This window comes from Pseudoxanthomonas indica, from assembly GCF_900167565.1.
Lineage (GTDB): Bacteria > Pseudomonadota > Gammaproteobacteria > Xanthomonadales > Xanthomonadaceae > Pseudoxanthomonas_A > Pseudoxanthomonas_A indica.
Genome location: NZ_FUZV01000001.1, coordinates 1,889,398 through 1,944,307, shown reverse-complemented (window position 1 = coordinate 1,944,307; position 54,910 = coordinate 1,889,398). Strand labels below are relative to the sequence as shown.

Genomic DNA, 54,910 nt, shown 5'->3' with positions numbered 1-54,910 from the left:
GAATTCGCTGCACTTCACTTCGGTGGCGCCGTCCATCAGGCGGGCGAAATCATAGGTCACGCGCTTGCTGGCGATCGCCTTGTTGACGCCTTCGATGATCGCATTGGCCGCTTCGGTCCAGCCCATGTAGCGCAGCATCATTTCGCCGGACAGGATCACCGAACCCGGGTTGACCTTGTCCAGGTCGGCGTACTTGGGCGCGGTGCCGTGGGTGGCTTCGAACACGGCATGGCCGGTCACGTAGTTGATGTTGGCGCCCGGCGCGATGCCGATGCCGCCGACCTGCGCAGCCAGCGCGTCGGACAGGTAGTCACCGTTGAGGTTGAGCGTGGCGGACACGTCGTACTCGCGCGGACGCAGCAGGATCTGCTGCAGGAACGCATCGGCGATGGCGTCCTTGATCACGATGCCCGCACCCGGCTTGCCTTCCGGAATGACATGCCAGGGACCGCCGTCCAGTTCGACCGCGCCGAAGTAATCGCGCGCGACCTGGTAGCCCCAGTCACGGAAGCCACCTTCGGTGAACTTCATGATGTTGCCCTTGTGCACCAGCGTGACCGACTTGCGGCCATTGTCGATGGCGTACTGGATGGCGCTGCGGACCAGGCGCTCGGTGCCCAGGCGGCTGACCGGCTTGATGCCCAGGCCCACTTCCACGTCCAGGCCACGCTTGGCTTCGCCCACGCCTTCCAGCGCGGCTTCCCATTCGTTGACCTTTTCCTGGGTGCCGAAGCGGATCTTGTTGAACGCCTGCGGGAATTCCTTGGCCAGGAAGTCCAGCACCTTCTGCGACTCGGCGGTGCCGCCGGCCCATTCGATGCCGGCGTAGATGTCCTCGGTGTTCTCGCGGAAGATCACCATGTCCACATCGCCCGGCTTCTTCACCGGCGAAGGCACGCCTTCGAACCAGCGCACCGGACGCAGACAGACGTACAGATCCAGCATTTGCCGCAGGGCCACGTTGAGCGAGCGGATGCCACCGCCGACCGGCGTAGTCAGCGGACCCTTGATCGAGACCAGATAGTCGCGGCAAGCCTGCACGGTGGAATCGGGCAGCCAGGTGCCGAACTGGTTGTTGGATTTCTCGCCGGCAAACACTTCCAGCCAGTGGATCTTGCGCTCACCGCCGTAGGCCTTTTCGACCGCGGCATCGAGCACGCGCACGCTGGCGCGCCAGATATCCGGACCAGTGCCATCGCCTTCGATGAAGGGGATGATCGGATGGTTCGGCACAGTGAGCTTGCCGCCGGAGATGGTGATCTTCTCACCGCCGGCAGGCGGGGTGAGGACAGGTTCTGCCATGGAACTGCTCCCGGTTGAAGACGCACATCGGGGGATACGCGCCGGTATTGAACAGCAAAGGATGAAGCGGACCCCCATTGTCGCGATTTCCTGGGCTCACGGCAAAGCCGACCAATGCCCAAACCAGCCCCCCTGAGTCAGGGGGCGATTCGCGCGCAGCGCGAATGGGGGTGTGGAAGCACATAGCGGGGCCCGAAGTTTGCAAAGCAAACTTTGGGTTTTTGAGGCGTAGCCGAAAAAAAAAGGGCGTGATGCTTTCGCACCACGCCCGAGCTTGCCCACCTGGGTGGGAGAGAGGGGGGAGTTACTTGATTTCGATTTCCTGCGACATGCCGGCGGCCTGGCCGTTGACGGTCACATCGACCTTGTACTTGCCGGCCGGCCACGGCGTGGCCTTGGTGAATTCGATGTTGGTCGTGCCGGCATCGGAGGCCACCACGGTGGCGGTCTTCTGCCCGGCCACCTGGCCATCCTGATAGGTCAGCTTGGCATCGATGGTGGCATTGGCAGGCACCGCCGCATCGGTCTTCACCGACACCACGATCTTGTCCTTGGGCGTGAACGCGGAAGCAGCCATCACCGAGCGATCCGCGGCGGCGGAGGTACCCACGGTGACGCTGGTCGTGCTCACGGCGGGTGCCGGTGCGGGTTCAGGCGGCGGCGGAGTCGGCGCCGGCGCCGGTTCGGTCACCACGGGAGCGGCCACGGGCTCTTCTTTCTTCTTGCACGCGGCCAGCGCCACGGTGCCGGCCAGCGCAATCATCAGGGCGTACGAAATGCGGTTCGTCTTCATGGGTTCAATCCTTGGGAGGAAGCGAGCGGGAATCGGACGGCGCAACCGCGGCAGCGGCTAGGCCAGGCTGTCCTTGGGCGGCAAGCGGATCACCTGGCCCGGAAACACGCGATCGGGATCGTCGATGACATCGCGATTGGCCTCGAAAATCTGCTTCCACGCATTGGCGTTGCCGTAGTGATCCTTGGCAATCTTGGACAGGGTGTCGCCCTTGCCGATGGTGTAGCTCTGCTCGCCGACAATCTGCTCGGTACTGTCGACCTTGGCCGAGACGTCGGAGAAGTCCGCCTTCGGGACTATCTGCTCGGTCGAATCGACTTTCGCACTGACGTCTGAAAAATCCGCCTTCTTCTCGTTGCTCATGGACAGCCAACCTTCCGTGCCGGATCGGGGAGGACGGGCTAGCCTTGCATGGCGTCTGTTAAGAAACCATGCCGCCGGCGTGAAAACGCGGGAAGCGCTTCACCTGGGTGACTACTGGCGGTTCTCACGCAGCGCCACCGGTGCGGCGACGCCCGGCGAGGCACGCCAGGGATTGATGTCCAGGCCACCGCGGCGGGTGTAACGCGCCTCCACCGACACCCACTCGGGCTGGCAGTGCGCCATCAGATCACTGTAGATGCGCTCGACGCAGTGCTCGTGGAACTCGGCGTGGTTGCGGAAGCTGATCAGGTAACGCAGCAGTTCGTTGCGGTCGATGCGTGGACCGGCATAACGGATGATCACCGTGGCCCAATCCGGTTGCCCGGTGACCGGGCAGTTGGATTTCAGCAGCGCCGAACGCAGCACTTCCTGCACCCGCTCGCTGGGATCGACCAGCAGGCCGTCGGCGCGCGGCGGACCGTAGTGATCAATCTCCACGTCCAGATCGTCCAGCGAATCGCCTTCCGGGTATTCGGCCATCGGCGGCAGCCCGAACGTCACCTCGATGTCGGCGCCGGCGCGCGCGGACAAATCCGTGCGCAGGCAATCCAGCACCGCTGCATCGCTGTTGAAGCGCGCGTTGTTGAGCGAATTGAGGAAGAGCTTGAACGACTTGGATTCAATCAGGTTGGACGAGGTGCAAGGCACGGTGAACGTGGCGGTGGCCACGCGCGGCTTGCCACGCGCATCCAGCCAGCTCAACTCGTAGCCATGCCAGCGGTCGTGACCGATGAACGGCAGCGCGTCCCCGCTCAAACCCAGCGAATCGCGCGCGGCCTGGCGTGGAATCGGGAACAACAGGCTGGGGTCGTAATGGTCGGGGTAGGTGACGTCGCGACCCAGCAGGGATTCTTCAGGAGTACTCATCTTGGTAGTTTAATCCGCTCACCACCGCGCTCCTGACCAATGTCATGACAAGCATGAATACCCGCTTCCTCGTCCTGGCCACCTGCCTGGTGACCGCGCTGGTGGCCTGTGCCGCACAGCCAGCGGCACAGGTCCGTCCTGCGGAGACGCCGGTGCCGACGGCGGCCAGCGCAAGCCAGCGCGACGCACCCTCGTCGATGCGCCTGCTTGCGGTAGGCGAGGCGATCGACCTGGCGTTGCCCGGCAACCCGAGTACCGGCTACAGCTGGGAAATCGAGGCCGATGGCGCGCCCATCCTGGCTCGGCAGACGCCGCCGGAAGCCGCGGCGGTCGCCAGCAGCGACCCGCCGATGGTCGGGGCTTCGCAGACGGCGCGCTTCCGTTTTGTCGGCGCAAAGCCCGGCCGGACCACGCTGCACCTGGTGTATCGCCGACCCTGGGAACGCGAGGTGGCGCCTGCCGACGAAGTCCGCCTGGACGTGGAAGTGCGCTGACCCGGACGGCGCTGCCCGCGTCCACGCAGGCGCGGTGCAGCGACCCGCCCGGCCGATGACTTAGTGGCCGGCGTTCAAGTAGTCCAGCGAGACCTGCATCAACGCGCGGAAGCCCACATCCAGCGCCTGCTCATCGAGCAGGAATTTGGGCGAATGGTTGCTGGGCGCGGTGACCGGATCGATGCCCGCCGACGTCGAACCCACGAAGAAGAACATCGCCGGCACCTGCTGCCCGTACAGCGAAAAGTCCTCCGAGCCCATCTGCAACGAGGGCTCGATGACATTGTCCGCGCCCACCGTAGCCTGCAGGCTGGGCAGCATCCGTGCGGTCAGCGCGGGATCGTTGATGGTCGGCGGATTGCCATCGTGGCTTTCGATGTTCACCTCCGCACGCGCGCCATGCGCCGCGGCGACGTGGGTGGAGACATTCTCCAGGTCGGCGAAGATCTTCTGCCGCACACCTTCATCAAACGTGCGGATGGTGCCCAGCACTTCGACGTCGTCAGGAATGATGTTGTAGCGGATGCCGCCCTTGATGGCGCCAAAGGTCACCACGGCCGGTAGTTTCGAGATATCGGTGCGACGGCTGACGATGGTCTGCGCGCTGCCGATCAAATCGGCCATGGCCACGATCGGATCGATGCCACTCCAGGGCCGCGAGCCGTGCGTCTGCCGGCCCAGCATGCGGATGCTGAAGCGATCCGAGGCGGCCATCAGCGGACCCTGGCGCACGCCGATCTGGCCCACCGGTATCGTCGAGAAGACATGCAGGCCGAACACCGCGTCGGGCTTGAAGTCGGCAAACAGGCCCTGCTTGAGCATCATGCCGGCGCCACCTTCCTCACCGGCGGGCGGACCTTCCTCGGCCGGCTGGAAAATCAACAGCACCTCGCCGGGCAGATTCTCGCGCATCGCCACCAACGCTTCGGCCACCGCCATCAGGATGCCGGTATGCGCATCGTGGCCGCAGGCATGCATCACGCCGACCGCCTCGCCGCGATAGGTGGACGTCGCCTTGGAAGCAAACGGCAGCCCGGTTTGTTCGGTGACGGGCAAGGCATCCATGTCGGCGCGAAGGGCAATGCGCGGGCCGGGCTTGCCGCCTTTGATCACCGCGGTCACGCCGTGATGGGCCACGCCGGTTTTCGGCTTCAAGCCCAGCGCGCGCAGGTGTTCGGCAACCTTGGCGGCGGTGCGCTCCTCGCGGTTGGACAGTTCCGGATGGGCGTGGAAGTCGCGACGCCAGCCCACCAGCTTGTCGTGCAGGCGTTGCGCCGCGACATCGACCTCCGGACGCTGCGCGTCGGATTGCGCCGCCATGGCGGGCGTGGCCAGCCACGACGCCAACGACAGGGACACTGCCAAAGCCAGTGATGCGCGCATTGCCTACCCCGGTAAGAAGACAGCCGGATGCTATCAGCTGGAACGGGCGAGACGGCCGCGCGCGGAATCATCGCGGCGATATCTTAGAATTCTCTCTGTTCCAGCGAAGCCGCGGCATCCAGGGACAGCTCTCCTTCCTGGTGTCCCGATGCTGGTGCCCCGATGTTCGAAGCAACCCTGCAGATCCTGTGTTGGCTGTTCCTGGCGGGCCTGCTTGCCGGTTTCATCGACGCCATTGCCGGCGGCGGCGGCATGGTCACCATCCCGGCCATGCTGTTGGCCGGCATCCCGCCATTGCAGGCGCTGGGCACCAACAAACTGCAATCGCTGTTCGGCTCGGGCTCGGCCAGCTGGAGCTACGCGCGCCACGGCCATGTCGATCTGAAACAGCAAGGACCCATGGCCTTGTGCGCGGCGGCGGGAGCGGTGTTGGGCGCGCTGCTGGCCACGCTGATCCCGGCCGACTGGTTGAAGCTGGTGCTGCCGTTCCTGCTGATTGCCATCGCCATCTACTTTGGCCTGAAGCCGAACCTGGGTTCGGTCGATCGGCACCGGCGCATGAGCGAGCACGCGTTCGCGTTCGGCTTCGTGCCGGTGATTGGCTTCTACGATGGCATGTTCGGGCCGGGCACCGGCTCGTTCCTGATGCTGGGTTTCGTGGCGTTGGCCGGTTACGGACTGCTCAAGGCCACGGCGCACACCAAGTTCCTCAACTTCGGTTCCAACGTCGGCGCGTTCGCGGTGTTTCTGCTCACCGGATCGGTGTTGTGGAAGGTCGGCCTGGTGATGGGCGCCGGTCAGTTCATCGGCGCCCACCTGGGCTCGCGCTTTGCGATGAAGCAGGGCGCGCGGATCATCAAACCGCTGCTGGTGACCGTGTCGATTGCATTGGCGATCCGCCTGCTCGCCGACCCCGCGCATCCACTGCGGATCTGGCTGGGGCTGTAGGCAACGCGACTGCCGTCAGCGGAACACCACCGTGCGATGGCCGTTCAACAGGATGCGATGCTCGACGTGGCGGCGCACTGCGCGCGCCAGCACCAGCGATTCGATGTCGCTGCCGACCCGCACCAGATCGCGCGGCGTCATGGCGTGATCCACCCGCGCGATGTCCTGTTCGATGATCGGGCCTTCGTCCAGATCCGGCGTGACGTAGTGGGCCGTGGCGCCGATGATCTTGACCCCGCGCTGGTGCGCCTGGTGATAAGGCTGGGCGCCCTTGAAGCTGGGCAGGAAGCTGTGGTGGATGTTGATGGCGCGCCCGGCCAGGGCAGAACACAGATCGCTGGAAAGAATCTGCATGTAGCGCGCCAGCACCACCAGATCGATGCGCTCGCGCTCAATCAGATCCAGCAGCGCGGCCTCCTGTGCAGGCCGGTTGTCGTGGTCGACCGGCAGGTGATGGAACGGCACACCATAGGAAGCAGCAAGCGCGGCGAAGTCGGTGTGGTTGGACGCCACCGCGGCGATGTCCACGGGCAGCTGGCGGCTGTGCGCGCGAAACAGCAGATCGTTGAGGCAATGGCCCTGTTTGCTGACCAGCACCAGCAGACGCGCGCGCTGACGCGCATCGTGGATCTGCCAGTCCATGGCATAAGCCTGGCCCAGTTCGGCAAAGCGCTGCTGCAAGGCCGAGAGCGCGGCGCGGTCCGGCATATCGAAATGCACGCGCAAGAAGAAGCGCCCGGTCTCCTCATCGCCAAACTGCTGCGCATCGACGATGTTGCAGTCCGATTCGAACAGCAGCCCGGTCACGCGATAGACGATGCCGGTGCGATCCGGGCAGGACAGGGTGAGGATATGTTCGTGGCGCATGGCCGCAGCGGTAGGGGAGGGCACGCCCAGTCTAGAGGTTGGCGGGCGTGAGCGGGCCGAAGCGGGCCGCGTAGATCTCCACCACCCAGTCGACGAACACCCGTACCCGTGGCGACAACTGCCGATGCTGCGGATACAGCACCGACACCGGCAGGCCCGGCGCCGACCAGCCGCCCAACACCTCCACCAGCACGCCGCTGCGCAGCTGTTCCTCCACCCGGAAGCGCGGCAACTGCACCAGGCCGCAGCCCTGCAACGCGCAGGCCACATAGCACTCGGCATCGTTGACCCGCATCCAGCCGCCGGGCTGGTAGCTGCGAAGCTGGCCATCGATGATCAGTTCGAACGGATAGGCGCGATCGTCCTGGCTGGCGAAAAAGCCCACCGCGTGATGCTGTGTCAGCTCATCCGGATGCACGGGTACGCCGTGTTCGCGCAGGTAGTCGGGGCTGGCGCAGATCACTTCCGGCAGCACGGTCAGGCGCCGCGCGACCAGGCTGGAGTCGCGCAACTGGCCGGCACGCACCACGCAATCGATGCCTTCGCGGACCAGATCCACCAGCCGGTCGCCGCTGCTGATCACCAGCTCGATGTCCGGATAGCGGCGATGGAAGTCGCCGATATGCGGCAGGATCACCCGGGTGGCATGGCTGCCATGCAGATCCAGGCGCAGGCTGCCGCGCGGGCGTGTGCCGGGATCGAGCGCAGCCTCGGCATCGTCCAGTTCGGCCAGCACCGCCATGCAGCGCTGGTAGTAGGCCTGGCCATCGACGGTGGGGCGCACGTGGCGGGTGGTGCGCTCGAGCAGGCGCGTGCCCAGCCGGGCTTCGAGTTGCTGGATGGCATGGGTGGCCGTGGCGCGCGGCAGATCCCGCTCGGCTGCCGCGCGGGTAAAGCTGCCCAACTCGACAACGCGGCCAAACAAACGCAGGGTTTCGAGGCGGTCCATGCCCCTATTGTTGTCCCTGCTTGAACAGTCTTGGCAAGTGCGGCGGCTTTTTCTCGATGCCGCTGCGGCCGACACTGGGTTCCAGTCCACTACCGGAGCCCCCCATGTCGACCGTCACCGCCTTTCCCGACCGCTCAGCCCAGCAGGACACGCCGCGCGTGGCCCTGATTACCGGCGCCTCGCGCGGCATCGGCGCCGCCATCGCCCGCCGCCTGTCCGCCGACGGCTTTGCCGTGGTCATCAACTACGCCGGCAACCAGGAACGCGCCGAAGCGCTGGTGGCTGAGCTGCACGCAGCAGGACGTGCCGCGATAGCGGTGCAGGCGGATGTGGCCGAGCCCGACGACGTGCGGCGCCTGTTCGCGCAGGCCCGCGAACACTTTGGCCGCATCGATGTGGTCATCAACAGCGCGGGCGTGATGCCTTACGCGCCGATCGCGGTGGATCAAATCGACGCCTTCGATCAGGTCATCCGCACCAACCTGCGCGGCAGCTTCCTCGTGCTCGGCGAGGCAGCCGCACAGCTGGGCGAAGGCGGGCGCATCATCGCGTTCTCCACCAGCGTGATTGCCGCTGCGTTTCCCAGCTACGGCCCCTACATCGCCTCCAAGGCCGGTGTGGAAGGACTGGTGCGTGTGCTGGCCAACGAGTTGCGCGGACGTGGCATCACCGTCAACGCGATCGCGCCGGGTCCGGTGGGCACGGATCTGTTCTTCCACGGCAAGACCGAGGAACAGATCCAGCGCATTGCCAAGATGCCGCCGCTGGAGCGCCTGGGCACGCCGGAAGAGATTGCCGCCGTGGCCAGCTTTCTCGCCGGTCCGGATGGCGGCTGGATCAACGCGCAGATCCTGCGCGCCAATGGCGGCTTTGCCTGAGTCAGTGGCCGCTTACTGTGGCCAGGCGACGACCTGCGCATGACCGCCGTCGGCCTTGGCCATGTCCAGCACGCGCTTGTCGATTTGCTCGCGCGAGGCGTTGCAGAACATGCCGGCCGATTGCATGCCGCCAAAGTGCTTGTACTCGGCGGTGAAGCAGAACGTCTCGCCGGCAAACACCGCGTTGTTGGGATAGCAGGTGGCGGGCTTGAGCTCGAACCATTTGCCGGGATTGGCCTGCTGCACGGATTGCAGGTAGCGCGCGAGCGTCGCCGCCAATCGGGTCGGCTCGGTGCTGGCATCGGATTGCGCCTGCGCCGGCGCGCGCCAGCTGGTGGCGGTGGGCTTGGTGCGTGAGACGAAGGCCGCGCAATACAGCGCGGCGTCGTGGCCGGTGGCGGCCGGCTGGACAGACGCTGCGACAGGCGCGGTCGCAGATGCTGACGCTGATGGCGACGGCGGTTCCGGTGGCGATTCCGATGGCGACGGCGATTCGGAATGCGGCTTCGAAGTCGCCGTTGCTGCGGCCTTGGATGTCATCGGAACATTTGATGCCAATGGCGCAGTCGAAGCCATGCCGCTGCTGACCGACGCACCGTCACCGGAAGCCGCCGGCGTTGTGAGCGAAGGCGTCCAGGCAATTTCCTGATAGTCCTGATTGAAGCCATCCAGCAGCCGGCGTTGATCGCGCAGCGACTTGTCGGCCTCGGCACGCGTATCGAAGGGAATGCAGTTGGGGTTTACGTCCGCCACTCCATGCGCCAGCGCTACCGCCTTGAACTCCACCGCGTAGGCCAGCGCCCGTGTATACATGCTGGCCGGTTCGTTGCCGGGAACATCGACGCTGAACACCTGACTGCCAAGAGCGCGACTGCGGGCGACGCGTCCCGGCACATCGGTCTGCACCGCGCTGCAGGTGAAGTAGCGGGTCAGTTGCGCGGGTACTGCTGCCTCCCGCGCAGGATCCCAGGGCGCCGGCGTCCATGGCACTTCGCGCCAATCGCCGATTTTGACGAAGTAGACACGCTTGTCCCAGATCGCGCGATGCTGTGCGCGTGCGGCGTCGGCATCGGCGCGTGATGCCGCGTACTCGCAGGTCTTGGTGCCTGCGCCGCCGAGCGCGTTGACCTGCGCCAGGAAGTCGCCCGCGATGGCGTTCAAGCGCTGGAAGCCGCCGGGATCATCGCTGCGGTAGCGGAATGCAAAGGAGGGCGAGGCCCAGATCCTGGCCTGTGCCGAGCCGGTGTCGGTGACACTGCAGTAGGCATAGCCTTCCTGCGTGGCCACGGGCGTCTGCGCGCGCACCGCCGGCGCCGACAGCAAACAGGCAAGACAGGCAGCGGCCAACACCGCGAGATGATGCATCGAGCGATTCCCCTGGCAGATATCGAATGTGTCGGCATTGCGGTGCCGTTCCCCGGTGTCGACACTAGCCGCTCGCGAGTGCTCACGCCAGTCGCCCCGGTGCCGAGCGACAGTGTCATCAAATCGCGCTATGGTGCGGGCCATCGTTCCAGGGAGACGCAGTCCATGCGGGAGCTTTCCGGAAAGACCCTCGTCCAGGCCTTGTGGTTCGGCAGCCTGTTGGGACTGGCCGCATGCGCCAGCCAGGACACGCGCAAGACCGCGCAATGCGATGACAGCCAACTGGGTTGGGCGATCGGCCAGCCCGGAGATGAAGCCAACCTCGCGCGCCTGTGGAAAGAGAGCGGCGCCGGCCTGATGAACCCCATCGCCCCAACCACCGTGGTCAAGCGAGACAGTCGCCCGGATCGCCTGCGCGTCTATCTGGACAAGGACAACCGGGTCACCGCCGTGCGCTGCGAGTAACGCGCCGGTCGCACCCTCGCCGTTAGTTTCCGCAGGTCACCGTGTACGCCCGGCCATTCCTCTTGCAGAAGAAAGGAGCACGCCATGAAGTCGCGCCACCTCGCTGGAATCCTGCTGGCCGGACTGATGGTCTCGTCATCGCTGGCCGACGCCTGCACCCGCGTGGTCTATCTGGGTGACAACGGCGATGTCATCACCGCCCGCTCGATGGACTGGAAGGTGGATGTGGCCACCAACCTGTGGATCTTCCCGCGCGGGATGAAACGCAGCGGTGAGGCCGGGCCGAATTCCGTGGCATGGACCTCGCGCTACGGCAGCGTCATTGCCACCGGCTATGAGGTGTCGACTACCGACGGAATGAACGAGAAAGGCCTGTCGGCCAACCTGCTCTGGCTGGTGGAATCCGAGTATCCCAAGCACGACGCCCGCAAGCCGGCCATGAGCATCGCCATCTGGGCGCAGTACATGCTCGACAACTTCGCCACGGTGGACGAAGCGGTGAAGGCTCTGGCCAGTGAGCCTTTCATCGTGGTGACCGATGCGGTGCCGGGCGAATCGAGACTGGCCACCCTGCATCTTTCCCTGTCCGATGCCACGGGCGACAGTGCCATCGTCGAATACATCGGCGGCAAGCAGGTGATCCATCACGGCCGCCAGTACCAGGTGATGACCAATTCGCCGATCTTCGATCAGCAGCTGGCGCTCAACGCCTACTGGAAGCAGATCGGCGGCACCACCATGTTGCCGGGCACCAACCGATCCGCGGATCGCTTCGCCCGCGCCTCGTTCTACATCAACGCCATCCCCAAGTCCGAAGATCCGGTGGTGGCGCTGGCCAGTGTCTTCAGCGTGATCCGCAATGCCTCGGTGCCGTTCGGCATCACCACGCCCGGCGAGCCGAACATTTCCTCGACGCGCTGGCGTACGGTGGCCGATCACAAGCGCCGGTTGTACTTCTTCGAATCGGCGCTGACGCCCAACACCTTCTGGGTCGATTTGAACGACGTGGACTTCAGTCCCGGCGCCTCGCCGAAGAAGCTGGATCTGGGCGCCGACCAGCGCAATGTGTTTGCCGGCAACACGGCGGCGAAGTTCGTCGACGCGCCGCCGTTTCCGTTCCTCGGTTTGTAGGCGCCGTGCTCAGAAGGCGTGGTCGAAGCCGACTTCGCCTTCCACGCCCACCTGATACGCCGAGACGCGCCGCTCGAAGAAGTTGGTCAGTTCCTGCACGTCCTGCAGGTCCATGAAGGGGAAGGGATTGGTCGAGCCGAACTCCTTCTCGAAGCCCAGCTGCACCAGTCGCTGGTCGGCGCAGTACTCCAGGTACTGGCGCATGTCCTTCAACGACAACCCGGCCACGCCGCCGGACAGGGTGTCTTGGGCAAAGGCGACCTCGCACTCCACCGCCTCGCGCAGCATCTGCACCACCTGCGCCTTGAAGGCGTCATCGATCAAGTCAGGCTCTTCCTCGCGTGCGGTGCGGATGACCTCGAACGCGAAGGCCATGTGGCAGCTCTCGTCGCGGAACACCCAATTGGTGCCGCTGGCCAGGCCATGCAGCAAGCCGCGCGAGCGCAGGTAGTACACGTAGGCGAACGCGCCGAAGAAGAACAGGCCTTCGATGCAGCCGGCAAAGCAGACCATGTTGAGGATGAACTGCTTGCGCTGCTCGCGCGTTTCGATGCGACGCATGTCCTGCACCGAGTCCATCCACTTGAAGCAGAACTCGGCCTTCTGCTTGATCGACGGGATGTTGTCGACCGCGGCAAAGGCCTTGGCGCGCTCGTTGGGGTCGGGCAGGTAGGTATCAAGCAGGGTCAGGTAGAACTGCACGTGCAGGGCTTCTTCGTACAACTGCCGCGACAGGTACATGCGCGCTTCCGGCGCGTTGATGTGCTGGTAGAGATTGAGCACCAGGTTGTTGGAGACGATCGAATCGCCGGTGGCGAAGAACGCGATCAGACGCTCGATCAGATGCCGCTCGGCCGGGCCGAACTTGTGCTTGAGATCGTTGACGTCCAGCGCAAAGTCCACCTCTTCGACCGTCCAGGTGTTCTTGATGGCGTTGCGGTACATCTCGTAGAACTGCGGATAGCGCATCGGTCGCAGGGTCAGTTCAAAGCCCGGGTCGAGCAGCAGCTGGCGGTTGTGGGTAGACATGGTGGTTCCGAGTTGGGCTGATCCCCGCTTGCAGGGAAGTGGCTCTTGCCCCTTCCCCCGCTTGCGGGGGAAGGTTGGGATGGGGGCGCTCTTTGCGCGGACTTGTCCGGACTTCGCTCTTGCCCTCACCCCAGCCCTCTCCCGCAAGCGGGAGAGGGGGCCGATCGCGGGGCTCGGCAAGGGCATTGGCTTACTGGCAGGCCTCGCAGGCCTCGGGATTTTCCAACGAGCAGGCGATCGCCTCGCTGGGCGTGTACTCCGGCTTCGGTGTCACGGCCGCTGCCGCACCCACCGTGGTCTTGGCAATCCGCGTGGCCGGACGTGAGCGCAGGTAGTAGGTGGTCTTGATGCCCTGCTTCCACGCATACATGTACATGGACGACATCGCGCCGATGTTGGGGCTTTCCATGAACAGGTTGAGCGAGGCCGACTGATCGATGAAGGCGCCGCGGCCGGCGGCCATGTCGATCAGCGAACGCATCGGCACTTCCCAGGCGGTGCGGTAGATCAGCTGCAACGCCTCGGGAATCTGCGCCACGCCCTGGATCGAACCTTCGGCCAGCTTGATGGTGTCGCGCATTTCCGGCGTCCACAGGCCGAGCTTCTTCAACTCTTCGACCAGGTAGCGGTTGACCTGCAGGAAATCGCCGGACAGCGTCTCGCGCTTGAACAGGTTGCTGACCTGCGGCTCGACGCATTCGTAGCAGCCGGCAATCGAGGCGATCGTCGCGGTAGGCGCAATGGCGATCAGCAGCGAGTTGCGCAGACCGTGCTGGCGGATGCGCTGGCGCAGGCCATCCCAGCGCTCGGCGTTCTCCGGCACCACGCCCCAGGCGTCGAACTGCAGTTCGCCTTCGGCCGCGCGGGTGTCCGCAAACGACGGATGCTTGCCACGTTCCTGCGCCAACTCCACCGACGTTTCCAGCGCGTGGAAGTACACGGTCTCGGCGATCTTGTTGGACAGCGCGCGTGCTTCGGCGCTGTCGAATGGCAGGCGCAGGCGGAAGAACACATCCTGCAGACCCATCACGCCCAGGCCGACCGGACGCCAGCGCAGGTTGCCGCGGCGCGCCGATTCGATCGGATAGAAGTTCAGATCGATCACGCGATCCAGCTGGCGCACGGCCAGCCGCACGGTCTCGGCCAGCTTGTCGAAATCGAACCAGCCGTCGGCATCGAAGTGACGGCCCAGGTTGATCGAACCCAGGTTGCACACTGCGGTCTCTTCGGCCGAGGTCACTTCCAGGATCTCGGTGCACAGGTTGGACAGATGGATGACGTTGCCGGCGCGCAGGGTCTGGTTGCTGGCGCGGTTGCACTTGTCCTTGAAGGTCATCCAGCCATTGCCGGTCTGGGCGAGGGTACGCATCATCCGCGCATACAGATCACGCGCCTTGACCTTGCGCACTGCCTTGCCCTGCGCCTCGGCCTGCTCGTAGGCGCGCTCGAACGCCTCGCCGAACAGATCGGTGAACTCCGGCACCACGCGCGGATCGAACATCGACCAGTCGCCATCGGACTCGACGCGACGCATGAACAGGTCCGGGATCCAGTTGGCCAGGTTGAGGTTGTGCGTGCGGCGCGCTTCGTCGCCGGTGTTGTCACGCAGTTCCAGGAACTCTTCCACGTCGGCGTGCCAGGGCTCCAGATACACGCAGGCCGCGCCCTTGCGCTTGCCGCCCTGGTTGACCGCAGCCACCGAGGAATCCAGCGTCTTCAGCCAGGGCACGATGCCATTGGAATGACCGTTGGTCGATTTGATCAGCGAGCCGCGCGAACGCACGCGGGTGTAGCTCACGCCGATGCCGCCACTGAACTTGGACAGCTGGGCGATGTCGCCGTACTTCTGGTAGATCGACTCCAGCGAATCCTGTGGCGAGTCCAGCAGGAAGCACGACGACAGCTGCTCGTGGGTGGTGCCGCTGTTGAACAGCGTGGGCGAGCTGGGCAGGTAATCCAGGTTGCCCATGCGCCGATACAGCGCCAGCGCTTCGGGCACGTCCTCGCTCAAGGCGCAGGCGATGCGCAGGAAGAACTGCTGCGGCGTCTCGATCACCTTGCGGGTGTGCGGATGGCGCAGCAGGTAGCGGTCGTACAGGGTGCGCAGGCCGAAGTAGTCGAACTGCAGATCCAGACTGGCGTCCAGTGCGTCATTGAGCTTGCGCGCGTTGGTCTGCACGAAGTGAAGCAGGCGCTCGTTGATCAGGCCGACCTCGTGGCCGCGGCTGATCGACTGCGAGAACGCGTGGATTTCCTGGTTGGTCACTTCCTTGGTGATGTAGGCCGCGAGCAGGCGTGCGGCCAGGCGGCTGTACTCGGGCTCTTCGGCGGTCAGCAGGGCGGAGGTGCGGATGGACAATTCGTCCAGCTCGCGCGTGCTGGCGCCGTCGTACAGGCCGGAGATGGTGCGGGTTGCCACGCGCATCGGGTCGATCGCGTGCAGGCCCTCGCAGCTGCGCTGGATGGCGCGCACGATCTTGTTCAAGTCCACCGGCTCGCGCGCGCCATTGCGCTTGGTCACGCTCATGGCGGTGGCGGTGGGCGGCGACGTGAGCAGGAAACCTGCGTCAGCGGCGGTGGCGGGATCTTTGGCGATGGGCTCGGCGACGGCGTCGAGCACGGGCGGGGTCTGGGTCACGGTTCTTCCTCGTTGCGTGATGCACGCGGCGGCCCGTCCCTCGAAGGCAGCACAGGCCGATGGAAGATCACGGTGGTTCAGCGGCGTCGCAGGGACCGAGAACGGTCGCGGGGCCCAGGGCCACGCGTCTGCGTCGCCAGCCATCTCCCCCCGGAGATTCCGCGGCCGGCACCGCGCGATGTGCAACGCGCGGCTGTCGGCAGGTCTTCGGACTCGTGGACGCGGAAGCTCTCGCTTCTTCCTAGCCCGTCGCTTCCCAGGGCATGTGCCCCAGTGCCAAATGACGGGTTCGTTTCCACCTACCGCTGCGGGGCAGTGCCGGTGTCTGACCGGCTTCCCTTTTCATCTTCCGGCGGCAACCGGAAGAACCGACAGCCACAAGATAGTGGGGCCGGTCTGGCAGGTCAACCACTGCCGGTAGTGTCAGCGGGTGATTCTCACCGCGGCAAGGGCCTGCTGCAGACGGGCCTTGGCCGTGGCCTGGTCGAAGGGCGGCTGGCGCGGCGGATCGTAGACCTCGGGGCGGGTGCCCATGACCAGCAAGTCGATGGCGATGCAGTGGCCATGGCGCACCGCGCGGTAGGCATCCACGTCCAGGTAATGGCTCATCGCCGCATCCGAGGCATGGAAATGATGGAAGACTTGGCCATCGATGCGGACTTCCTCCGTGCGCGAGGTCTCGGCGCTGTTGGCGACCTGGGTGCACTCGGCCAGCGCACCGGCGTTGTTGCTGCTGCCCAGCCGCAGCTCGGCGGCGGTGAGCGAGTCCGAGCCCCGCAGAACCAGAGCGGCCAAGGGGCGACCGACACTGTCCGGCCCGGCGGAACTCTTCCATTGGTCACCGGCGAAATAGCTGCGACTGAAATCGTTGCGCAGGTCGAATCCCTCTACCGGCAACAGCGCCACGCCAGCATCGGTGTCGGCAAATACCGGCTTGAACGCTCGCCGCTGCGTGTCGGCGGTCGCTGCCGGAGACGCAGTGGCGGGTGGCGCATGGGTGGCAACCGGCGGCGCTGCAGGCGCGTTGTCCTGGCAGCCGCTCAGCAAAGCGATGGCCAGGCCGAAGAGCGGGAGGGAACCGGCAGGTCGTGTCATCGCGGCAGTGTCCGCGCTAACCGATGAAGAAGGCGTCGCCGGCCCGGACGACCGCGCTCAGGCGTCCTTGGGTTCTTCGCGCTTGGGCGCCACCCAGGAAGCGGCCAGGATGCCGGCTTCGTAGAGCAGGCACATGGGCACTGCCAGCATCAGCTGCGACACCACGTCCGGTGGGGTGACGATCGCGGCGACCACGAAGATGCCGACGATGGCGTAGCCACGACCTTCGCGCAGTTGCTGCGGGGTGACCCAGCCCAGCAACGCCAGGATCACCAGCGCGACCGGCAGTTCGAAGCTGACGCCGAAGGCAATGAAGATCACCAGCACGAAGTCCAGGTACTTCGCCGGGTCCGGCGCGATGGTGATGATGTCCGGGGTGAACATCATCAGGCCATGGAACACGGCCGGCAGCACCAGGAAATAGGCAAAAGCGCAGCCCAGGTAGAACAGGCCGATGGCCGAGACCAGCAGCGGCATCGCCAGCCGCTTTTCGTGCTTGTACAGGCCAGGCGCCACGAAGCCCCAGGCCTGGAACAGCAGCCACGGTGCGGTCAGGAACAAGGCCGCGAAGAACGCCAGCTTGATCGGCGCAAAGAAGCCGGAAGTCGGCTCGCTGGCGATCAGCTGGGTGACCTGCGAGGCGGGCAGGTTCTTGATCAGCGGGATGGCCATGTGCGCGTACAGCTGCTTGGCGAATGGCAGCAGCGCCACCAGCACGATGGCCAGGCCGAACAGCGCGCGCATCAAGCGCGAGCGCAGCTCCAGCAGATGTTCCATCAGGCTGCTTTCGGCCTGGGCGTCAGACGTTTCGTGGTTCATGGGTTTCGTCTGGGCGGGTCGATGGATCGGAAGCGTCGGCGATCTGTTCGGCGTCGTCGTCGCCCGCCATGCCGGCCATCAGGTCCGGATCCGAGGCGGAGGCCAGCGATGACTCGCGGTCCTGCATGGAATCATCCGGTTCGACGGACGGGGTCGGCGTCGCGGGCGCGGCGTCGGCATCCGTGGCATCCGTGGCAGCGCCCGCCGCAACAGCACCCGCTGCAGCACCGGCGCCCGTGTTCTTCACCGACTGGCGCAGATCGTCGAACTCGCGCGCCGTCTCCGCCGCGCTCTCGCGGATGCGTCGCTCGGTGTCACGCATCGCGTCTTCGGTATCGCGCAGGCTGCGCTTCAATTCGTCGGCGGCCAGTTCGCGCTCCAGTTCATCGCGCACCGAATGCCATTGCGCGCGCGCGCGCCGCACCCACAGACCGGTGAACCGCGCCGCCTTGGGCAGGCGCTCGGGTCCGAGCACCACCAAAGCGACGATGGCAATGATCAGCAGTTCGCCGAAGCCGATATCAAACATGGCGGCAGAGGGGCCGCGTGCTTATTGCGAGTTACGGTCGCGCTCGTTCGAGGCGCTGGTCTCGTCCTTGCGCGACTGATCATCCAGACGCTCGACCGGCTTGCCGTCTTCATCACGCATGCCCTTCTTGAAGCCCTTCACGGCTTCGCCCAGGTCCGAGCCGACGTTGCGCAGGCGCTTGGTGCCAAAAATCAGCAGCACGACCACCAGCACGATGATCCAATGCCAGATGCTAAGACCGCCCATGGTGTGCTCGCAGAAAGTAAGTCAGGGACCGCTAGGATACCGCAGGCGGACGGCCAATCAGGCGCGTCCGCTCCAGTCCGGTCAGGGTGTGGTGTTGAGTGGCTCGGTGCGGACTTCGCCTTCGCCCACGGGCTGGAAGCCCTGCTGGGCGGCGGCCGCAGGTTGCGCACCCAGCGGAGCGGTCTCGGCCGACGTCGGCGTCGACGGGGTCACCGTCGTGGTCGGCAGCACCGGGCGCTGGCTCGCCTGGGCAGTGGCATTGCCACCGCCACGCGCGGCACGCGCTGCGGAGGTGGCTTCTTCCAGTTGATCGCGGAAGCCGACCACCGCCGCCGAAGGCGCGCCTGCACGGCCTTCGAAAATCGCGCGCGGCGTGCCGGCGCTGCCATAGACCGAGGTGTTGGCATCGTCATCGATCTGCATGACGGCACCGTCCAGCGCCACCCCGGCAAACAGGCCACGCGCGCGCGACCACGACCAGATCTCGGCCTTCAACTGGCCATCGGTCGCGGCGGCGGCATTGCGGCCCACCGGTCCTGCGGCCACGCCGGCATCGGCGCCGAGGGTGAACTTGCCGTTGACGATGTTGTCCAGATTGCGGTCATTGCGGAACACCAGCACGATGTCCGCCGACTGCACGCCGGCCTGGAAGCCGATGCTGCCGCCGGTGAGTTTGATGAAGACCGGTTGCGACCAGGTGCCATCGGGATTCTTCACCGACATCAGGCCATGGCCGCGACGACCGCCGAACACCAGACCGGCCTTGAGGCTGTCGGGGATGACGACGATGGCCTTGGCCTCGTCCAGCAGCTTGTCGGGAATGCTTTCTTCCGGGATACGGCGAATTTCATCCAGCACGCGCACCGCATTGGTGGCGCGTTCGTCTTCCTTCTGGCCGGCGAAGGCCGGCGTGGCGAACAAGGCGGCGGCGAGCAGCGTGGCGGCGGGCAGCATCAGCAGGCGGGAAGAACGGCGCTTCATGGGACGCTCCAAAGGCGGATTCGCAGCAAGATACTGCAACTGCCTGAAAATAGGAGTGAGGCAATGAATCGCCGCTGACAATCGGGCATCGGCGAGTGGCCTGCATCGATGGCATCAACGACGTGGATAGAAAGGATCAGCGCTGGCGGTTCGCCGGCTCTGCCACAATAGGCGCATGCCCGACGCACCCAATACCGCGCTGATCGCGGTCAATCTAGGCACGCCCGAGGCCCCCACGGCACCCGCCGTGCGGCGCTACCTCGCCGAGTTCCTGCACGATCCGCGCGTGGTCCAGTTGAGCCGCTGGATCTGGTACCCCTTGCTGCACGGACTGATCTTGCCCTTGCGCGGGCCCAAGGCGGCGCACAAGTACCAACAGATCTGGCTGCCGGAAGGATCGCCGCTGGCGGTCTACACGCGCCAGCTGGCGCAGGCGCTGCAACAGCGTTTGCCGCAGTGGCGCGTGCATGACGCCATGCGCTATGGCCAGCCCGGACTGCCCGCGCGACTGCGTGCGCTGCGCGATCAGGGCGTGCGCCGGCTGGTGGTGTTGCCGCTGTATCCGCAGTACTCCACCACCACCACCGAATCGGTGAAAGACGTGCTGGCCCGCGAAGCGCGCGACTTCGAGGTGCATGTGGTCGAGCAATACGCCACCGATGCGGGCTGGGTGGCAGCGGTGGCCGATTCGATTCAACGCTGGCGCCAACAGCATGGCACCGGCGAACACCTGCTGTTCTCCTACCATGGCCTGCCGCAGCGACTCGCGCGTGCCGGGGACCCGTATCCGCAGCAATGCGATGCCAGCACCCGCGCGATTGCGCAGGCATTGGGCCTGTCGGACGATCAGTGGACCCTTACGTACCAGTCGCGCTTTGGCAAGGAGCGCTGGCTGGAACCGGCGACCGACCTGAGCCTGGATGCGCTCGCCGCCCGCGGTATGCGCCAGGTCGACGTGGTCTGTCCCGGCTTTGCGGTGGACTGCCTGGAAACGCTGGAAGAAGTCGGCATCGGCTTCGTCGAGCGCTTCGCCGCGCAGGGCGGGCAGCTGCGCTACATCCCCTGTCTCAACGCCGAACCGGCGCATGCCGATGCGCTCGCCGCGATCGCGCGCCGCGCGCTGGGTGAGGTCGAGTGAACCTGCGCGAGTTCTCCGCACCCATTGCCATGGGTGAACTGCGCGGTCTGCGTGGCGGTACACCGGGCGCGCCGCGTGTGATCGCCCTGCACGGGTGGCTGGACAATGCCGCCAGCTTCGTCCCGCTGGCCGCCTGCCTGCCGGATCTGGAACTGGTGATACCGGATCTACCCGGGCACGGACACAGCGTGCATCTGGGGCCAGGCGCGGAATACACCAGCGGCGTGGCGGTGAACGCGGTGCTGGATCTGGCCGATGCGCTGGAGTGGGAGCAGTTCTACCTGTTGGGGCATTCGATGGGCGCCGGCATTGCCAGCCTGCTGGCCGCGTCCTCGCCGCACCGCGTGCAGGGACTGGTGGCGATTGAAGCGCTCGGTGGCCTGTCGGAAACCGTGGCCCGTACCGCCGCGCGCTGGCAGGAAGCCATCGCCGCCGCGCGCGCATTGCCCGACAAGCGCCTGCGGCTGTTCCCGGATCTGGCCATGCCGGTGCGCGCGCGCATGCAGGCCAACCAGCTCAGCGAGGCCAATGCACGGCTGCTGGTGGAACGCGGCGTGCGTGCGGTTGAGGGTGGCCATGTATGGAGCAGCGATCAGCGCCTGACCCTGCCGACACCGCAACGACTGGACGAAGCCCAGGTGTCGGCGCTGGTGGCCGGCATCGACTGCCGCACCCGGGTCATCTATGCCGAACCGGCGCAGCCTTATTTCCCGGAACCCCTGCGCAGCCAACGCGCCGGCCTGCTTCCGCACGGCGAGTTGATCGTCCTGCCCGGCACGCATCACCTGCACATGGAAGATCCAATCGCCGTGGCGGCGGCGATCGGTGATTTCTTCCAGTAGCTGTGTGGCGCTGACATGCCTCAGTTGACCGCGGTCTTCTGTTCCGGCCCGATGATCTGCAGGCCCACCGCGACGGTCTGGGTGTCCGGTTCGGCATTGAAGGAAACGGTCGCCTTGCGATCGCCCTTTTCATACGCCAGCAGGCCATCGTGGGCGCTGCCCTGCATGGCCATGGTCTGCGTCCAGCCTTCCTTTTCCATGCGCGCGCGCGCATCCGCGTAGAGCTTGGCCACATCGCCTTCGGTGCTCAGGGCGATCAGCTGCGTGCTGTTCATCTCCACCACGCTTTCGACGCTGTACTTGCCGGGCAGGAAGACGTCCTGCGGGAAGCTGGCGGGCAAGGTGGCGCTCTGGCCCCCGCTGATCTTCATGTCGCCGTCGTCGGTCTTGATCGTGACCTCTTCGCCGTCCTTGTCCACGCTCACGTCGTGACCGGTCGCGCCCTTGATGGCTGCTTCGGCCAGGGCTTCATCCGCCGACTTCTTGCAGGCCGTCAAGGCCAGCGCCAGGCAGCACAACATCACTACTCCACGCATTCTCTGTCTCCATTGTCCGTAGATCGCGGCAGATGCCGACGCTGGGTTAACGCGCCGGCGGGACTCAACCGGCCAGCAAGGCGCGCAAGCTGGCCTTCAAATGACGCCCGTGCGCATGGAAATACGCCCTTTCCTGCTGCCATTCCGGGAAGCGCTGCTCGACCTCGCGCCAGTACGCCGGCGAGTGATTGGCGTGGATCAGATGGCAAAGCTCGTGCACCAGCACGTATTTGAAAGCCGAGGGACGTCCCAGTACCAGCGACAGATCCAGCGCCATCGATCCATCCGGACTCAACGAGCCCCATTGCGAAGACATGATCTTCAGGCGGATGCGCCCCGGCGCGCGCGGCAAATCTGCCAGGTAGCGCGGCAACCAGCGGCCGATGTCGTTGCGCGCTTCGGTCTCGTAGAAGCGCCGCAGCGCGCGTCGCAACATCGCCTCGCTGGCCCGGGCGGGCCAGCGGATCTGCACGCCGGTCTCGTCCCCGGTCACCGCCAGGAAGCGGCCCTCCAGCCAATGCAGTGGCGCCTGCTGCCCACGCAGTGGCAGATGGGTGCTGATGAACGGCTGCAGCGCCGGCAGATCCAGGCTGTCGGCGTGCCGCTCGAGTTGCAGCTGCAACCATTGCCGGTGTTGCTGCAGGAAGCGTTCACCGGAGACCAGACTGGCGCGCGCCGGCAAGGTCAGGCGCGCACCCCGCTCATCCACGCTCAGCTTCAGGCGCTTGGCGCGCGGATCCCGCACGCGCTGCACGTCGATCTGCCGGCCATCGTCGAACACCAATCCGACCACGTCACGCTCGACACTGCGCGGGGCGGGGCGGATCAGACGCTGGAACAGGCGGGGCATGCCGGCATGGTAGATCCGAAACGCGCTTGAATACAGGCGTTATTCGGCCTTGCTGAGCTTGAGCGCGTTCTCCAGCACGATGAACAAGCGCTTCACCTCGCCGGCCATCAGCACGAAGCGCGTATCCAGCTCTGCGCGCCGGTCATCGCCTTCGCTGTTCTCGAGCTGATCCACCACCCCGTCCAGGAACTTCAGCTTGCGGATGATCAGGTCTTCACCCAGCACGAACGACACATGGTCATCCAGCGTCAGCGCCAGGCGGGTGACCTGCTTGCCGGCTTCCAGGTGCTTGGCGATTTCATCGCTCTGCAGGTCCTGGTTCTGGCACTTGACCACCGCGCCTCCGTCCATGGCGTCCTTCAGCTCGCACTCCTCGCCCAGGCTCAGGCCTTCAGGCAGCGGTTCGCCGGCGATCCAGCCGGTCATTACCGAACGTGGCGCCACTTCGGCATTCAGCGGCAGGGCCGGGAAGCTGCCCAGCGCGCGGCGGATCTCCGAGACCACGTTCTCCGCACTCTTGCGCGAGGAACTGTCCACCGCCACGAAGCCGTGCTCCAGATCCAGCAGCGCATCGGTGCGCGAAGGTTTGACGAAGGCGCGCGGCAACAGCTCCATCAACAGATCGTCCTTGAGTCGCTTGCGTGTGCGGCCGCTGGGCTTGCGCCCTTCCTTGGCCTCGATGTCCTCGAGCTTGCGCGCGAGCAGATCGTTGACCACCGCGCCGGGGAGGATCTTGTCCTCGCTGCCCACGCTGAGCCAGATGGCGTCGTTGACCCGGTGCGACAGGCCGTCTTCACCGCGACCGAAGGGGGAAATGAAACCGCGCGAAGACAATTCCAGAGGACCGACCGGCTTGAGCGCGGCCTCCGGGAGCAGTTCGTCCAGTTGCGAGAAATCGAGGGTGGGGGCAAAACGGAACAGCGTCAGGTTGCGAAAGAACATTGAATAGCCAGTAAGGAAAAGCGGGAATGGAGAAGTTGCCGGGACCGGCAACTAGACGGAATCGTGGTCATCGGGCAGGTCGCCCGACTGCCAGGCGCCTGCGTCGATGCGCGTTGCATCCTGGCGTGCGCCCAGTGAAAGGAAGTCGAACAGCCGCGCATCACCCAGCTTCTCGGGACGCACGTCGCTCAACGCACGCGCGATGGTCTCGACGCGGCCGGGCGACTCGCGCTCCCAGGCATCGAGCATCTTCTGCACCTGTCTGCGCTGCAGGTTTTCCTGGCTGCCGCACAGATCGCACGGAATGATCGGGAAATTCCGCGCCTGTGCATAGGCCTGGATGTCGCTTTCGCGCACATAGGCCAGCGGCCGTATCACCACATGCCTGCCATCGTCGGACAGCAGCTTGGGCGGCATGCCGGCGATTTTTGCGTGGTGGAACAGGTTGAGGAAGAAGGTGTTGACCAGATCGTCCCGGTGATGGCCCAGCGCGATCTTGGTGAAGCCCGCCTCCTGCGCATGCGCATACAGCGCGCCGCGGCGCAGGCGGGAGCACAGCGAGCACATCGTCTTGCCTTCCGGCACGACGCGGGTGACGACCGAATACGTGTCCTGCTCCAGGATCTGGTAGGGCACGCCGATCGCGCGCAGGTAGTCGGGCAGCACATGGGCCGGAAAGCCGGGCTGCTTCTGATCCAGGTTGACCGCCACCAGCTCGAAGCGCACGGGCGCCTTCTTCTGCAGCTGCATCAGCAGGTCCAGCAGGGTGTAGCTGTCCTTGCCGCCGGACAGGCAGACCATCACCTTGTCGCCTTCCTCGATCATCGCGTAGTCGGCAATCGCCTGGCCCACCTGGCGGCGCAGACGCCTGGCCAGCTTGTGCGGTTCCTGCCTGGCGGGATGCGGACCCGGCCTGTACGACAGGGGATCGGCAAGCACGCGTGGCAGGGACTGTGGGGTATTCATGCGAAGGGCCATTGTACCGACCCCGCTCGCGGTGACGGATTGTCATGGGCCGGTGTACGCTCGACCCGTGGACGCCATCAACCCTGCCGACATCGCCCTGCAACTGGTCGAACTGCGCCGCGAACATCGCGAGCTGGATGAGGCGATCGGATTGCTGGTCGCCAACATCGAGGCCGACGAAGTCGCGGTCAAGCGCATGAAGAAGCGCAAGCTGTGGCTGAAAGACTGCATATCCAGGCTGGAAAGCTCGCTGATTCCCGACGAGCCGGCCTGATGCCGCCGCGCTGGCCCGATCCCGGCCGAAGCTGACGCATCGCGTCACCCCCTGCACGGGCCGCTGCCGTTCGCCGGCCTGGCGGCGCCGCTCAGGCCCCACAGGCCTTGCCGGCCGGGCAGGACGGAGTTGGCCCGATGCTTGCGTGTTCAGGTGTAGCAGCGACCCATTCCGGGTCGTCTCGAGCCTGCCGCCGCATGAGCCCGGAGAACAAATTGCTGTCAGTCCTGTCTGGCCCGCGCGAGCCCGGACAGGCGCGCCTGCCCCTGCGGGTGCGCCGTATCGGGCCGGGTGAGGCGTTGGGCGATGTGCAGCGCCTGCGGCGCGAGGTGTATTTCCTCGAGCGCGGCAAGGCCGGTGGCCATGGCAAGCGCATTGCCGACGGACTCGATGGTTGCGGCAGCACCATGGTGGTGGAACTGGAGTCGCAGGCGCAGGCGGTGGCGACGATCCGCATGCACGACTTTGCTTCCTCGGCGGTGCAGGTGGAGTACGGCAGCCTGTTCCAGGTGGATCGATTTGCGCGGTCCTGGCCTCTGGAATGCGTGGCCGTGGGCACGCGCTTCGCCGTGCAGGCCGATCAGCGCGCCAAGCGCGTGGTGGATCAGCTGATGGCCGGCACTTATCGCTGGGCGCAGGGCAGCGGCGTGCGCTTCTGGCTGGTCGCCTGCGAGCCCTATCTGATTGACGCCTTCGAACATTACGGGTTTCGCGAGTATCTGCCGCCCGTGGTGTATCCGGGCGGTGTGGAGTTGCTGCGGATGGTGCTGGTGATCGATGACGCCGCCCAGCTGATTGAATGCGGCTCGCCGTTGCGCGACATGGTGATCGACGCCAGCGAAGGCGTCGCCGCGCGGGCGTGGTTGCAGCGTAGTTTCGAGGGAGTGTTGCAGGGGTAGTGGTGAGACGGTGGTGGTGGTAGCCCTGCACCGTGGGGACGGTGCAGGGTCTTTCAGGCTTCGCCTAAAAGACCCCCAAAGTTTTGCGCAGCAAAACATTGGGCCCCGCTGCGTCGCTGCCAATCCCCATTCGCAGCTTCGCCGCGAATCGCCCCTTACTAAGGGGCTGGTGATGCTCCATGCATTTTAGCGAAGAGCGGATCAGGCTTCCGGCGGCGGCGGGGCTTCGGGAACCGCGGCTTCGGGGCTGACTTTTTCGATGGTGTGGCGCAGTTCGCGGCCGAGGATCACCTTGGCGTCCTTGGCCCAGGCGTCCAGGCGCTCGTCGAAAACGAGCTTGCTGTTTTCGTCGGGCCAGACCAGGCGCAGTTCGCGCATCTTCTGGATGAAGCTGCGGAACAGGGTGCGGTCGAAGAACTCCGGCGCGGCCGGGGCGTAGAGCAGGCTCAGGCGTTGGGCGGCCTGTTGGCACAGGCTTTCCAGTTCGGCGGCGCCGAGTTTGCCGGGGCCGTTCTTCACCAGCACCGAGATGGCGATGTAGTAGCGCTCGAACGCCTGCTGCAACGAGTGGCCGATGGCGCGCAGGCGGAACACTTCATCGGTCTGGCCGGCATTGCGGGCCAGGATGCCGCCGTCGTCATCGTTGACGTGCTGCAGCAGGCCTTCGCGCACGAACAGATCGATGGTGCGCTCCATGCGCTCGACGAACTCTTCCTCGGTCCAGGGCAGGAACAGCTCTTCCTGCAGGAACGGATACAGGCCGCGACCCAAACGCAGTACGCCGGCCCGACTCATGCGCCGGTTGTTCTGGAAGCAGCAGGCGATCCAGGCCGAGGCGGTGAACAGGTGCAGCACGTTGTTGCGGTAGTAGCTCATCAACACCGCGGTGTCGTCGCCATCAAAGGCCACCACGTCGCCCAGCGCATGCTTGGTCCGGCGCAGCACGCCAATCTCTTCGCCGTGGGCGATGATCCGCTCCGGCGAATGCGGGGTGACAGTGACGCGATCCGAATACGGCAGTTCGGCCAGCACGGTCTTGGACAGTTCGATCTGCGCGACCAGATCCGCCTCGCCCATCGCATGCTTGGGCGTGGACAGCAGCGCCAGCGCCAGCAGGTTGATCGGGTTCACGTCGGCGGCGCGGTTGATGTTGACCTGGATGCGCTGGGCCAGGGTGTCGATGGTGTCCGACAGCCAGGCCGGCTTCTCGTCATCACCGACCGGCTTGCCGTCCCACTCAGGCGCATGCATGCCCAACACCTCGGCCAGCGGAATCGGCTCGCCGAAGTTCACCACCACCTGGCCGTAGTTGGTCTTGAGCACCTTGGGGATGCTCCACAGCAGTTGCCAGATCGACTCCTTTTCCTTCGGCCGGCCGCTCAGCTCGTCGAGGTAGCTGTTGCCTTCCATCAGCTTCTCGTAGCCGATGTAGACCGGCTGGAACAGCACCGGCTTGCGCGGCTGGCGCAGGAAGGCGCGCACGGTCATCGAGATCATGCCGCCCTTGGGCTGCAGCAACCGGCCGGTGCGCGAGCGCCCGCCTTCGATGAAGTATTCCAGCGAATAACCGCCGGAGACCAGCTGCGCCACGTATTCGGTGAACACCGCCGAGTACAGCGGGTTGCCACGGAAGCTGCGACGCATGAAGAACGCACCGCCCTTGCGCAGCAGGGTGCCCACCACCGGCAGGTTGAGGTTGATGCCGGCGGCGATATGCGGCGGCACGATGCCGCGTTCGTACAGCAGGTACGAGAGCAGCAGGTAATCCATGTGGCTGCGGTGGCAGGGCACGTAGACCACTTCGTGGCCCGGTGCGGCCTGCTTGACCTTGTCCAGGTGGTGGACCAGCACGCCGTCGTAGATCTGGTTCCAGACATGCGAGAGCAGGAAGCTGGCCGAGCGCACCACCGGGTTGGAATAGTCGGCGGCGATTTCCCAGGCGTAGGCGTGCGCCTTCTTCCAGGCGTCCTCGTTCTTGCTCTTGTCGCGACGCGCCTGTTCGGTGATCGCCTCGCGCACCGGCTCGGAAGCCAGCACCTGATCCACCAGCAGGCGGCGGGTCGACAGGTCCGGACCGATCACCGCCTCGCGGATGCGATGGAAGTGGGTGCGCAGCACGCGCGAGAGCTTGCGCACCGTGCGCTCGGGATCCAGCCCCTCGGCCACGGTATCGCGCAGCGAGACCGGCGCGGCGAAGCGCACGATGGTGCCGCGGCCATTGAGCAGGATCGCCAGCAGGCGACGGAAGCGGCCGACGATCGCCCAGTTTTCCGAGAACAGCACCGAGAACCAGCCGCTCTGCTTGTCCGGCGCGCGGCCGACGAAGATCGACACCGGCACCAGTTGCACATCCAGGTCCGGGTGCTCGCGGTGCGCGGCCAGCAGCTTGGCCAACGACCCGGAGTGGGTCTTGGCGCTGATCTGATCGGGAATGAGGGTGCTGGCATTGCGCCGCGACAAGGCCACATAAGCGCGCTTGCGGCCGAGCGGATCACCCGGCACCGGCAACGGCACCAGCGGTGAGGGCAGGCCGGCATCGCGACAGGCGCGGTCGAGGATCAAAGCGTTGGACAGACCGTAGTCTTCCAGCACGTAGCAGATGGGACGGTCGTCGACGACTTCGCGCGGCGAGGCCGGTTCCAGATTGAGCGACAGCCAGGGATCGGCCAGGCGACCGAGCAGGCGCGCCCATAGCGGACGTTTGTTGGGGTGGGCCGGCGCGCGCAGGGGCGCCGGCGGCACCATCGGTTGCCGCAGTTCTTCGGCGGGGCCCGGTGCGGCATCGCTGGCAGGCGTGGCCGGCTGGCCGTCGGCCACCGTGCCGGCCGGCTTCTTGTCCGGCGACGACGGCGGGGCGGGCGGCTCCGGGAAAGGCAGGGAATTCTGTTCAGGCATCGGGGGCATTATGGCCTAGAGGGCTGTGACGCTGAAAAGCGCGAGCGGGCGCGAGGCCACGGCAACGGTCGCGAGGCCGCAGATTGAACGCTGAAGCCTGCTCGTTGACCGCCGTTGCTCGGCTCAGTCGATTTCTTCCGGTGTGGGCGCGACCGGCGCCTGCTCGCTGGCCGGCGTCGCGGCCGCGCCGGCACGGGCGCGCGCTGCTTCGGCCAGGTAGTCGCTGAAGTACCAGCGGCCACCGCGCCGTTCCAGCTTCACCTGGCTGTCGATCTCGCGTTCGCCCAGCGGGTAGTGGATGCGCACGGTGGCATGGTCGCCTTGTTGCTGGACCAAACCCGTGCGCAATCCGGTCAGGCTCGCCTCCAGCGGCAGGCCGTAGCGGGCAAAGCCGGCCTTGGCGGCGGCAAAGAATGGCGACAGTTTGCGCAGGCTGCCCTCCATGCCGGCCTCGCGCAGCGCCTGCTCGCTGTCGATGCCGGCGGTGCGGGCGGCGGCGGCCAGGCTGCGAACGGTGTTGCGTGCCAGCGCCGGATCGCCGAGCGGTGCATCCTGTCCCCATTCGCTAAGGGCGTTGATCACCTGGGTGTAGTGCAGACGCTGTTCGGGCGTGTACTGACCTTCGTTCTTGACGTACTGCACGCCGAACAGGCCCAGCGATCGGGCCGCGTCGCGCAGATCGGCATCCTGGCGGGCGAACTGGCGCTCGAAGCTGCGCTGCAGGTTGGCCTCGGCATTGGGCGCGGACAACGCGGCCAGCATCGGCACCAGCCGATCTTCCAGCGGCAGTTCGGTCAGCGGCCAGCGGCTGCGGTCTTCGCGCCATGCTGTTTCCAGCGCGGCATAGTCCTCGGCCGGCACGGCGGCCCGGGCGAATCCCGCCAGGTCGTCGCGCTGCAGGTAGCCGATCAGATCGCGTACGGCGGCGGCCGGCTCACTGGTGGCACCGGCCAGTTCCTGCGGCTGCGGCTTGCAAGCGGCCAGCAGCGCGCACAGCAGGCACAGCAACAGGACCAGCGGCGAAGCGTGTCGTCGGAATGGCATGGTGGCAGCTGACTCCCCCAGTCGAACGGCATCTTGGCGGCAGTTCCGGTGACGGAGCAAGGGCGGCGCGAATAAAAAAAGAGCCGCGCTGGGTTCAGCGGCGGCTCCTGAAACCGGCCGAGGCCGGAGGACTAAGTGTTGTGGCACAGCTCCGGCCGAGACCGGATGCGGCAAGCCTACCGGGCGCGCATATTTAAAGCAATACCTGACAATACGCCAATCAAGCTATTGATTTATATCAGAGCCTGCGCGATTTCGGCCTGCATGGCCTCGGCCGCGGCGCGCGGATCGGCGGCCTGGCGGATGGGACGACCCACCACGATGGCCGTGGCGCCATGGGCAAAGGCCTCGGCCACGCCGACAGTACGCTTCTGGTCGTCCCCGACCGGCCCGCCCGGGCGGATGCCGGGGCAGACGATGTCAAAGCCCGCGCCCGTGGCCGCGCGAATGCCGGCCGCTTCCTGGCCCGAGGCAATCACGCCGTCGATGCCGGCTGCCTGGGCCGCAAGCGCACGTTGCACGACGATGTCGGCCGGTTCGCCGTTGATGCCCATGGAATGGAGATCCTTGCCGTCCATGGACGTCAGCACCGTCACCGCCAGCAGGCGCATGTCGCCTTCGCGCGCGGCGGCGGCCGCTTCCATCATGCCGGCGTGCCAGCCATGAATCGTGCAATAGCTCACCGGCCAGCGGGACAGGCCACGCACGACCCCGGCGATGGTGGCGGGGATGTCGAAGAACTTCAGGTCCACGAACACCCGCTTGTCGCGCCGGGCCAATTCGTCCAGCACGCGGAAGTACTCGCCGCTGGCGAGCAATTCCATGCCGATCTTGTAGAACTGCACCGCATCGCCGAGCCGATCGACCCAGGCCAGCGCTTCGTCACCGGTGGATTCGTCCAGCGCGACGATCAGGCGCTCGCGCGGCCCCAGCGCCAGCGGCGCGCGCGCGCTCATGGCGCCACGTCCAGTGCATCGCGCTTGGCCTGGTGGCGCGCGGCCTCGGATTGCTGCCAGTCGTTGTTGAACAGCGCCGGCTCCCAGGAACCATAGGTGGGGTTGGGCAGCATCCACCAGCGCTCGCCAAACCAGTCTTCGTATTCGTCATACAGCTGGTCGCGACCTTCGCGGGTGTTGACCTCCACCTGCACGAAGTCGCCGATCTGATCACCGAACTGCATCAGCACGCGGTACTTCTCGCCGGCCAGGCGGCGCCGGCAATTCTTCTCCGAGCCATTCTGCTCGCAGCCCGGCAGCACCGTACCCAGACCCAGGAACACGCTGTCGTCGGCCACCGGCATGCCCACGGCGCGCAGGTTGGCCAGGGTGGCTTCCTTCAGGTGCACGGCACGGTTGGAGATGTACAGCACGGTCACGCCTTTGGCCGCCGCGGCCTTCGCGAAATCGACCACGCCGGGAACGGCCTTGGCTTTTTTCTCGGCGACCCACTGGTCCCAGCTGATGTCGTCGTACTGCTTGCCGTCGCGGACCAGGCGCGCCTGGTAGGGCGAGTTGTCCAGCACGGTCTCATCCACGTCCATCACCACCGCCGGCTTCAGGCCGGTAGCCGCGTTGGCGCGCTCGGACGGCACCAGCGCGTCCCAGTGCTTTTCCTTCAGCGCGATATCCAGGTGATCGGCCGCGGCGCGATAACTTTGCTCGGCCAGTGCGCGGTATTCCACCGAGGTCTGCACCCAGGCCACGGCGTTGAGATTGTCGTGGCCGGTCGCTGCGGGGGCAGCAGCGGGCGTTGCGGCAGCGGCGGGCGCTGCAGGAGCAGCGGTCGCGGCTGGTTCGGTCCGCTTGCAGGCGGCCAGGGTGCAGAGGGAGGCCAACAGGCTGGCCGCAAGCAGGGAGGGGCGCATGGGGAGTCCGGTGTCGTAAGCGCGCCGATTTTAGCCGAGTCTGGTTTTTGCGGAGTCCAGCGGACGGCCATCGATCGGGCCGGCCACCGTCGGCGCGGCGCTATGCTGTACGCATGAAAGAGCACGATGAAACCAGCACCCCCGAATCCACGCCCCGATTGAGCGAAGCCGAAGCCCGCCTGCTCGGCTGCCTGATCGAGAAGGAAGCCACCACCCCCGATACGTATCCGCTGACGGTCAATGCGGCGCAGTCGGCGGCCAACCAGAAATCCGCGCGCGAGCCGGTGATGAACCTGGATCCCGGCGCCGTCAATCATGGCCTGCGCCAGCTCGAGCAGAAGGGTCTGGCCCGGCAGGTGTTCTCCTCGCGCGCCGAGCGCTACGAGCATCGCGCCGCCAGTCATTTCAACGTGCCCAGGCAGCAAGTGGTGCTGCTGGGCCTGCTGTTGCTGCGTGGCCCGCAGACCGTGCATGAGCTGCTGGCGCGCAGTGATCGCCTGCATCGCTTCGCCGATGCCGAGGACCTCCGCCACCAGCTGGAGCGCCTGGCGGCGCGCGATCTGCTGGTGCAGATTCCACGCGGCCCGGGCCAGCGCGAGGATCGCTACATGCACCTGCTCTGCGGGCCGGTGGACGTGGCCGCAATCAGCGCGCGCACGTCTGCCGCGACGGCGACGGACGGCGGCGTCGAAGCCACGGAACTGGCGGCACGGGTGCAGCAGCTGGAAAGCGACGTGGCCGAGCTGCGCGCGCAGCTGGCCGAACTGCGCGGCTCGCTGGGCGGCTGATCAGTCGGGGCGACGGCTGCTGCGCAGCAACAGCAGGCTGCCGATGGCCGTGCCCACGAACGACGCCGCCAGGCCGAGTATCAGGCCCACGGTCACCGCAATGCCAAACGCATCCGCCGCCGGTGCACCCAGCAGCCAGCGAATCGCCACGGCCAGCGGCACGCTCAAGGCAATCACCAGCCAGATCTTCAGGAAGCGGCCTGTTCCCAGCGCGCGCAGCAGCAACGCGACCACGGCCACCGCCGCCAAGCCCGGCCCGTACAGGGCCTGCGGCAGGGTGGCGACTTCAGCCGGCAACTGCCAGAACTTGAAACCCACGCCGATCACGGCGATGGCAAAACCGATGGGCAACCAAACGGGACTGGATCGGGTCATCGAGGCAGCATCCGGTGGACTGGCGCCAGCCTATCAGGACGCTGCCGCTTGAACAGCGTCAGTCGAACATCGCCTGGATCGCGGCCAGGCCGGCGCTGGCCCGCTCCTTCTTGCGCTCGGCATCGGCCACCGGATCGGCGCCGTCGCGTTGCAACTCGCTGGCCGGCAACTCATCGAGAAAACGGCTCGGCATCAGCCGCACCTTTTCGCGGAAGCGCCGCGTCTCGCGGCTGTAGCTCAACCACAGCGCCTGCTTGGCGCGGGTGATGCCGACGTACATCAGCCGGCGTTCTTCGGCCAGGTTGCCTTCCTCCACGCTGATCTCGTGCGGCAGGGTGCCGTCTTCGCAACCGACGATGAAGACATAGCGGAACTCCAGCCCCTTGGCCGCGTGCAGGCTCATCAGCCGCACCTGGTTGCCGCCGTCATCCTTGTCGTTGCGCGACAGCAGCGCCAGCTGCGCGGCCAGATCGCCGACATTGCCACCACGCGGGCCACCATCGAACCAGTCCGCCAGTTCGTCCAGGTTGGCCTTGCGTCGCTGGAAGCCGGCTTCGTCCTTGCACTGTGAGCGGAGATCGGCCAACAGGCCCGAACGCTCGTTCAAGCGCAACAACAGATCCTTGGCCGACAGCAGCTTGGTCTGATCGCGAAGATCGCGGACGACATCGGTAAACGCACTGAGTCCGTTGGCGGCGCGTGCCGGCAAGGCCTTGAGCACGCCCATCGATTCGGCCGCGCGCGACATCGGCACGCCCATGTGCTGCGCCATCTCGGCCAGCTTGGCCAGCGAGGTGGCGCCCACTTCGCGCTTGGGCGACTGCACCGCGCGCAGGAACGCGGTGTCGTCGTCCGGGTTGGCGACCAGTCGCAGCCACGACAGGGCGTCCTTCACTTCCTGGCGTTCCAGGAAGGCGGTGCCGCCGGTCAGATGATAAGGCACGCGCAACAGCTGCAGCGCCTTTTCCAGCGCGCGCGACTGGTGATTGCCACGGAACAGGATGCAGAAATCGCTCCACGGCGCCTGCTTGCCGGTATGCAGGAAGGAGATCTCGGCGGCGACTTTCTCCGCCTCATGCTCGTTGTCGCGGCATTCCCAGATGCGGATGCGATCGCCGTCGGGCTGATCGCTCCAGAGTTTCTTGAGATGTTCGTGCGGGTTGTTGGCGATCAGCGCATTGGCCGCACGCAGCACGCGATTGCTGCAGCGGTAGTTCTGCTCCAGCTTGATGATTTCCAGCTTGGGATAGTCCTGCGCCATCTGCAGCAGGTTGTCCGGGTTGGCGCCACGCCAGGCATAGATGCTTTGATCGTCGTCGCCCACGCAGGTGAAATCGCCACGCGGCCCGGCCAGCACCTTGAGCAGGCGGTACTGGGCGTCGTTGGTGTCCTGGCACTCGTCCACCAGCAGGTAGCCGATGCGCTCGCGCCAGGCCAGCGCGATCTCGTGATTGCCTTCCAGGATTTGCACCGGCAGGCGGATCAGGTCGTCGAAATCCACCGCGTTGAACGTGGTCAAGCGTGCCTGGTAACGCGCGTACAGCGCGGCGGCTTCCTGCTCGCGCGTGCTGCGCGCCGCGGCCATGGCTTCTTCCGGTGACAGGCCGGCATTCTTGGCGCGCGAGATCAGGCTCTTGGCCGCCTCGACCGCGTCGGGCTTCACACCCGGCAGCAGATCCTTGATCTGCGCGGCGGCATCGTCGGCGTCGAAGATCGAAAAGCCGCGCTTCAAGCCCACGGCCGCATGTTCGATCTGCAGGAACTTCAAGCCCAGCGCATGGAAGGTGCAGATGGTCAGGCCTTCGGCCGCATCACCCTTCAAGCGCTTGGCCAGGCGCTCGCGCATTTCCTTGGCCGACTTGTTGGTGAAGGTGATCGCGGCGATGCGCTTGGCCGGCATCCGGCCCGACGCGATCAGGTGCGCGATCTTCTCCACGATGACGCGCGTCTTGCCGCTGCCGGCGCCCGCCAGCACCAGCAGGGGGCCTTGGGTATGCAGGCAGGCGGCGCGTTGGGGTGGGTTGAGGAAATCCATGCGGGACGGCGCGTTCGGGCCGGATATTCTACCTGCTGGCGAGTGCCGCCAAGCGGTGGAAAAGCCCCCTGGCACAGTAAAATGGGCGCATGGCCAAGCTTTATTTCTACTATTCGGCGATGAACGCCGGAAAGACCACCACCTTGTTGCAATCGGCGCACAACTACCGCGAGCGCGGCATGCGCGTGCTGATCCTGACCCCGCGCCTGGACCACCGTGCCGGCAGTGGCGTGGTGGCTTCGCGCATCGGCCTGAAGGCCGAGGGCACCGCCTTCGCGCAGGACGCGGATCTGGATAGGCTGGTGCGCCAGGACATCGAGCAGCTTGGCAAGCTGGACTGCGTGCTGGTGGACGAAGCCCAGTTCCTCAGCCGCGCGCAGGTGTGGCAATTGAGCGAAGTGGTGGATGAGCTGCGCATCCCGGTGCTGTGCTACGGCCTGCGCACGGATTTCCGCGGCGAACTGTTCGAAGGCAGCCAGTATCTGCTGGCCTGGGCCGACGAGATGTCCGAGATCAAGACGATCTGCCACACCGGCAAGAAGGCCACCATGACCGTGCGCGTGGACGATGAAGGGCGCGCCGTGCAGGACGGTCCGCAGGTGGAGATTGGCGGCAACGAGCGCTATGTGTCGGTCAGTCGCGCCGAGTTCAAGAAGATTGCGCGCGGCGAAGGCCGCATCGAACCGATGCAGGCGCCGCTGCCGCTGTAACGTCGCCCGAAAATCCGGCGAAGGTCCGGCATCCACGGCCGCGAAGCGCACGGCCGTTGGCTACTAGATACACGCTGCGCGGATTCGACCGACCTCGCGCGGAATCACGCCGCCGTCGGGTTGCAGGCGGCGCAGTTCGGCCACCAGGTTGTCCAGCTCGCGCTGGCCGCGATCGCGCTGGTTGTTCTGGCAACGCAACTGCGCGGCGTAGGCGCGCGCGTTCCAGCGCAGCTTGGGTATCTCGCTGCCTTCGCCATTGCGCACGGCCAACGCATCCAGTCGTTGCAGCGCCTGCGCCACATTGCCCTCGCGCCCCAGTTGGCGGGCCAGCGACAACTGCGCGAACAGGGCGCGCGGATGGTCGGCGCCATAGCCGATGCGGGTGAGGATCTCGGCGCGTTGCAGGTAGGTGTCGGCTTCCTGCTGGTGGCCGCGCGCCGCCAGCACTTCGCCAATCAGCCGGTCGGTATCGCCGACCAGCGCATGGCTGGCGCCGAACAACTCCACCCGCAGGCGGCGCGCTTCCAGCAGCGCAGCCAGCGCCTGATCATCGCGGCCGGCGTCATGCAGCACCATGCCATAGTTGTACAGGCCACCGGGCAGTTGCTGGCGGTTGTCGGGGTAGCGCCAGATCGAGACTGCATGGCTGATATCGGTGATGGCGGTCTCGCCGTCGCCCAATTCCCAGGCAATCACGCCCATCGAATTCCAGCTCGAGCCCGTTTCGCGATGATAAGGACCCAGCGCCGCCATGGTCATGCCGTGCAACTGCTTCATCTGCGCGGCCGCTTCGCGGAAGTGGCCCAGGTCCACCTGCACCGCCGCCATCTGTCGGCGGACCGCCAGGGTGGCCGGATGGTTGTTGCCGTGGATTTCGCTGGCCAGTTCCAGCGCCCGTTCGTAGTGCAGCAAGGCCGTCTGCGAATCGCCGCGCGTGCGATACAGGCTGGCCATGCTGCGCTCGATATCGATGGTGAGCGGATGCCGCTCACCGCCATACTGATGCAGGTGCACCAGCGCCGCGTTGAGTCCACGGATGGCGCCATCGGCATTGCCCATGTCGCTTTCCAGCCCGGCCTGATCCACCAGCGACTCGGCCACACCCATCTGATCGCGCACACCGCGGCGAATCAACTGCGAGCGCTGGAACATCTGCCGCGCCGTCTGCCGATCCGCCACGGCGCGCCGGCAACGACCATCCTGCGAAAGGAAATCCGCCGACTGCAGCGGCAGCTGCAATTGCAGTCGACCAATCTGCGATTCCAGCGGCAGCATGGCGTCGATGCAGTCGCGCGGTCGCCCCATCAGCGCCAGCACGCGGCCACGCTGGGTCGTGCCTTCCAGGCGCAGGCCGTCGGGCGGTGAGGAACCCACGCTGGCCAGCAACTGGTCCTGGCGTTCCAGCAACTTGAGCGCTTCGCGGTAGTCGCCCAGGCCGATGCGCAGGCGCGCAATCACGCCCAGCAACTCGGCATGCGCCAACGGCTGCCGCGCGAGTTCGCGCTCGCCGCGCCGCTCACCGGCCACCAGCAGTTCGCGCGCGTCGAACGCATTGCCCTGCTGCGCGCCACCGGCGTTGTCGAACAAGCCGATGACGAAGTTCTGCATGGCCTGTGCGCGCGCGGCTTCGCGCACCGCTTGCTGGCTCTGCCACAGGCTGGCGCCCAGGGCGGCAATCAGGATCGCGGTGGTGGCGATGCCGGCGGTCAGCGCCCAGCGATGCCGCGAGATGTACTTGCGCGCGCGGTAGCCCAGGCTCTGTGGGCGCGCGTGCACCGGCCGGCCTTCCAGGTGGCGGCGCAGATCCAGCGCCAGCGCTTCGACCGAGGGATAGCGCTGCTCCGGCGCCTTGGCCAGCGCCTTGAGCACGATGTTGTCCAGATCACCGGCCAACCGCCGCCCGTTGCGGCGCGCGTTGGGGCAATCCGTACGTCCGCCCCCGGTGGTGCGTTGCGCGGCGACCGAAGGCTTGAGCGGATCCACCGCCAGGATCGCTTCTTCCCACTCGGCGTCGCTTTGCCGGCGCAGGCGGTAGGGCTTGGTGCCGGCCAGTAGTTCGTAGATCACCACGCCCAGCGAGTAGACGTCGGTCATGGTGGTGACCGGCTCGCCGCGGATCTGTTCGGGCGCGGCGTAGTGCAGGGTGAAGGCGCGCACTTCCGTGCGGGGATGCACCGGCACCGGTTCGGCCTCGTCCAGCAGCTTGGCGATGCCGAAGTCGAGCAGGCGTGCTTCGCGGTTGGCCGAGACCAGGATGTTGGATGGCTTGAGATCGCGATGGACGATCAGGTTGGCATGGGCATGACTGACCGCCTCGCAGACCTGCAGGAACAAAGCCAGCGTCTCGTCCACGCTGAGTTTGTTGGCCCAGCAGTAGTCGGTGATGGGCGTGCCTTCCACATACTCCAGCGCCAGGTAGGGTTGACCACCTTCCTGGCCCACGCCGGCATCGAGCAGGCGGGCGATGTTGGGATGCTCCAGCCGCGCCAGGATTTCGCGCTCGCGGGTGAAGCGCAGGCGCAGGTTGGGATCGGCCAGGCCCGGGCGCAGCAGCTTGAGCGCCACGCGTCGCTGGTACAGGCCGTCGGCGCGGATGGCCAGCCAGACCATGCCCATGCCGCCTTCGCCCAGCAGTTCCTCCAGGCGATACGGTCCAATCAGGGTGCCGGGCTGCAGACCCAGCGCCGGCTTCTCCAGCAACGGCGCCTGCATGAAGCCGCTGTCTTCTTCTTCCAACGCCAGCAGCTGCTCCAACTCGGCCGCCAGCTCGGGGTCCTGCGCGCGCAGGCTCTCCAGGCGATGTTCGCGCGCCGGCTCATCCAGTTCCAGCAGGACGTCGAGCAGCGGCGAGAGCCGCTTCCAGCGTTCAGCGTCCATGGCTGCGGGGCGGCGTCAGCTGTCCTGCATCGTCGACAGCAGGAACAGGCGCGCCTTCTGCCAGTCACGGCGGATGCTGCGCTCGGATCGCTGCAGCAGTTCGGCGATTTCCAGTTCCGACAGGCCGGCGAAATATCTCAACTCCACCACCTTGGCCAGGCGCTCGTCGGCGTCGGCCAGTTGATCGAGGGCGGAGTTCAGCGCCAGCAGATCCTCGTCGAGCTTGAGGTTGCCCTCCACTTCTTCGGGAATGTCGGCCACGCGCTTCAGATCGCCGCCGCGCTTGCGGGCCAGGCGGCTGCGCGCGTAATCCACCACCACGCTGCGCATCGACGAGGCGGCGTAGGCGAAGAAATGCGCGCGGTCTTCGAATTTGGCGGTGCCGGTGGAGCCAATCAGCTTCAGATACGACTCGTGCACCAGCGCGGTGGCGTCCAGCGTATAGCCGTGCTGGCCGGACAGTTGCCGGCGCGCCATGGTGTGCAGTTCCTGGTAGAGCGTGGCCAGGACCCGGTCCAGCGCAGCGCGATCGCCGTTGCGGGCCGAATCCAGCCAAATGGTGATATCGGAATTATCGGCCATGCGGTTTCCCCACCAATCAAGGCGCGAATATAGCCGCAATTGTGAGTCATCACATTAGACAGGGCCGCTGATCGCCATCCGAGGGGCCTACTTCTGGCAGTGGCCGCACCAGACCGTGGCACGCTGGCCGATGTTGGCCTGCTTCATCGGCCGGCCGCAGCGCGGGCAGGGCTCACCGCCACGGCCATAGGCAGACAGTTCCTGCTCGAAATAGCCTGGCGCGCCATCCGGACTGATGAAATCGCGCAGGGTGGTGCCACCACGGGCAATGGCATGGCCCAGGATGTCCTTCACCGCGTCGGCCAGCGCAAGGTAGCGCTCACGCGACACCCGCCCCGCCGCACGCAGCGGCGAAATGCCGGCGCGATAGAGGCTCTCGGCGGCATAGATGTTGCCCACGCCGACCACGACGGCCTGGTCCATCAGGAAAGTCTTGACCGGCGCCTTGCGGCCACGGCTGAGTTCGAACAGATAGTCGCCGTCGAAGTCGTCAGACAGCGGCTCCGGACCCAGTCCCTGCAGCAGTTCGTGGGTCTGCCCGGCCGGCTGCCAGAGCAGGCTGCCGAAGCGCCGGGGATCATTGAACCGCAGCACCTGGCCCGCGCCGCGACCCTTCGCGGCCAAGGCGATGTCGACATGATCATGGGCGCGCACCGCCGTATCGGCGGGCAACACACGCAGGCTGCCCGACATGCCCAGGTGCAGCAGCGCGCTGTCGCCGGATTCCACATCCATCAACAGGTATTTGGCACGCCGGCGCACGCCGGTGATGCGCTGGCCGGGCAGATCGCGGGCGACTTCCGCAGGAATCGGCCAGCGCAGATCCGGTCGGCGCAGGGTCACCGCCTGGATCAGGCGGCCCTGCAGGTGCGGGGCCAGGCCGCGGCGGGTGGTTTCGACTTCGGGCAGCTCAGGCATGGCCTCTCACTTGGCGGCGACCGGGGTGGACATCAAGTCCGGCGCCGCCGCTCACTCATGGTCCAGCACGAAGCGCTCGCCTTCGCGGCGCACCTGCAGCGGTCCGCCAAAGGCAGCGGACAACTGCGCCGAAGTCAGCACGGAAGCGGGCGGCCCGTCGGCGACCACCTTGCCTTCGCTGAGCAGGATCACCCGTTCAAACTCCGGCACGATTTCCTCCAGGTGATGGGTGACCAGAACCAGGGTGATGCCGCGCTGCGCCAGGCTGCGCAGGAGCGCCAGGAAATGCCGCTGTGCAATCAGATCCAGCCCGGCGGTGGGTTCGTCCAGCAGCAGCGCTTCCGGCGCATGCACCAGCGCCCGTGCAATCAGCACGCGCCGCATTTCGCCGGTGGACAGCTCGGCCACTTGGCGATCCGCCAGCGCGGTGGCATTGACGTCGGCCAGCGCCCGTCGCGCCTGCGCACGCATCTGCGCGTCGACCTCGCGATGCGGCGGGATGACGAAGCTGGAGAAGAAGCCGGTGATCACCGCCTCCTCCACCCGCAACTGCGGCATCTCCTGCAGGTCGCGGGTCAGGTCGCTGGTGACCACGCCCAGCCGCGTGCGCAGCTCGGCCACGTTCCAGCGCCGCAGTCCGAACACCTTGACCGGCGCATCGCCCTCGCGCGCCAGCGGATACAGCTCGCGGTTGATGAGTTTGATGAAGGTCGACTTGCCGCAGCCGTTGGGGCCCAGGATGACCGTGTGCTGGCCCAGCGGAATGCTCAGGCTGAGCTCGCGCAGCACGCGCGCGGCACCGCGCACGACGGTGGCGCGATCCAGTTCGAACAAGGGCGGGGCGGAAGGCGATGCGGTGGGAGCGAGCGACATCAAGAGACACTATGCGGCGGAAGGGGATCACCGCCGCCCGGTCGGGTGCGGCAGCGCGATGGCAGATAGTGGACCGCGCCCTCGACCTCGGCAAGGCTCGGCCTTCACGCACCATTCGTCGGCAGTGGATGAAATCCACGGCGCGAGAACGCATCATGCAAGTCCGTCCGCAGTGACGCGGATGGCTTCCCCCGGAGCCCGCCATGTCTGAGCCCCTCCTGCAGTTCCTGATCGGCGGCCTGTTTGGCCTGGGCGTCTGGGATCTGCTGCTGCTGTTGCTGGTGTTCACCCAGCTGACGATCTTCTCGGTGACCTTGTACCTGCATCGCAGCCAGGCCCATCGCGGCGTCGACTTCCATCCGCTGCTCAGTCATTTCTTCCGCTTCTGGACCTGGCTGACCACCTCGATGATCACCCGCGAATGGGTGGCCATCCATCGCAAGCATCACGCCAAGGTGGAAACCGAGGACGATCCGCACAGCCCGCGCACCAAGGGCATCGGCAATGTGTTCTGGCGCGGCGTGGAGCTGTATCGCGAAGCACGCTGGCAGCGCGCCGACATCGAGCAGTACGGCAAGGGTGCGCCGGACGACTGGATCGAACGCCATCTGTACACGCGCTACGCCACGCTCGGCCCGACCCTGCTGTTGTTCGTGCATGCCACGCTGTTCGGTCTGCCCGGCATCGCGATCTGGGCGATCCAGATGGCCTGGATTCCGTTCTGGGCGGCGGGCGTGGTCAACGGACTGGGCCATTGGTGGGGTTACCGCAATTTCGAATCCGCCGACACCTCCACCAATCTCACCCCTTGGGCGCTGTGGATCGGCGGCGAAGAGCTGCACAACAACCACCATGCCTTCCCCAGCTCGGCGCGCTTCTCGATGCGGCGCTGGGAACTGGACATCGGATGGATGGCCATCAAGGTGCTGGAAAAGCTGCGCCTGGCCACGGTGTTGCGGGTGGCGCCCAGTCTGGATATCCGACCGAACATCGCGGTACCGGACGCGGACACGCTCAAGGCGCTGCTCTCGCATCGGTTCCAGGCCATGACCGATTACCAGCGCAATGTGCTCAAGCCGGCGCTGCGCGACGAGGCCACCCAGGCCGGCGCCAAGTTGCGCGCCCTGCTGCCGCGCAAATTGCGTCGCGGGCTGGTGGATGACGGCCGCTGGCTCAAGCCGGATGCGCGCGAGCAATTGCGCCAGTGGGTTTCGCAGCGGCCGCGCATCGGCACGTTGGTGGAATACCGTGCCCGCCTGGCCGCGGTGCTGGAGGCGCGCAGTCATGACGCCTCCGAGCGCCTGAAAGCCTTGCAGGCCTGGTGTGCCGAAGCCGAAGCCAGTGGCAATCGCGCGCTGCAGGAATATTCGCAACGGCTGAAGGGCTACGCGCTCGCGCCGTGAGCGCAGGCTCAGCGGCGGCGCTGTCGGGGACTGCCTCTAGAATGGCGGCATGATCCGCGCCGCCCTGATTCTGCTCCTGCTCGCCTTGCCCGGCCTCGCCCGGGCGCAGGTCGATGCCACCTCCGACTACCTCAAACGCATGGACGTGGACGGCGATGGCCGGGTCAGCCAGATCGAATTCCTCGACTGGATGAGCTACGCCTTCGACGCGCGTGATGCCGATCGCGACGGCGTGCTGTCGGCGCAGGAACAGCCCGGCGGAAAGGGCGCGCCGCTGACCCGCGTGCAGCATCGCGAGCGCCTGGCGGCGACCTTCCGCAAGCAGGATCGCAACGGTGATGGTTATCTGGATGCGCGCGAGCTGGCTTCGCCGCCGCAATAGCACCCGAGCCTGCTGGACAGCGCCGAGGCCAGCCATCAGCAGCCTGCCTGTAGCGGCACACCCCCTATGAGGGGACAAAGCAGGTACTGACGTTTTGTATACTGCTTCAGTACCTTTTTCCGGGCCACCCTCATGGCGAAAGAAGCGGTCTTCACGATGAAACTGGAATCCGAACTGCGCGACGAGTTCATGGCCGCGGCCGAGGCCGCGCACCGGCCGGCATCGCAGGTGATGCGTGAGTTGATGCGTGGTTTCATCGAGCAACAACAACAGGCGCGTGAGTACGACGAGTTTGTGCGCAAGGCAGTGGAGGCTGGTCGAGCGTCAATGCGCGCGGGAAAAGGCATTCCCAACGAGGAAATTGAAGCCGAGTTCGCTGCGTTGCGCGCCCAGGTCGAGGCCAAAGGTCGTCTCTGAAAGTCATCTGGACACCAGAAGCCAGGTTGCAGCGCATCACAATCTGGCACCACATCGCGGCAGATTCGCCTTGGGCTGCGCTGAGATTGGATGCGCGCTTCAAGGAGGCGGCAGCAACACTGGCCGCCCATCCTCAGATAGGTAAGCCCGGCCAAGTCCGCGGCACACGAGAGTTCCTGCCGCACTCCTCGTATCGATTGGTTTACGAACTCACACAAGACACCGTGCGAGTCCTCACCTTGCTGCACACATCCCGGATCTGGCCGCCGATCGATACGCGCTAGCGCGCAACCAGATCGCGCATTTGCCTTTGCAAGAACAAAAGAACGCCGGCGCAAGGCCGGCGTCCAGTGGCCGGAAACTCCGGCCGGGGGGAGGGTCAGGCTTAGGCGGTGATGTCCACATCCTTGGTTTCGCGCAGGAACAGCGTGCCCACGATCAGCGTCAACACCGCCACGCCAATCGGATACCACAGGCCGTAGTACATGTTGCCGGTGCCGGCGACCAGGGCGAACGAGATGGCCGGCAGGAAGCCGCCGAACCAGCCGTTGCCGATGTGGTACGGCAGCGACATCGAGGTGTAGCGGATGCGGGTGGGGAACAGCTCCACCAGGTAGGCGGCGATCGGGCCGTAGACCATGGTCACGTAGATCACAAGCACCCAGAGCAGGAACAGGGTCATCGGGATGTTGATGCGATCCGGATCAGCCTTCTCCGGATAGCCGGCGCTGGTCAGTGCACCCTTCAGCGCCTTGGTCAGATCGGCGCCCTTGGCCTTGGCGTCATCCTTGGACAACCCGGCGGCTTCGTAGGATTCGACCTTGTTGCCGCCCACTTCGACATGCGCCAGCGAACCGGCCGGCGCGGCCTGCACCGTGTAAGGCACGCCCGCCTTGGTCAGCGCCGAGGTGGCCACATCGCAGGAGCTGGTGAACTTGCGCACGTTGGCCGGATCGAACTGGAAGCTGCAGGTCGCGGGATCGGCGACCACCACGGCCGGCGAATTGGTGCGAGCTTCTTCGATGCCGGGATTGGCGTAGTGGGTCAGGCCCTTGAAGATCGGGAAATAGGTCAACGCGGCCAGCAGACAACCGGCCAGGATGATCTTCTTGCGACCGATGCGATCGGACAGCCAGCCAAAGAAGATGAAGAACGGCGTGGCCAATGCCAGGGCGCCGGCAATCAGCAAGTTGGCGGTGGTGGCGTCGACCTTGAGCGCCTGGGTCATGAAGAACAGCGAGTAGAACTGCCCGCCGTACCAGACCACGGCCTGGCCGGCGGTGGCGCCCAACAACACCAGCAACATCAACTTGAGGTTGCCGCCCTTCAGGCTGTCGCGGAACGGCTGCTTGGAGCCTTTGCCTTCCGCCTTCATTTGCTGGAACAGCGGCGACTCGCTCAGTTGCAAGCGAATCCACACCGACACGCCCAGCAGCACGATCGACACCAGGAACGGAATACGCCAGCCCCAGGCTTCGAACGCCTCGGTTCCCAGCGACAGGCGGCAACCCAGGATCACCAGCAGCGACAGGAACAGGCCAAGCGTGGCGGTGGTCTGGATGAAGCTGGTGTACAGGCCGCGCTTGCCATGCGGTGCATGCTCGGCCACATAGGTGGCCGCACCGCCGTACTCGCCGCCCAGTGCCAGGCCCTGCAACAGGCGCAGGACAATCAGGATGATCGGCGCGGCCACGCCGATGGAGGCGTAGTTGGGCAGGATGCCGACGATGAAGGTCGACAGGCCCATCAGCACGATGGTCACCAGGAAGGTGTACTTGCGACCGATGCGATCGCCCAGGCTGCCGAAGAAGGCGGCACCGAACGGACGCACCGCAAAGCCGGCGGCGAAGGCCAACAGGGCGAAGATGAAACCGGTGGTTTCATTGACGCCGCTGAAGAACTGCTTGGCGATGATCGCCGCCAATGACCCGTACAGATAGAAGTCGTACCACTCGAACACCGTACCCAGGCTCGAGGCGAAGATGACCTTCTTGTGGCCGCGGCCGAGTTCCCCGGCGGCGGTGTGTGGCGTGGTAGTCGAATTCATCCTGTTCCCCTCAGAACGTGTATTTGACGGTGGTTTGGAGTCGCTTGATGTCGCCTTCGCGGTCATCCTCGAGCGAACGTTGTCCCCAGCCCAGTTCCGCACCGATATCCAGCTTCGGGAACGGTGAATAGATCAGGTTGAGGTGGTAGGACTGCGAGCGCTCGGTCACGCCCCAGCCAATCAGCGACGGGTCGTTGTCGAAGTGCGCGGCCGAGTACATCACATTGCTGCGCAGCTTGGGACTGAAGACGTGCCGCCACGCCACGAAACCGCCGTAGCCGTCGAGCGCCTCGATATCGCCATTGGCCTCCTGCATCACGTCGCTGCCCAGGCCAAAGGCCATGTAGCGGCCGATGCCGCTGCCGTAATTGGCCATGTAGCGCAGGTCGTCGTTCGTGCCCAGGTTGAACTTGCCCGACACGCTGACCGCGCCGCCACTGGCGGTTTCGTCCAGCGACTTGAACTGCCGCAGCAGCGCCGCGACCGAGAAGTGGCCCCAATCGCCCTTCATGTTGTAGCGCGCGGTCAGGTCCGGCATGACGTTGTCGCCGGTGCTGGCGCGCAGCCCTGCCGCAGTTTCAAAGGGCGCATAGGATTGCAGTGTGGTTTGCGGATTCTCCGCGGAGAACGACCACGGTCCCGACGTGTAGCGCACCTGCGCCTGGCGCACGAAGGTGGTGCCGTCGGTGACGCCGACGAAGTCCACCGCATCCGGCAAGGCCGCCGTGTCCTGGAAGTTGGACCAGGTCTGGCCGGCCAGCCAGTTGTTCCAGCTCACATAAGCCTGGCGCAACGTGACTGCATAGGTGTTGGTGGCGATTTCATTGCCGGCCAGCGCGTTGCTGCCGCCGCCGAAGAAATCCATCTCCACGTAGGCCTTGAACTTGTTGCCGTCGTCGGTGACGTTGTCGGCGCTCAGCCAGAAGCGCGAGAACTGTGCATGGAAATCGGTGTACGGGTCGCCGCCATCGGCGGTCTGTCCGCCGACGGGAATGGTGCTGGGCACGTAGAACAGCCGGCCGGAGGAACCATCGGTGATGCGGCCGTCGCTGGTGTCGGTGACCATCGCATCGAGCTTGATGAAGCCGCCATACGAGAACACCGAGCCATTGTTCGAGGCTGGGGTGATGGTGGTGGACTGGATGGGTTGCTTGCCCGCCGGCACGGCGGGGGTGGCCGGGGTGGCCGCCTGCGCGGTCTTGACCTCGGTGATCTGGGTTTGCGCCTGCGTGATCTGGCCCTGCTGGGTCTGCTGCGCCGACAGCAGCAACTGCACCTGCCGCTCCAGTTCGGCCACGCGGGCCTCCAGCGCTTTTTCCTTCGCCGTCTGCGCCCAGGCCATGCCAGGCGCCACCAGCGCCACGAGCAGTGCCACGGCCAGCGGCCGCCGCGCCCTCGTTGCGAAACTCGTGCTCATAACTCCCTCCCGATGGACCATGCCCGAGCGGCACGTCGGCGGCCAGACTTGCCGCGATGCGTTGGTCGCGCCTATTCGCCATTAGTCGAACCCCGCCGCGCGCGCCGTGCCGAGGCCACCGCAGCCCTTTAAAACAGCCCTCGCGCTGAATCGTGCGGACATGCGTAATTGCATATTTACGACCAAGGTCTAAGCGGCTTGCTGCGATGCGGCACGGTCCGATGCGGCAAACTCGGCACATCGCCCGCTCTGTCGCACCGCATCCCCTCGCGGCGTGGTGGGCTTTGTTGTCAGAATCGTCACCTCTATTGCTTGCTGTCCCCGGGAGGGCCCCCATGAGTGACATCTACCCCGTCAGGCCGGAGTTCGCGGCCCAGGCGCGCATCAATCGCGACAGCTATCTGCGCGACTACCAGGCATCCATCGCCGATCCCGACGCCTTCTGGGGCCAGGCCGCCGAGCGCCTGCAGTGGATGAAGAAGCCCAGCAAGATCAAGAACGTCAGCTACGACCTCGACGATTTCCACATCCACTGGTTCGAAGACGGCGAGCTCAACGCCAGCGTCAACTGCCTGGATCGCCAGCTCGCCGAGCGCGCTGACAAGACGGCCTTGCTGTTTGAACCGGACAGCCCGGACCAGCCTTCGTATCGCGTGACCTACCGCGAACTCTACGAGCGCACCTGCAAGCTGGCCAATGCGCTGCGCAACCTGGGCGTGGTCAAGGGCGACCGCGTCACCATCTACCTGCCGATGATTCCGGATGCCGCGGTGGCCATGCTGGCCTGCGCGCGCATCGGCGCCATCCACTCCGTGGTGTTTGGCGGCTTCGCCCCCAATTCGATTGCCGACCGTGTCTCCGACTGCGGCAGCAAACTGATCATCACCGCCGACGAAGGACTGCGCGGTGGCAAGAAGGTCCCGCTCAAGGCCAACGTCGACGCCGCGCTCAAGCTGCCCGGCACCAACAGCGTGGAAACCGTGCTGGTCGTGCGCCATACCGGCGGTGCGGTGGACATGCAGATGCCGCGCGATCGCTGGTTCGATGCGGTGGTGGAAGACCAGCCGGCCGAATGCGAGCCGGAGCGGATGAATGCCGAAGATCCGCTCTTCATCCTTTACACCTCCGGTTCCACCGGCAAGCCCAAGGGCGTGCTGCACACCACCGGCGGTTATCTGCTGTATGCCAGCTACACCCACGAAATGGTGTTCGACCTGCGCGAGGACGACATCTACTGGTGCACCGCCGACGTCGGCTGGGTCACCGGCCACAGCTACATCGTCTACGGCCCGCTGGCCAATGGCGCGACCGCGCTGATGTTCGAGGGCGTGCCCAACTACCCCAGCGTGTCGCGCTTCTGGGAAGTGATCGACAAGCACCAGGTGACCATCTTCTACACCGCGCCCACCGCCATCCGCGCGCTGATGCGCGAAGGCGAAGCACCGGTGAAGAAGACCTCGCGCGCCTCGCTGCGTTTGCTGGGCAGCGTTGGCGAGCCGATCAACCCGGAAGCCTGGCGCTGGTACTACGACGTGGTGGGCGATGCGCGTTGCCCGATCGTCGACACCTGGTGGCAGACCGAGACCGGCGGCATCCTGATTACGCCGCTGGCCGGAGCGATCGACCTCAAGCCGGGTTCGGCCACGCTACCGTTCTTCGGCGTGCAGCCTGCGCTGGTCGATGCCAATGGCGAGCGCCTGGAAGGTGCGGCCGAAGGCAACCTGGTGTTGCTGGATTCCTGGCCGGGCCAGATGCGCACGGTCTACGGCGACCATCAGCGCTTCATCGACACCTACTTCCGCACCTATCCCGGCACTTATTTCACCGGCGACGGCTGCCGTCGCGATGCGGACGGCTACTACTGGATCACCGGACGGGTGGACGACGTGATCAACGTCAGCGGGCACCGCATCGGCACCGCCGAAGTGGAAAGCGCGCTGGTGCTGCATCCCAAGGTGGCCGAAGCGGCGGTGGTCGGTTTCCCGCATGACATCAAGGGCCAGGGCATCTACGCCTATGTGACCTTGAAGGCCGGCGAAGAACCCAGCGACGACTTGCAGAAGGAACTGGTGCTGTGGGTACGCAAGGAGATTGGCCCGATTGCCGCGCCGGATCACCTGCAATGGGCTCCCGGCCTGCCGAAGACGCGCTCAGGCAAGATCATGCGCCGCATCCTGCGCAAGATTGCCGAGAACGCGCCGGATCAGCTGGGGGATACGTCCACCCTGGCCGACCCCAGCGTGGTCGACTCGCTGGTCTCCGAACGCAAGGTCAAGTGAGCCGCGCATGCCCACCCTGCTGATTGCCGATGACCACCCGCTGTTCCGCGAAGCCCTACGGGCGGCGGTGCAGCGCGTGTTGCCCGGGGTCAAATTGCATGAGGCCGAAGGCGTGGATGCGCTGTACGCGCTGGTCGACGCTCATCCGGACGCGGACCTGCTGCTGATGGATCTGAACATGCCCGGCGCGCAGGGCTTCAACGCGCTGGTGCATCTGCGCGCACTGCATCCACAGCTGCCAGTGGTGATCGTCTCCGCGCGCGAAGAGCCCACCGTGATGCGGCGCGCGCTGGATCACGGCGCGCTGGGCTTCATTCCCAAGTCGGCGAACTCCGACGTAATCGGCGAAGCCATCGGTGCGGTGCTGGAGGGTGAGCGCTGGGCGCCGGCCGACGCCTTGTCCGCGCCGGCCATCAGCCGCGACGAGCACGAGATCGCCCATCGCCTACGCGATCTCACGCCGCAACAGTTCCGGGTCTTGCAGATGCTGGGCGTGGGCCGGCTCAACAAGCAGATCGCCTATGACCTGGGCGTGTCCGAGGCCACCATCAAGGCCCATGTCACGGCCATCCTGCGCAAGCTGGGCGTGACCAACCGCACCCAGGCCGTCCTCATGGCCGGTCGCCTGGCGGTGGATCCGGACGGCATCGTGCTGCCGCCGGAAGAAGACTAGATCAGCGAGTCAGCCGGCGCGGCGGCGACAACGCGCGAACAGATCGCGGTCGTGGTCGTAGAGGCGGGTCTGCACATCCATCAGACCCAGCACCGACGGGAACAGATTGTCATGGCTGGCCGGCGCCTTGGCTTCGGCGCGCAGGCAGGCCACATCCAGTGAGGTGCTGGCGGCAAAGCCCGGCGAGAACCACATCACCATCGGCACATGGGTCTGCTCGCTGGGCGCGATGGCGTAGGGCACGCCATGCAGGAACAAGCCCTTCTCGCCCAGTGACTCGCCGTGATCGGAAACATAGATCAGCGCGGTGTCACGCGCGCTGTCCGCGCCCAGCTCGGCAATCGTGCTGGCCAGCACATGGTCCGTGTAGAGCAGGGCGTTGTCGTAGGCATTGACGATCGACGGGCGCTCGCACTGCCCCAGTTCGTTGGAACGACACTCGGGAAGGAAGCGACGGAACGTGGCGGGATAACGATCGAAGTAGTTCGGGCCGTGATTGCCCAGCATGTGCAGCAGCACGACTTGGTCGCCCGACTGCGCACCCACCGCCTTGCGCCAGTCCTTCAACAGGATCTCGTCCAGGCAGCGGGTGTCGCTGCAGAGCGCCGGGTCCGGCGTGTCATCCATGGTCTGCACGGCCAGGCCTTCGCAGACCCCCTTGCAGCCGGACTGGTTGTCACGCCACAGCGTGTGGATGCCCGCGCGTTCCAGCACGTGCAGCAGCGACTGGTGGCTGCGGATGTTCTGCTGGTCATAGTCGTGCCGTCCGAACGGCGAGAACATGCACGGCAGCGAGACTTCCGTGCTGCTGCCGCAGGCGGTGACGTTGGCGAAGTTGACGACATCGAGCTTGGCCAGCTCGGGGGTGGTCTGGCGTGCGTAGCCGCTCAGGCCCCAGTTGGCGGCGCGCGCGGTCTCACCCACCACGATGACCAGCAGGCGCGGCTTGCGTCCCATCGCCGCCGGCGCGAGTTTGGCGTCTTCGCCAATCACGATGCGCGCCGCCTTCTGGCCCGGCGGCGAGGCGGTCAGCACGCGCGTGAGTGAGACCAGATAGTTGGCCGGCGTGACCAGGTAGCGCACTTCGCGGCGATTGCGCACCAGCGAAGACAGATCCTGGAAGCTCGCCAGCGCCGCCAGGGCGGTGGCCAGCGCCATGGCACCCAGGAAAGCCACGCGAACCCAGGTGGCGCGTTTCCATCCGCGTTGGCGCAATTCCACCCGCCACAGCAGCGCGATGGGCAACGCGGCGAACAGCAACGGAAACAACAGACCCCAGCCGAGCAGTTCGCTCGATTCCTTGCTGTCGGTGTTCAGCACGTTGCGCAGCATGTCCGCGTCCAGGTACACGCCGTAGCTGCTCATGTAATAGGTGGCGAAGGCGGTGACCAGGATCAGCAGCGCGAGCACCGGGCGTGCATAACGCCGATGCAGGAACAGCCCCAACAGCAGTGCATGCACGGCGGTGATGGCGACAAACAAGGCCGCGGCCAGACGCCACTGCGCGACCGGCGCGACGATGACGTTGCGCCAGAACGAGCCATTGGCGAACAGAGTGAAGTACACGCTCACTGCCAGCAACAGGGTCTCGCTGGCGATGACCGGTCGGCGCAGCCACCACGCATTGGCGGCCGAGCGTGCATTGCGACGCAATCCGGTAGACAGGGGCGAAGCGCTCATGACTGCGCCTCCGCCAACTGGGGCAAGGAGGCGCTGGACGTCACTTCACTGACCGGCACGCGATCAGTCACCCGCAATGCCACGAACAAGCCGCTGCTGACAAACCAGGCGATGGCCAGCGTGGCCACGTCATGCGAAGCGAAGTGCGCACCACGCCATTGCTGCGCCATGCCGAACAGCAAGCCCAGTCCCAGCCCCACGCCCAGGCCACGCCAGCGCCACTCCGGGCGGGTCGCGCGGAAAAAGAAGTACAGCGCAACCCAACTATAGCCACCACCGGCATGCCCGGCCGGAAAGCAGGCCGCCGCGGGCAGGCTGTCGGGTCGCAGCTGCCAGAGGCTGACGAAGGGACGAGCGCCGCCATAGCGCAGCAAGTCCCACGGGCAGTCCATATCGGTGAAACGCTTGAGCGCGCCCACCAGCAAGGTCGTCGCGGCCGTGGCCAGCAACAGGTACAGCAGGGGGCGCCGCCAGGGCGACCACGCAGAGCGCAGCCAGCTGCTCAGGCCCAGGCCGGCCACGACGAGCCAAGCCAGGGCAGACAGCTTGCGGCCGCCCTCGTGCAGGAGGGATTGGGTCAGCCAGCTGTGTTGCCAGGCCCAGGCGTGGCCTCCCCAGGCGTAAATGTGGTCAGCCCACCAGAAGTCGCCATGCATCGGCGACAGGATGAAAAAGATCACGACCAGGCCCAGCCCGGGTACGCCCAGATGGCGCAACAGGAATGACACAGGCGGCTGCGACGGTGGCCTCGACGGGCGGACATCGGCGGGGAGGGAAACGTGGGCAAGGAGCGACATGGCGTGCCGGATGGGTGCAGCGATTGACTGAGTGCCGGGAATTCTTCGAGCGCGCTTGTCGGAGGCGAGTCGGAATCGTCTGAAACAAACGAAGGCTTAACTGACCTGTTGGCCCGCCTTCAGGAACCCATCACCCGCCTTCGATGCGGCGATGTTCTTCCGACAGATTCACGACGTTTGTCGTAGCATCCTGCCCGGCTAGCCCGGCATTGGATTCCGTTGCCGTACCGCCTTGCGCGGTCCCACCACGCCATCCCCGAGTCCCCATGCGCCTGCTCGTGATCGAAGACAACCGCAGCCTGGTGGCCAACCTCTTCGACTACTTCGAAGCGCGCGGCCATACGCTCGATGCCGCACCGGATGGCGTGACCGGCCTGCACCTGGCCAGCAGCCAGGCCTACGACGCGGTGATCCTGGACTGGATGCTGCCGCGCATGGACGGCCGTGAAGTACTGCAGCGCCTGCGCCAGATCCACGAGTGCGACGTGCCCGTGATCATGCTGACCGCGCGCGATGAACTGCCCGACAAGATTGCCGGCTTCCGCGCCGGCGCCGACGACTACCTGACCAAACCCTTCGAGCTGCCCGAGCTGGAAGTGCGGCTGGAAGCCGTGCTCGCACGCACCGGTGGCCGCAGCCGCAACCGGATCCTGGAAGTGGCCGATCTGCGCCTGGACCTGAGCACGCTGGAAGTCAGTCGCGCCGGCGAACCGCTGCATCTGTATCCGGCCTGCCGCAAGTTGCTGGAAGTGTTGATGCAGGCCAGCCCCGCCGCGGTGACGCGTGATCGCCTGGAGTTCGCGCTGTGGGGCGATTCGCCACCGGACGGCGACATGCTGCGCTCGCATATCTACGAACTGCGCCGCAGCGTCGATGGACCTTTCCCGCTCAAGCTGATCCAGACCCTGCCACGCGTGGGCTACCGTTTGGCCGTGGCCAGCACCGACGCACAAGGACTGACCGATGGCCACTAGGCACGGACTGCGGCGGCGCATCCTCGGTTGGCTGCTGATCTACGTGTCGCTGCTGTCCGTTGCCATCTTCATCGGCGGCCTGGTGGTGAACGAGGAAGCCGAGCGCATGGTGTGGGAGTCACTCCTGCGCGCCGAACTGCACCACTACCAGGAGCGTCGCGCCGCGGATCCCGATTACGAGTGGACCGATACCGACGACATGCACCTGTACCGGTGGGACGATTCACCGCCGCCGCCCAAAGTACTGCGCGCGCTGGGTCCGGGCCTGCATGACGACCAATGGGTGGAAGGCAAGCTGCGCGTGGTGATGGTCCAGGATCAGCCCGACGGCCGCGTCGCGATTGCCCTGGACATCACCGAGTTCGAGGGCCTGGAACTGGCCATCAGCAGCGGCATAGTCGCCGGCATGTTCACCGCCGTGCTGCTGCTGGGGCTGCTGCTGGCATGGGCGCTGGGGCGCGCGATCCGGCCCTTGAGCACCCTGGCCGGCGACATCGTGCGCCTGCGACCGGAGCAGGCCAGCCAGCAACTCAACGTGGCCGATGAGGCGAGCGCCGAGCTGCAGGTGATCGCCGATGCGTTCAATGACTACCTGCGCCGCAGCGATCGCTTCGTCGAGCGCGAGCGCGCCTTCATCAACAGCGCCAGCCACGAACTACGCACACCGATCGCGGTCATCGGCGGCGCAGCGCAGTTGGCGGTCCAGCAGGAGGGCTTGCCGCCGCTGGCGCGCGAACAGATCCAGCGCGTGCTGCGCAGTACCCGCCAGATCGAACAGTTGATCTCGCTGCTGCTGGTGCTGGCCAAGGATCCGCAACGACTGGCCGCGGTCAGCGACAACGTGGCGCTGGATGAGCTGCTGCCGGAAATCCTCGACGACCATCGCCACCTTGGCCTGGGCAAGCATCTGGATGTGCAGCTCGAGCCGCCGCCCGCGGTGACCGTGGTGGCGCCGATCAGCATCGTCCAGGCGGCGATTGGCAACCTGTTGCGCAACGCCATCGAAAACAGCGACAGCGGTACCGTCAGCGTGCGACTTGATCCGGACGCCACCGTCACCATCATCGATCCGGGGCATGGCATGAGCCCGGAAGAGATCAGCCAGTTGTATGCCCGGCTCGCGCGCGGCGAAGGTCGCGATGGCGGCGGCATCGGCCTGGATCTGATCGCGCGCCTGTGCGATCACCTGGGCTGGCGCCTGGACATCGAACCCGCGCCGGGCGGCGGTACCTGTGCGCGCCTGCAGTTGCGGCCCGCCCGGCCTCAGGCGTCCTGACGCTGGCGGCTGTCGTAGTGCGCGGCCAGGAAGGCGCGTAGCGAGGCCGGCTTGACAGGCTTTGTCAGCAACCGGTAGCCGCGATCGCGCGCGCGTTGCTTGAGTTCGTCGCGGCCGTCGGCGGTGAGCAGGGCGCCGGCAATCGGCCCCGGACAAGCGGCACGCAGCGCGTCCAGGGTATCCAGCCCGTCCAGGCGATCATGCAGGTGGTAGTCGACCAGCATCACCGTCGGCGCCTGCACGACCTGTCGCAGCGCCTCATCCACGGTCAGCGCGGTCAACACCTGCACCTGCCAGCGGCCGAGGAGCGCGCGCATGCCTTCCAGGATCTCGTGATCATTGTCCACGCACAGCACGGTCAGGCCGGAAAGCGAGTCAAGCGCCGGGGCGCGCCGTGTCGCCGGTGCACGCAACGTGGCGGTGGCGGCACGCGGCACCACGATCGAGAACATGCTGCCGCGATCCACCACGCTGCGTGCATCCAGGTGATGGCCGAGCAACCGCGAGATGCGCTGGCAGATCGACAGGCCCAGGCCCAGCCCGCGCTCGCCCCAGTCGAAGGGCTGCTGGTAGCGATGGAATTCCTCGTAGATCTGGCGCATGTGGTTTTCCGGAATGCCCGGGCCGCTGTCCCACACCTGCAGCGAGACCTTGTCACCGCGTGGCCGCAGGCCGATCACGATGCGACCCTGACGGGTATAGCGCAGTGCGTTGGCGAGGAAGTTCTGCAGCACGCGCCGCAGCAGCCGGCGATCGGTGCGCACCGCCAACCGTGGCGCATGCACGCGCAGATCCAGGCCGCGCCCGGCCGCGATGGGGGCGTACTGGGCCGCCAGCTCGCGCAGCAGTTCGCCGGCGTCGAAGTCCGCGATCTCCACGCGTAGGCCGCCAGCGTCCAGGCGCGAAACATCGAGCAGGCCATCGAGCAGTTCTTCGGCGGCGCGCAACGAGGCAT

The 54,910-nt window shown here is 66.0% G+C and carries 53 protein-coding genes and 1 riboswitch (2 of these 54 running past the window's edge); of the genes, 19 read left to right on the top strand and 34 right to left on the bottom strand.

What is annotated here, in order from left to right:
- The 4 genes from icd to queF form a co-directional block, all read right to left on the bottom strand.
- A protein-coding gene (icd, locus tag B5X78_RS09015; RefSeq protein ID WP_079724068.1) for an isocitrate dehydrogenase (NADP(+)) crosses the window boundary here: on the bottom strand, window positions 1-1,302 show its 5' portion. 27 nt of this gene lie to the left of the window's left edge; 1,302 of the gene's 1,329 nt are visible here — the first part of the coding sequence; its start codon is at window positions 1,300-1,302; its stop codon lies beyond the left edge, outside the window.
- 304 nt (window positions 1,303-1,606) lie between these two features.
- On the bottom strand, window positions 1,607-2,095 hold the full coding sequence (locus B5X78_RS09010) for a hypothetical protein (RefSeq protein WP_079724067.1): 489 nt from the start codon (window positions 2,093-2,095) through the stop codon (window positions 1,607-1,609).
- Window positions 2,096-2,152: 57 nt separating this feature from the next.
- Window positions 2,153-2,458 carry a LysM peptidoglycan-binding domain-containing protein gene (locus B5X78_RS09005; RefSeq protein WP_079724066.1) on the bottom strand — a complete coding sequence of 102 codons (306 nt, stop codon included), beginning with the start codon at window positions 2,456-2,458 and terminating at the stop codon, window positions 2,153-2,155.
- A 111-nt stretch (window positions 2,459-2,569) separates the two neighbouring features.
- A complete protein-coding gene (gene queF, locus B5X78_RS09000) occupies window positions 2,570-3,385 on the bottom strand; it encodes an NADPH-dependent 7-cyano-7-deazaguanine reductase QueF (RefSeq protein WP_079724065.1) in 816 nt (271 codons plus the stop codon).
- Between the two features lie 53 nt (window positions 3,386-3,438).
- On the opposite strand from queF, the gene B5X78_RS08995 reads away from it, so the two are divergent.
- Window positions 3,439-3,879 carry a protease inhibitor I42 family protein gene (locus B5X78_RS08995; RefSeq protein ID WP_176140811.1) on the top strand — a complete coding sequence of 147 codons (441 nt, stop codon included), beginning with the start codon at window positions 3,439-3,441 and terminating at the stop codon, window positions 3,877-3,879.
- 60 nt (window positions 3,880-3,939) lie between these two features.
- Here the strand turns inward: B5X78_RS08995 and B5X78_RS08990 are convergent, their stop codons facing one another.
- Window positions 3,940-5,262, bottom strand: coding sequence for an amidohydrolase (locus B5X78_RS08990; RefSeq protein WP_079724063.1), 1,323 nt, complete (start codon window positions 5,260-5,262; stop codon window positions 3,940-3,942).
- A 162-nt stretch (window positions 5,263-5,424) separates the two neighbouring features.
- Between B5X78_RS08990 and B5X78_RS08985 the strand changes: the two genes are divergently transcribed.
- Window positions 5,425-6,210, top strand: a complete 786-nt coding sequence (locus tag B5X78_RS08985; protein ID WP_079724062.1) for a TSUP family transporter — start codon at window positions 5,425-5,427, stop codon at window positions 6,208-6,210.
- Window positions 6,211-6,225: 15 nt separating this feature from the next.
- Here B5X78_RS08985 and purU read toward each other — a convergent pair whose 3' ends face one another.
- Together purU and B5X78_RS08975 are read right to left on the bottom strand one after the other, a co-directional pair.
- Window positions 6,226-7,077, bottom strand: coding sequence for a formyltetrahydrofolate deformylase (purU, locus tag B5X78_RS08980; protein WP_079724061.1), 852 nt, complete (start codon window positions 7,075-7,077; stop codon window positions 6,226-6,228).
- A gap of 31 nt (window positions 7,078-7,108) precedes the next feature.
- Entirely contained in the window at window positions 7,109-8,026 is a 918-nt protein-coding gene (locus B5X78_RS08975; RefSeq protein WP_079724060.1) for a LysR family transcriptional regulator, read from the bottom strand.
- Between the two features lie 104 nt (window positions 8,027-8,130).
- Here B5X78_RS08975 and B5X78_RS08970 point away from each other — a divergent pair, with 104 nt between their 5' ends.
- Window positions 8,131-8,904 (top strand): SDR family oxidoreductase, encoded by a 774-nt coding sequence (locus B5X78_RS08970; protein ID WP_079724059.1) that lies wholly within the window; start codon window positions 8,131-8,133, stop codon window positions 8,902-8,904.
- Window positions 8,905-8,916: 12 nt separating this feature from the next.
- Here the strand turns inward: B5X78_RS08970 and B5X78_RS08965 are convergent, their stop codons facing one another.
- Window positions 8,917-10,269 (bottom strand): hypothetical protein, encoded by a 1,353-nt coding sequence (locus B5X78_RS08965; RefSeq protein ID WP_139381476.1) that lies wholly within the window; start codon window positions 10,267-10,269, stop codon window positions 8,917-8,919.
- 165 nt (window positions 10,270-10,434) lie between these two features.
- Between B5X78_RS08965 and B5X78_RS08960 the strand changes: the two genes are divergently transcribed.
- On the top strand, window positions 10,435-10,734 hold the full coding sequence (locus tag B5X78_RS08960) for an I78 family peptidase inhibitor (RefSeq protein ID WP_079724057.1): 300 nt from the start codon (window positions 10,435-10,437) through the stop codon (window positions 10,732-10,734).
- Between the two features lie 84 nt (window positions 10,735-10,818).
- Window positions 10,819-11,865 (top strand): linear amide C-N hydrolase, encoded by a 1,047-nt coding sequence (locus tag B5X78_RS08955; protein ID WP_079724056.1) that lies wholly within the window; start codon window positions 10,819-10,821, stop codon window positions 11,863-11,865.
- A 9-nt stretch (window positions 11,866-11,874) separates the two neighbouring features.
- Here the strand turns inward: B5X78_RS08955 and B5X78_RS08950 are convergent, their stop codons facing one another.
- The 7 genes from B5X78_RS08950 to B5X78_RS08920 form a co-directional block, all read right to left on the bottom strand.
- On the bottom strand, window positions 11,875-12,894 hold the full coding sequence (locus B5X78_RS08950) for a ribonucleotide-diphosphate reductase subunit beta (RefSeq protein ID WP_079724055.1): 1,020 nt from the start codon (window positions 12,892-12,894) through the stop codon (window positions 11,875-11,877).
- Between the two features lie 190 nt (window positions 12,895-13,084).
- Window positions 13,085-15,421, bottom strand: coding sequence for a ribonucleoside-diphosphate reductase subunit alpha (locus tag B5X78_RS08945; protein ID WP_176140839.1), 2,337 nt, complete (start codon window positions 15,419-15,421; stop codon window positions 13,085-13,087).
- A gap of 292 nt (window positions 15,422-15,713) precedes the next feature.
- Window positions 15,714-15,920, bottom strand: a riboswitch (cobalamin riboswitch).
- Between the two features lie 35 nt (window positions 15,921-15,955).
- Complete coding sequence (locus tag B5X78_RS08940) at window positions 15,956-16,627, bottom strand: hypothetical protein (protein ID WP_079724054.1); 672 nt, start codon at window positions 16,625-16,627, stop codon at window positions 15,956-15,958.
- A gap of 57 nt (window positions 16,628-16,684) precedes the next feature.
- A complete protein-coding gene (tatC, locus tag B5X78_RS08935; protein ID WP_079724053.1) occupies window positions 16,685-17,446 on the bottom strand; it encodes a twin-arginine translocase subunit TatC in 762 nt (253 codons plus the stop codon).
- Window positions 17,427-17,975, bottom strand: a complete 549-nt coding sequence (gene tatB / locus B5X78_RS08930) for a Sec-independent protein translocase protein TatB (RefSeq protein WP_079724052.1) — start codon at window positions 17,973-17,975, stop codon at window positions 17,427-17,429. Before tatB ends, tatC begins: the two co-directional genes overlap by 20 nt.
- Window positions 17,976-17,996: 21 nt before the next feature.
- A complete protein-coding gene (gene tatA, locus B5X78_RS08925) occupies window positions 17,997-18,221 on the bottom strand; it encodes a Sec-independent protein translocase subunit TatA (RefSeq protein ID WP_079724051.1) in 225 nt (74 codons plus the stop codon).
- 81 nt (window positions 18,222-18,302) lie between these two features.
- Window positions 18,303-19,175, bottom strand: a complete 873-nt coding sequence (locus B5X78_RS08920; RefSeq protein ID WP_139381522.1) for a lipid-binding SYLF domain-containing protein — start codon at window positions 19,173-19,175, stop codon at window positions 18,303-18,305.
- 202 nt (window positions 19,176-19,377) lie between these two features.
- On the opposite strand from B5X78_RS08920, the gene hemH reads away from it, so the two are divergent.
- A complete protein-coding gene (gene hemH / locus B5X78_RS08915; protein ID WP_079724049.1) occupies window positions 19,378-20,340 on the top strand; it encodes a ferrochelatase in 963 nt (320 codons plus the stop codon).
- A 2-nt stretch (window positions 20,341-20,342) separates the two neighbouring features.
- A complete protein-coding gene (locus B5X78_RS08910; RefSeq protein ID WP_176140838.1) occupies window positions 20,343-21,182 on the top strand; it encodes an alpha/beta fold hydrolase in 840 nt (279 codons plus the stop codon).
- Between the two features lie 20 nt (window positions 21,183-21,202).
- Here the strand turns inward: B5X78_RS08910 and B5X78_RS08905 are convergent, their stop codons facing one another.
- The 4 genes from B5X78_RS08905 to ttcA all read right to left on the bottom strand — a co-directional run bounded on the left by B5X78_RS08905 (window position 21,203) and on the right by ttcA (window position 24,476).
- Window positions 21,203-21,718, bottom strand: a complete 516-nt coding sequence (locus B5X78_RS08905; protein ID WP_139381475.1) for a hypothetical protein — start codon at window positions 21,716-21,718, stop codon at window positions 21,203-21,205.
- Between the two features lie 64 nt (window positions 21,719-21,782).
- Window positions 21,783-22,568, bottom strand: coding sequence for a M48 family metallopeptidase (locus B5X78_RS08900; RefSeq protein WP_079724047.1), 786 nt, complete (start codon window positions 22,566-22,568; stop codon window positions 21,783-21,785).
- A 39-nt stretch (window positions 22,569-22,607) separates the two neighbouring features.
- The gene (locus tag B5X78_RS08895; protein WP_079724046.1) at window positions 22,608-23,510 is read right to left on the bottom strand and encodes a recombination-associated protein RdgC; all 903 of its coding nucleotides are present in this window, start codon (window positions 23,508-23,510) and stop codon (window positions 22,608-22,610) included.
- 51 nt (window positions 23,511-23,561) lie between these two features.
- Entirely contained in the window at window positions 23,562-24,476 is a 915-nt protein-coding gene (ttcA, locus tag B5X78_RS08890; protein WP_079724045.1) for a tRNA 2-thiocytidine(32) synthetase TtcA, read from the bottom strand.
- A gap of 67 nt (window positions 24,477-24,543) precedes the next feature.
- Here ttcA and B5X78_RS08885 point away from each other — a divergent pair, with 67 nt between their 5' ends.
- Both B5X78_RS08885 and B5X78_RS08880 read left to right on the top strand, forming a co-directional pair.
- Window positions 24,544-24,750, top strand: a complete 207-nt coding sequence (locus tag B5X78_RS08885; protein ID WP_079724044.1) for a YdcH family protein — start codon at window positions 24,544-24,546, stop codon at window positions 24,748-24,750.
- A 197-nt stretch (window positions 24,751-24,947) separates the two neighbouring features.
- A complete protein-coding gene (locus tag B5X78_RS08880; RefSeq protein WP_079724043.1) occupies window positions 24,948-25,649 on the top strand; it encodes an N-acyl amino acid synthase FeeM domain-containing protein in 702 nt (233 codons plus the stop codon).
- Between the two features lie 201 nt (window positions 25,650-25,850).
- On the opposite strand, the gene plsB is transcribed toward B5X78_RS08880, so the two are convergent.
- The 4 genes from plsB to B5X78_RS08860 form a co-directional block, all read right to left on the bottom strand.
- The gene (gene plsB, locus B5X78_RS08875) at window positions 25,851-28,553 is read right to left on the bottom strand and encodes a glycerol-3-phosphate 1-O-acyltransferase PlsB (RefSeq protein ID WP_139381473.1); all 2,703 of its coding nucleotides are present in this window, start codon (window positions 28,551-28,553) and stop codon (window positions 25,851-25,853) included.
- A 114-nt stretch (window positions 28,554-28,667) separates the two neighbouring features.
- Window positions 28,668-29,588, bottom strand: coding sequence for a hypothetical protein (locus tag B5X78_RS08870; RefSeq protein WP_079724041.1), 921 nt, complete (start codon window positions 29,586-29,588; stop codon window positions 28,668-28,670).
- Window positions 29,589-29,821: 233 nt separating this feature from the next.
- Entirely contained in the window at window positions 29,822-30,544 is a 723-nt protein-coding gene (gene pyrF, locus B5X78_RS08865; protein ID WP_079724040.1) for an orotidine-5'-phosphate decarboxylase, read from the bottom strand.
- A complete protein-coding gene (locus tag B5X78_RS08860) occupies window positions 30,541-31,452 on the bottom strand; it encodes a 5'-nucleotidase, lipoprotein e(P4) family (RefSeq protein ID WP_079724039.1) in 912 nt (303 codons plus the stop codon). Before B5X78_RS08860 ends, pyrF begins: the two co-directional genes overlap by 4 nt.
- Before the next feature lie 113 nt (window positions 31,453-31,565).
- Here B5X78_RS08860 and B5X78_RS08855 point away from each other — a divergent pair, with 113 nt between their 5' ends.
- Window positions 31,566-32,240, top strand: a complete 675-nt coding sequence (locus tag B5X78_RS08855; RefSeq protein WP_079724038.1) for a YceH family protein — start codon at window positions 31,566-31,568, stop codon at window positions 32,238-32,240.
- Here B5X78_RS08855 and B5X78_RS08850 read toward each other — a convergent pair whose 3' ends face one another.
- Window positions 32,241-32,615, bottom strand: coding sequence for a hypothetical protein (locus B5X78_RS08850; RefSeq protein WP_139381472.1), 375 nt, complete (start codon window positions 32,613-32,615; stop codon window positions 32,241-32,243). It lies immediately after the preceding gene.
- A gap of 58 nt (window positions 32,616-32,673) precedes the next feature.
- Window positions 32,674-34,650, bottom strand: a complete 1,977-nt coding sequence (locus B5X78_RS08845; RefSeq protein WP_079724036.1) for a UvrD-helicase domain-containing protein — start codon at window positions 34,648-34,650, stop codon at window positions 32,674-32,676.
- 89 nt (window positions 34,651-34,739) lie between these two features.
- On the opposite strand from B5X78_RS08845, the gene B5X78_RS08840 reads away from it, so the two are divergent.
- On the top strand, window positions 34,740-35,360 hold the full coding sequence (locus B5X78_RS08840; protein WP_079724035.1) for a thymidine kinase: 621 nt from the start codon (window positions 34,740-34,742) through the stop codon (window positions 35,358-35,360).
- A 63-nt stretch (window positions 35,361-35,423) separates the two neighbouring features.
- Here the strand turns inward: B5X78_RS08840 and B5X78_RS18620 are convergent, their stop codons facing one another.
- The 4 genes from B5X78_RS18620 to B5X78_RS08820 all read right to left on the bottom strand — a co-directional run bounded on the left by B5X78_RS18620 (window position 35,424) and on the right by B5X78_RS08820 (window position 40,610).
- Window positions 35,424-38,237 carry a serine/threonine-protein kinase gene (locus B5X78_RS18620; RefSeq protein WP_079724034.1) on the bottom strand — a complete coding sequence of 938 codons (2,814 nt, stop codon included), beginning with the start codon at window positions 38,235-38,237 and terminating at the stop codon, window positions 35,424-35,426.
- Between the two features lie 15 nt (window positions 38,238-38,252).
- The gene (locus B5X78_RS08830; protein WP_079724033.1) at window positions 38,253-38,819 is read right to left on the bottom strand and encodes an ECF-type sigma factor; all 567 of its coding nucleotides are present in this window, start codon (window positions 38,817-38,819) and stop codon (window positions 38,253-38,255) included.
- 87 nt (window positions 38,820-38,906) lie between these two features.
- Window positions 38,907-39,737, bottom strand: a complete 831-nt coding sequence (gene mutM / locus B5X78_RS08825) for a bifunctional DNA-formamidopyrimidine glycosylase/DNA-(apurinic or apyrimidinic site) lyase (protein WP_079724032.1) — start codon at window positions 39,735-39,737, stop codon at window positions 38,907-38,909.
- 51 nt (window positions 39,738-39,788) lie between these two features.
- Window positions 39,789-40,610, bottom strand: coding sequence for an ABC transporter ATP-binding protein (locus tag B5X78_RS08820; protein ID WP_079724031.1), 822 nt, complete (start codon window positions 40,608-40,610; stop codon window positions 39,789-39,791).
- Between the two features lie 203 nt (window positions 40,611-40,813).
- Between B5X78_RS08820 and B5X78_RS08815 the strand changes: the two genes are divergently transcribed.
- The 4 genes from B5X78_RS08815 (at window position 40,814) to B5X78_RS08800 (ending at window position 43,096) form a co-directional block, all read left to right on the top strand.
- Window positions 40,814-42,013, top strand: coding sequence for a DesA family fatty acid desaturase (locus B5X78_RS08815; RefSeq protein WP_079724030.1), 1,200 nt, complete (start codon window positions 40,814-40,816; stop codon window positions 42,011-42,013).
- A gap of 49 nt (window positions 42,014-42,062) precedes the next feature.
- Window positions 42,063-42,395: an EF-hand domain-containing protein gene (locus B5X78_RS08810; RefSeq protein ID WP_079724029.1), complete on the top strand. Its 333-nt coding sequence runs from the start codon at window positions 42,063-42,065 to the stop codon at window positions 42,393-42,395.
- 156 nt (window positions 42,396-42,551) lie between these two features.
- Window positions 42,552-42,812 (top strand): antitoxin of toxin-antitoxin stability system, encoded by a 261-nt coding sequence (locus B5X78_RS08805; RefSeq protein ID WP_217698655.1) that lies wholly within the window; start codon window positions 42,552-42,554, stop codon window positions 42,810-42,812.
- Window positions 42,809-43,096: a type II toxin-antitoxin system RelE/ParE family toxin gene (locus B5X78_RS08800; RefSeq protein WP_079724027.1), complete on the top strand. Its 288-nt coding sequence runs from the start codon at window positions 42,809-42,811 to the stop codon at window positions 43,094-43,096. The genes B5X78_RS08805 and B5X78_RS08800 overlap by 4 nt, the downstream gene beginning before the upstream one ends.
- Before the next feature lie 101 nt (window positions 43,097-43,197).
- On the opposite strand, the gene B5X78_RS08795 is transcribed toward B5X78_RS08800, so the two are convergent.
- A complete protein-coding gene (locus B5X78_RS08795; RefSeq protein ID WP_079724026.1) occupies window positions 43,198-44,859 on the bottom strand; it encodes an MFS transporter in 1,662 nt (553 codons plus the stop codon).
- 10 nt (window positions 44,860-44,869) lie between these two features.
- Window positions 44,870-46,276 (bottom strand): DcaP family trimeric outer membrane transporter, encoded by a 1,407-nt coding sequence (locus B5X78_RS08790; RefSeq protein WP_079724025.1) that lies wholly within the window; start codon window positions 46,274-46,276, stop codon window positions 44,870-44,872.
- 335 nt (window positions 46,277-46,611) lie between these two features.
- On the opposite strand from B5X78_RS08790, the gene acs reads away from it, so the two are divergent.
- Window positions 46,612-48,555, top strand: a complete 1,944-nt coding sequence (gene acs / locus B5X78_RS08785; RefSeq protein ID WP_079724024.1) for an acetate--CoA ligase — start codon at window positions 46,612-46,614, stop codon at window positions 48,553-48,555.
- A 7-nt stretch (window positions 48,556-48,562) separates the two neighbouring features.
- Window positions 48,563-49,228: a response regulator transcription factor gene (locus B5X78_RS08780; protein WP_079724023.1), complete on the top strand. Its 666-nt coding sequence runs from the start codon at window positions 48,563-48,565 to the stop codon at window positions 49,226-49,228.
- A 9-nt stretch (window positions 49,229-49,237) separates the two neighbouring features.
- Here the strand turns inward: B5X78_RS08780 and B5X78_RS08775 are convergent, their stop codons facing one another.
- Both B5X78_RS08775 and B5X78_RS08770 read right to left on the bottom strand, forming a co-directional pair.
- Window positions 49,238-50,908: a phosphoethanolamine transferase gene (locus B5X78_RS08775; protein ID WP_079724022.1), complete on the bottom strand. Its 1,671-nt coding sequence runs from the start codon at window positions 50,906-50,908 to the stop codon at window positions 49,238-49,240.
- On the bottom strand, window positions 50,905-51,636 hold the full coding sequence (locus B5X78_RS08770; RefSeq protein WP_176140808.1) for a phosphatase PAP2 family protein: 732 nt from the start codon (window positions 51,634-51,636) through the stop codon (window positions 50,905-50,907). The genes B5X78_RS08775 and B5X78_RS08770 overlap by 4 nt, the downstream gene beginning before the upstream one ends.
- A gap of 335 nt (window positions 51,637-51,971) precedes the next feature.
- Between B5X78_RS08770 and B5X78_RS08765 the strand changes: the two genes are divergently transcribed.
- Together B5X78_RS08765 and B5X78_RS08760 are read left to right on the top strand one after the other, a co-directional pair.
- A complete protein-coding gene (locus B5X78_RS08765; RefSeq protein WP_079724020.1) occupies window positions 51,972-52,679 on the top strand; it encodes a response regulator transcription factor in 708 nt (235 codons plus the stop codon).
- On the top strand, window positions 52,669-53,955 hold the full coding sequence (locus tag B5X78_RS08760) for a sensor histidine kinase (protein ID WP_079724019.1): 1,287 nt from the start codon (window positions 52,669-52,671) through the stop codon (window positions 53,953-53,955). Before B5X78_RS08765 ends, B5X78_RS08760 begins: the two co-directional genes overlap by 11 nt.
- Here the strand turns inward: B5X78_RS08760 and B5X78_RS08755 are convergent.
- A protein-coding gene (locus tag B5X78_RS08755; protein ID WP_079724018.1) for a hybrid sensor histidine kinase/response regulator crosses the window boundary here: on the bottom strand, window positions 53,943-54,910 show its end. Its footprint extends 2,485 nt past the window's final position; 968 of the gene's 3,453 nt are visible here — the last part of the coding sequence; the start codon falls outside the window, past its right edge — the gene reads right to left on this strand; the stop codon is at window positions 53,943-53,945. The genes B5X78_RS08760 and B5X78_RS08755 overlap by 13 nt on opposite strands.

What these genes read in the sequence shown, in the direction of transcription:
- B5X78_RS09010 (WP_079724067.1), bottom strand. Translation starts at nt 2,095, where the DNA reads ATGAAGACGAACCGCATTTCGTACGCCCTGATGATTGCGCTGGCCGGC.
- B5X78_RS09005 (WP_079724066.1), bottom strand. Translation starts at nt 2,458, where the DNA reads ATGAGCAACGAGAAGAAGGCGGATTTTTCAGACGTCAGTGCGAAAGTC.
- queF (WP_079724065.1), bottom strand. Translation starts at nt 3,385, where the DNA reads ATGAGTACTCCTGAAGAATCCCTGCTGGGTCGCGACGTCACCTACCCC.
- B5X78_RS08995 (WP_176140811.1), top strand. Translation starts at nt 3,439, where the DNA reads ATGAATACCCGCTTCCTCGTCCTGGCCACCTGCCTGGTGACCGCGCTG.
- B5X78_RS08990 (WP_079724063.1), bottom strand. Translation starts at nt 5,262, where the DNA reads ATGCGCGCATCACTGGCTTTGGCAGTGTCCCTGTCGTTGGCGTCGTGG.
- B5X78_RS08985 (WP_079724062.1), top strand. Translation starts at nt 5,425, where the DNA reads ATGTTCGAAGCAACCCTGCAGATCCTGTGTTGGCTGTTCCTGGCGGGC.
- purU (WP_079724061.1), bottom strand. Translation starts at nt 7,077, where the DNA reads ATGCGCCACGAACATATCCTCACCCTGTCCTGCCCGGATCGCACCGGC.
- B5X78_RS08975 (WP_079724060.1), bottom strand. Translation starts at nt 8,026, where the DNA reads ATGGACCGCCTCGAAACCCTGCGTTTGTTTGGCCGCGTTGTCGAGTTG.
- B5X78_RS08970 (WP_079724059.1), top strand. Translation starts at nt 8,131, where the DNA reads ATGTCGACCGTCACCGCCTTTCCCGACCGCTCAGCCCAGCAGGACACG.
- B5X78_RS08965 (WP_139381476.1), bottom strand. Translation starts at nt 10,269, where the DNA reads ATGCATCATCTCGCGGTGTTGGCCGCTGCCTGTCTTGCCTGTTTGCTG.
- B5X78_RS08960 (WP_079724057.1), top strand. Translation starts at nt 10,435, where the DNA reads ATGCGGGAGCTTTCCGGAAAGACCCTCGTCCAGGCCTTGTGGTTCGGC.
- B5X78_RS08955 (WP_079724056.1), top strand. Translation starts at nt 10,819, where the DNA reads ATGAAGTCGCGCCACCTCGCTGGAATCCTGCTGGCCGGACTGATGGTC.
- B5X78_RS08950 (WP_079724055.1), bottom strand. Translation starts at nt 12,894, where the DNA reads ATGTCTACCCACAACCGCCAGCTGCTGCTCGACCCGGGCTTTGAACTG.
- B5X78_RS08945 (WP_176140839.1), bottom strand. Translation starts at nt 15,421, where the DNA reads ATGAGCGTGACCAAGCGCAATGGCGCGCGCGAGCCGGTGGACTTGAAC.
- B5X78_RS08940 (WP_079724054.1), bottom strand. Translation starts at nt 16,627, where the DNA reads ATGACACGACCTGCCGGTTCCCTCCCGCTCTTCGGCCTGGCCATCGCT.
- tatC (WP_079724053.1), bottom strand. Translation starts at nt 17,446, where the DNA reads ATGAACCACGAAACGTCTGACGCCCAGGCCGAAAGCAGCCTGATGGAA.
- tatB (WP_079724052.1), bottom strand. Translation starts at nt 17,975, where the DNA reads ATGTTTGATATCGGCTTCGGCGAACTGCTGATCATTGCCATCGTCGCT.
- tatA (WP_079724051.1), bottom strand. Translation starts at nt 18,221, where the DNA reads ATGGGCGGTCTTAGCATCTGGCATTGGATCATCGTGCTGGTGGTCGTG.
- B5X78_RS08920 (WP_139381522.1), bottom strand. Translation starts at nt 19,175, where the DNA reads ATGCTGCCCGCCGCCACGCTGCTCGCCGCCGCCTTGTTCGCCACGCCG.
- hemH (WP_079724049.1), top strand. Translation starts at nt 19,378, where the DNA reads ATGCCCGACGCACCCAATACCGCGCTGATCGCGGTCAATCTAGGCACG.
- B5X78_RS08905 (WP_139381475.1), bottom strand. Translation starts at nt 21,718, where the DNA reads ATGCGTGGAGTAGTGATGTTGTGCTGCCTGGCGCTGGCCTTGACGGCC.
- B5X78_RS08900 (WP_079724047.1), bottom strand. Translation starts at nt 22,568, where the DNA reads ATGCCCCGCCTGTTCCAGCGTCTGATCCGCCCCGCCCCGCGCAGTGTC.
- B5X78_RS08895 (WP_079724046.1), bottom strand. Translation starts at nt 23,510, where the DNA reads ATGTTCTTTCGCAACCTGACGCTGTTCCGTTTTGCCCCCACCCTCGAT.
- ttcA (WP_079724045.1), bottom strand. Translation starts at nt 24,476, where the DNA reads ATGAATACCCCACAGTCCCTGCCACGCGTGCTTGCCGATCCCCTGTCG.
- B5X78_RS08880 (WP_079724043.1), top strand. Translation starts at nt 24,948, where the DNA reads ATGAGCCCGGAGAACAAATTGCTGTCAGTCCTGTCTGGCCCGCGCGAG.
- plsB (WP_139381473.1), bottom strand. Translation starts at nt 28,553, where the DNA reads ATGCCCCCGATGCCTGAACAGAATTCCCTGCCTTTCCCGGAGCCGCCC.
- B5X78_RS08870 (WP_079724041.1), bottom strand. Translation starts at nt 29,588, where the DNA reads ATGCCATTCCGACGACACGCTTCGCCGCTGGTCCTGTTGCTGTGCCTG.
- pyrF (WP_079724040.1), bottom strand. Translation starts at nt 30,544, where the DNA reads ATGAGCGCGCGCGCGCCGCTGGCGCTGGGGCCGCGCGAGCGCCTGATC.
- B5X78_RS08860 (WP_079724039.1), bottom strand. Translation starts at nt 31,452, where the DNA reads ATGCGCCCCTCCCTGCTTGCGGCCAGCCTGTTGGCCTCCCTCTGCACC.
- B5X78_RS08855 (WP_079724038.1), top strand. Translation starts at nt 31,566, where the DNA reads ATGAAAGAGCACGATGAAACCAGCACCCCCGAATCCACGCCCCGATTG.
- B5X78_RS08850 (WP_139381472.1), bottom strand. Translation starts at nt 32,615, where the DNA reads ATGACCCGATCCAGTCCCGTTTGGTTGCCCATCGGTTTTGCCATCGCC.
- B5X78_RS08845 (WP_079724036.1), bottom strand. Translation starts at nt 34,650, where the DNA reads ATGGATTTCCTCAACCCACCCCAACGCGCCGCCTGCCTGCATACCCAA.
- B5X78_RS08840 (WP_079724035.1), top strand. Translation starts at nt 34,740, where the DNA reads ATGGCCAAGCTTTATTTCTACTATTCGGCGATGAACGCCGGAAAGACC.
- B5X78_RS18620 (WP_079724034.1), bottom strand. Translation starts at nt 38,237, where the DNA reads ATGGACGCTGAACGCTGGAAGCGGCTCTCGCCGCTGCTCGACGTCCTG.
- B5X78_RS08830 (WP_079724033.1), bottom strand. Translation starts at nt 38,819, where the DNA reads ATGGCCGATAATTCCGATATCACCATTTGGCTGGATTCGGCCCGCAAC.
- mutM (WP_079724032.1), bottom strand. Translation starts at nt 39,737, where the DNA reads ATGCCTGAGCTGCCCGAAGTCGAAACCACCCGCCGCGGCCTGGCCCCG.
- B5X78_RS08820 (WP_079724031.1), bottom strand. Translation starts at nt 40,610, where the DNA reads ATGTCGCTCGCTCCCACCGCATCGCCTTCCGCCCCGCCCTTGTTCGAA.
- B5X78_RS08815 (WP_079724030.1), top strand. Translation starts at nt 40,814, where the DNA reads ATGTCTGAGCCCCTCCTGCAGTTCCTGATCGGCGGCCTGTTTGGCCTG.
- B5X78_RS08810 (WP_079724029.1), top strand. Translation starts at nt 42,063, where the DNA reads ATGATCCGCGCCGCCCTGATTCTGCTCCTGCTCGCCTTGCCCGGCCTC.
- B5X78_RS08805 (WP_217698655.1), top strand. Translation starts at nt 42,552, where the DNA reads ATGAAACTGGAATCCGAACTGCGCGACGAGTTCATGGCCGCGGCCGAG.
- B5X78_RS08795 (WP_079724026.1), bottom strand. Translation starts at nt 44,859, where the DNA reads ATGAATTCGACTACCACGCCACACACCGCCGCCGGGGAACTCGGCCGC.
- B5X78_RS08790 (WP_079724025.1), bottom strand. Translation starts at nt 46,276, where the DNA reads ATGAGCACGAGTTTCGCAACGAGGGCGCGGCGGCCGCTGGCCGTGGCA.
- acs (WP_079724024.1), top strand. Translation starts at nt 46,612, where the DNA reads ATGAGTGACATCTACCCCGTCAGGCCGGAGTTCGCGGCCCAGGCGCGC.
- B5X78_RS08780 (WP_079724023.1), top strand. Translation starts at nt 48,563, where the DNA reads ATGCCCACCCTGCTGATTGCCGATGACCACCCGCTGTTCCGCGAAGCC.
- B5X78_RS08775 (WP_079724022.1), bottom strand. Translation starts at nt 50,908, where the DNA reads ATGAGCGCTTCGCCCCTGTCTACCGGATTGCGTCGCAATGCACGCTCG.
- B5X78_RS08765 (WP_079724020.1), top strand. Translation starts at nt 51,972, where the DNA reads ATGCGCCTGCTCGTGATCGAAGACAACCGCAGCCTGGTGGCCAACCTC.
- B5X78_RS08760 (WP_079724019.1), top strand. Translation starts at nt 52,669, where the DNA reads ATGGCCACTAGGCACGGACTGCGGCGGCGCATCCTCGGTTGGCTGCTG.